The 42,058-nt window shown below is 39.4% G+C and carries 34 protein-coding genes; 21 read left to right on the forward strand and 13 right to left on the reverse strand.

The window, feature by feature from the left end; all coding sequences use genetic code 11:
* Positions 1 to 289: 289 nt before the first annotated feature.
* Both luxS and purT read left to right on the forward strand, forming a co-directional pair.
* On the forward strand, positions 290 to 793 hold the full coding sequence (gene luxS, locus HMPREF9096_RS08435; RefSeq protein WP_009499584.1) for an S-ribosylhomocysteine lyase: 504 nt from the start codon (positions 290 to 292) through the stop codon (positions 791 to 793).
* 8 nt (positions 794 to 801) lie between these two features.
* Complete coding sequence (purT, locus tag HMPREF9096_RS08430; protein WP_009499612.1) at positions 802 to 1,983, forward strand: formate-dependent phosphoribosylglycinamide formyltransferase; 1,182 nt, start codon at positions 802 to 804, stop codon at positions 1,981 to 1,983.
* A gap of 125 nt (positions 1,984 to 2,108) precedes the next feature.
* Here purT and HMPREF9096_RS08425 read toward each other — a convergent pair whose 3' ends face one another.
* Positions 2,109 to 3,761: a phospho-sugar mutase gene (locus HMPREF9096_RS08425; RefSeq protein ID WP_032803203.1), complete on the reverse strand. Its 1,653-nt coding sequence runs from the start codon at positions 3,759 to 3,761 to the stop codon at positions 2,109 to 2,111.
* 235 nt (positions 3,762 to 3,996) lie between these two features.
* On the opposite strand from HMPREF9096_RS08425, the gene dnaE reads away from it, so the two are divergent.
* Positions 3,997 to 7,476 (forward strand): DNA polymerase III subunit alpha, encoded by a 3,480-nt coding sequence (dnaE, locus tag HMPREF9096_RS08420; protein WP_032803204.1) that lies wholly within the window; start codon positions 3,997 to 3,999, stop codon positions 7,474 to 7,476.
* Positions 7,477 to 7,514: 38 nt separating this feature from the next.
* Here dnaE and ilvA read toward each other — a convergent pair whose 3' ends face one another.
* From ilvA to ilvG, 4 genes are all read right to left on the reverse strand, one after another.
* Positions 7,515 to 9,056 carry a threonine ammonia-lyase, biosynthetic gene (ilvA, locus tag HMPREF9096_RS08415; RefSeq protein WP_009499615.1) on the reverse strand — a complete coding sequence of 514 codons (1,542 nt, stop codon included), beginning with the start codon at positions 9,054 to 9,056 and terminating at the stop codon, positions 7,515 to 7,517.
* 80 nt (positions 9,057 to 9,136) lie between these two features.
* On the reverse strand, positions 9,137 to 10,975 hold the full coding sequence (gene ilvD, locus HMPREF9096_RS08410; protein ID WP_009499616.1) for a dihydroxy-acid dehydratase: 1,839 nt from the start codon (positions 10,973 to 10,975) through the stop codon (positions 9,137 to 9,139).
* 268 nt (positions 10,976 to 11,243) lie between these two features.
* The gene (gene ilvM, locus HMPREF9096_RS08405) at positions 11,244 to 11,462 is read right to left on the reverse strand and encodes an acetolactate synthase 2 small subunit (protein ID WP_009499617.1); all 219 of its coding nucleotides are present in this window, start codon (positions 11,460 to 11,462) and stop codon (positions 11,244 to 11,246) included.
* The gene (ilvG, locus tag HMPREF9096_RS08400; protein WP_009499618.1) at positions 11,462 to 13,120 is read right to left on the reverse strand and encodes an acetolactate synthase 2 catalytic subunit; all 1,659 of its coding nucleotides are present in this window, start codon (positions 13,118 to 13,120) and stop codon (positions 11,462 to 11,464) included. The genes ilvM and ilvG overlap by 1 nt, the downstream gene beginning before the upstream one ends.
* Positions 13,121 to 13,366: 246 nt before the next feature.
* Here ilvG and HMPREF9096_RS08395 point away from each other — a divergent pair, with 246 nt between their 5' ends.
* Positions 13,367 to 14,893, forward strand: coding sequence for a sodium-dependent transporter (locus HMPREF9096_RS08395; protein ID WP_009499620.1), 1,527 nt, complete (start codon positions 13,367 to 13,369; stop codon positions 14,891 to 14,893).
* Between the two features lies 1 nt (position 14,894).
* On the forward strand, positions 14,895 to 14,990 hold the full coding sequence (locus tag HMPREF9096_RS09070; protein WP_005629210.1) for a methionine/alanine import family NSS transporter small subunit: 96 nt from the start codon (positions 14,895 to 14,897) through the stop codon (positions 14,988 to 14,990).
* A 278-nt stretch (positions 14,991 to 15,268) separates the two neighbouring features.
* Here HMPREF9096_RS09070 and HMPREF9096_RS08390 read toward each other — a convergent pair whose 3' ends face one another.
* Positions 15,269 to 17,509, reverse strand: coding sequence for a nitric-oxide reductase large subunit (locus HMPREF9096_RS08390; protein WP_009499621.1), 2,241 nt, complete (start codon positions 17,507 to 17,509; stop codon positions 15,269 to 15,271).
* 389 nt (positions 17,510 to 17,898) lie between these two features.
* Between HMPREF9096_RS08390 and HMPREF9096_RS08385 the strand changes: the two genes are divergently transcribed.
* The 9 genes from HMPREF9096_RS08385 (at position 17,899) to HMPREF9096_RS08345 (ending at position 27,409) form a co-directional block, all read left to right on the forward strand.
* A complete protein-coding gene (locus HMPREF9096_RS08385) occupies positions 17,899 to 19,026 on the forward strand; it encodes a cytochrome-c peroxidase (RefSeq protein ID WP_009499622.1) in 1,128 nt (375 codons plus the stop codon).
* Positions 19,027 to 19,109: 83 nt separating this feature from the next.
* A complete protein-coding gene (gene rmuC, locus HMPREF9096_RS08380; RefSeq protein WP_009499623.1) occupies positions 19,110 to 20,684 on the forward strand; it encodes a DNA recombination protein RmuC in 1,575 nt (524 codons plus the stop codon).
* 181 nt (positions 20,685 to 20,865) lie between these two features.
* Complete coding sequence (rbsD, locus tag HMPREF9096_RS08375; protein WP_009499624.1) at positions 20,866 to 21,285, forward strand: D-ribose pyranase; 420 nt, start codon at positions 20,866 to 20,868, stop codon at positions 21,283 to 21,285.
* A gap of 13 nt (positions 21,286 to 21,298) precedes the next feature.
* Positions 21,299 to 22,780: a ribose ABC transporter ATP-binding protein RbsA gene (gene rbsA / locus HMPREF9096_RS08370; RefSeq protein ID WP_009499625.1), complete on the forward strand. Its 1,482-nt coding sequence runs from the start codon at positions 21,299 to 21,301 to the stop codon at positions 22,778 to 22,780.
* A gap of 15 nt (positions 22,781 to 22,795) precedes the next feature.
* On the forward strand, positions 22,796 to 23,764 hold the full coding sequence (rbsC, locus tag HMPREF9096_RS08365) for a ribose ABC transporter permease (RefSeq protein WP_032803205.1): 969 nt from the start codon (positions 22,796 to 22,798) through the stop codon (positions 23,762 to 23,764).
* Positions 23,765 to 23,783: 19 nt separating this feature from the next.
* Positions 23,784 to 24,662 carry a ribose ABC transporter substrate-binding protein RbsB gene (gene rbsB / locus HMPREF9096_RS08360; RefSeq protein ID WP_032803206.1) on the forward strand — a complete coding sequence of 293 codons (879 nt, stop codon included), beginning with the start codon at positions 23,784 to 23,786 and terminating at the stop codon, positions 24,660 to 24,662.
* 134 nt (positions 24,663 to 24,796) lie between these two features.
* Positions 24,797 to 25,717: a ribokinase gene (rbsK, locus tag HMPREF9096_RS08355; protein WP_009499628.1), complete on the forward strand. Its 921-nt coding sequence runs from the start codon at positions 24,797 to 24,799 to the stop codon at positions 25,715 to 25,717.
* Positions 25,718 to 25,743: 26 nt separating this feature from the next.
* A complete protein-coding gene (locus HMPREF9096_RS08350; protein WP_009499629.1) occupies positions 25,744 to 26,757 on the forward strand; it encodes a substrate-binding domain-containing protein in 1,014 nt (337 codons plus the stop codon).
* A gap of 100 nt (positions 26,758 to 26,857) precedes the next feature.
* Complete coding sequence (locus HMPREF9096_RS08345) at positions 26,858 to 27,409, forward strand: TIGR00645 family protein (RefSeq protein ID WP_005635695.1); 552 nt, start codon at positions 26,858 to 26,860, stop codon at positions 27,407 to 27,409.
* A gap of 100 nt (positions 27,410 to 27,509) precedes the next feature.
* On the opposite strand, the gene HMPREF9096_RS08340 is transcribed toward HMPREF9096_RS08345, so the two are convergent.
* Entirely contained in the window at positions 27,510 to 28,712 is a 1,203-nt protein-coding gene (locus HMPREF9096_RS08340; RefSeq protein ID WP_009499630.1) for an aromatic amino acid transporter, read from the reverse strand.
* 185 nt (positions 28,713 to 28,897) lie between these two features.
* Here HMPREF9096_RS08340 and HMPREF9096_RS08335 point away from each other — a divergent pair, with 185 nt between their 5' ends.
* On the forward strand, positions 28,898 to 29,761 hold the full coding sequence (locus tag HMPREF9096_RS08335) for a YicC/YloC family endoribonuclease (protein ID WP_032803207.1): 864 nt from the start codon (positions 28,898 to 28,900) through the stop codon (positions 29,759 to 29,761).
* A 9-nt stretch (positions 29,762 to 29,770) separates the two neighbouring features.
* Positions 29,771 to 30,613 carry a folate-binding protein YgfZ gene (locus HMPREF9096_RS08330; protein ID WP_009499632.1) on the forward strand — a complete coding sequence of 281 codons (843 nt, stop codon included), beginning with the start codon at positions 29,771 to 29,773 and terminating at the stop codon, positions 30,611 to 30,613.
* 42 nt (positions 30,614 to 30,655) lie between these two features.
* On the opposite strand, the gene serA is transcribed toward HMPREF9096_RS08330, so the two are convergent.
* The 4 genes from serA to lon all read right to left on the reverse strand — a co-directional run bounded on the left by serA (position 30,656) and on the right by lon (position 36,396).
* Positions 30,656 to 31,888: a phosphoglycerate dehydrogenase gene (serA, locus tag HMPREF9096_RS08325; RefSeq protein WP_009499633.1), complete on the reverse strand. Its 1,233-nt coding sequence runs from the start codon at positions 31,886 to 31,888 to the stop codon at positions 30,656 to 30,658.
* A gap of 29 nt (positions 31,889 to 31,917) precedes the next feature.
* Entirely contained in the window at positions 31,918 to 32,577 is a 660-nt protein-coding gene (gene rpiA, locus HMPREF9096_RS08320) for a ribose-5-phosphate isomerase RpiA (protein WP_009499634.1), read from the reverse strand.
* 118 nt (positions 32,578 to 32,695) lie between these two features.
* Entirely contained in the window at positions 32,696 to 33,847 is a 1,152-nt protein-coding gene (gene hemW / locus HMPREF9096_RS08315; protein ID WP_009499635.1) for a radical SAM family heme chaperone HemW, read from the reverse strand.
* Positions 33,848 to 33,981: 134 nt separating this feature from the next.
* Positions 33,982 to 36,396 carry an endopeptidase La gene (lon, locus tag HMPREF9096_RS08310; RefSeq protein WP_009499636.1) on the reverse strand — a complete coding sequence of 805 codons (2,415 nt, stop codon included), beginning with the start codon at positions 36,394 to 36,396 and terminating at the stop codon, positions 33,982 to 33,984.
* A gap of 189 nt (positions 36,397 to 36,585) precedes the next feature.
* On the opposite strand from lon, the gene HMPREF9096_RS08305 reads away from it, so the two are divergent.
* A complete protein-coding gene (locus HMPREF9096_RS08305; protein ID WP_009499637.1) occupies positions 36,586 to 37,461 on the forward strand; it encodes a VirK/YbjX family protein in 876 nt (291 codons plus the stop codon).
* 48 nt (positions 37,462 to 37,509) lie between these two features.
* On the opposite strand, the gene mazG is transcribed toward HMPREF9096_RS08305, so the two are convergent.
* Positions 37,510 to 38,301, reverse strand: a complete 792-nt coding sequence (mazG, locus tag HMPREF9096_RS08300) for a nucleoside triphosphate pyrophosphohydrolase (protein ID WP_009499638.1) — start codon at positions 38,299 to 38,301, stop codon at positions 37,510 to 37,512.
* A gap of 131 nt (positions 38,302 to 38,432) precedes the next feature.
* Between mazG and pyrR the strand changes: the two genes are divergently transcribed.
* From pyrR to tmk, 4 genes are all read left to right on the forward strand, one after another.
* On the forward strand, positions 38,433 to 38,972 hold the full coding sequence (gene pyrR, locus HMPREF9096_RS08295) for a bifunctional pyr operon transcriptional regulator/uracil phosphoribosyltransferase PyrR (RefSeq protein ID WP_005626142.1): 540 nt from the start codon (positions 38,433 to 38,435) through the stop codon (positions 38,970 to 38,972).
* A 75-nt stretch (positions 38,973 to 39,047) separates the two neighbouring features.
* Positions 39,048 to 39,983 (forward strand): peptidylprolyl isomerase, encoded by a 936-nt coding sequence (locus HMPREF9096_RS08290; RefSeq protein WP_032803209.1) that lies wholly within the window; start codon positions 39,048 to 39,050, stop codon positions 39,981 to 39,983.
* A 69-nt stretch (positions 39,984 to 40,052) separates the two neighbouring features.
* Positions 40,053 to 41,099, forward strand: coding sequence for an endolytic transglycosylase MltG (mltG, locus tag HMPREF9096_RS08285; protein WP_009499640.1), 1,047 nt, complete (start codon positions 40,053 to 40,055; stop codon positions 41,097 to 41,099).
* 16 nt (positions 41,100 to 41,115) lie between these two features.
* Positions 41,116 to 41,748, forward strand: a complete 633-nt coding sequence (gene tmk / locus HMPREF9096_RS08280; RefSeq protein WP_032803210.1) for a dTMP kinase — start codon at positions 41,116 to 41,118, stop codon at positions 41,746 to 41,748.
* A gap of 66 nt (positions 41,749 to 41,814) precedes the next feature.
* On the opposite strand, the gene HMPREF9096_RS08275 is transcribed toward tmk, so the two are convergent.
* Positions 41,815 to 42,058 (reverse strand): autotransporter outer membrane beta-barrel domain-containing protein (locus HMPREF9096_RS08275; protein ID WP_009499642.1); only part of this gene is annotated, 244 nt, incomplete at its 5' end.

Below are 42,058 nucleotides of genomic sequence, written 5' to 3' on the forward strand. Positions count from 1 at the left end.
CCTAAGGAACCAATTTTATTAAAACAACTGCAAGTTGCTTGTTCCATGAGACTAGCACTTTATAAGAAAGTTCAAATTTTTTTGAAAACTTTCAAAATAAAAATTTTTGTATAAAAGAAACCCCACAATAAATGTGGGGCAATAACCTAAGGAACCAATTTTATTAAAACAACTGCAAGCTGCTTGTTACATAAGACAATGAGCTTTGCCATAAAGTTCATTAGAATTTGCAAAAAATGAACATTTATTCAAATTTATTTTTAATTTACTGATTTATAAGGAAAACTTTATGCCATTACTTGATAGTTTTAAAGTGGATCATACCAAAATGAATGCACCAGCAGTACGTGTTGCAAAAACGATGCGCACGCCAAAAGGTGATGACATTACCATTTTTGATTTACGTTTCTGTATTCCAAATAAAGAAATTCTTCCTCCAAAAGGTATTCATACGCTTGAACATTTGTTTGCGGGTTTCATGCGTGATCATTTAAATAGCGATAGCGTTGAAATTATTGATATTTCTCCGATGGGATGTCGCACGGGATTCTATATGTCCTTGATTGGTACGCCAAATGAACAGCAAGTAGCACAAGCTTGGCTAGCTTCAATGCAGGATATTTTAGGTGTGCAAGATCAAACAACTATCCCTGAATTAAATATTTATCAATGCGGTACTTATACCGAACATTCTTTGGAAGAAGCACACGAAATTGCAAAAAATGTTATCGCACGCGGTGTGGGCGTGAATAAAAATGAAGATTTGGCACTTGATGATTCGTTATTAAAATAGGAGAAATCATGACAACACTTGGCACAGCATTAACCCCTAATGCAACCAAAGTAATGATGTTGGGTTCTGGTGAACTGGGTAAAGAAGTAGTGATTGAATTGCAACGTTTAGGCGTTGAAGTTATTGCAGTCGATCGCTATGAAAATGCCCCAGCACAACAAGTGGCACATCGTGCATACACCATTTCCATGTTAGATGGTAATGCATTGAAAACGCTTGTGGAGAAAGAAAATCCTGACTACATTGTTCCCGAAGTTGAAGCTATTTCGACTGCCACTTTGGTTGAATTAGAGCAAGCCGGCTTTAATGTTGTGCCGACTGCAAAAGCAACTCAACTTACGATGAATCGTGAAGGGATTCGTCGTCTAGCTTCAGAAGAGTTAGGGCTACCAACTTCACCTTACCAATTTGTGGATAATTTTTCAGACTTTCAAAGTGCGGTTGAAAAAATTGGTATTCCTTGTGTGGTGAAACCGATTATGTCTTCTTCTGGACATGGGCAAAGCATTTTAAAGTCTAAAGATGACATTAAAAAAGCTTGGGATTATGCGCAAGAAGGTGGGCGTGCGGGTGCAGGTCGAGTGATTGTTGAAGGTTTTGTCAAATTTGATTATGAAATCACGTTACTGACAGTTCGCCATATCAATGGTACAAGTTTCCTTGCGCCAATAGGTCATCGTCAAGAAGATGGTGATTATCGGGAATCTTGGCAGCCTCAAGCTATGTCGGATATTGCATTATCAAAAGCGCAATCGATTGCTGAAAAGATTACCAGTGCATTGGGTGGATTCGGTATTTTTGGTGTGGAGATGTTTGTGTGTGGTGATGAGGTGATTTTCAATGAAGTATCACCTCGTCCTCATGATACTGGAATGGTAACGCTGATTTCTCAAGAGCTTTCCGAATTCGCTTTACATGCTCGTGCAATCTTAGGTTTACCAATCCCCGATATTACGTTGATTAGCCCATCGGCGTCTAAAGCTATTGTTGTGGAAGGCAAATCACAAAATGTGCAATTTGGTGGAATCGAAAAAGCACTGGCGCAACCTCATACTAATATCCGATTATTTGGTAAAGGTGAAGTGAATGGTCATCGACGCTTAGGCGTTTTACTTGCGCGTGATGTATCCGTTGAAAAAGCCTTGGAAAAAGTAAAACAAGCTTATGAACAGCTAGAAATTAGTTTATAAAAATCGAAAGTGCGGTAAAAATTTATCGCATTTTATTAAATGACTAACAGTCGATTTTTTAGAGATATTAGGCTCATAAAAAACGCACTTTCTACAAAGTGCGTTTTATTTTTAGAAGCGATTAATTAGCAAGCTTGTTTGCCATAAGCATCTTGGCGAAGAATGTGACGAACACCTTCATCAAATTCTGCTAATACACGATCTGCATCTTTTGGATCTTTACCGCGCGCATCCAAGTAGAATTTAATTTTTGGCTCAGTACCTGAAGGACGAGCAATTAAGCGTCCGCCATTTTCCAAGTTAAATACAAGGATATCGCTTTGACGATCTGTTTTAGTATGGTCGATAAATTGTGCCACTTTCACGCCAGCGATTTCTGCTGGTGGATTGTTACGAAGTGCGGTCATTAATTTTCCGATTTCTGAAAGATCACTTACTCGAATAGAGATTTGTCCACTCACATAAGCACCAAATTCTTTGGTAAATTCATCAGCATAATCCGCTAAAGTTTTGCCTTGTTTTTTCAAGTTACGCACAAGATCTAAGAACACGATTGCTGCAGAAATACCGTCTTTATCGCGAACTTTGTCTGGGTCTACTAAATAGCCCAATGCTTCTTCAAAACCAAACAATAAGCCTGATACTTTACCGATATATTTGAAACCGGTTAAGGTTTCTTCTGATTGGAAACCATATTTTTTCGCAATTTCAGCGAGCGCAGGAGAAGAAACAAGCGAGCAAGCCAATGTGCCTTGTTTACCTTGATATTGTTTTGCTAAGTACCAACCTAAGAAACAGCCTACTACGTTGCCGTGTAGTGATTTCCAGTTACCTTGCGCATCAGGCACTGCAACAGCTAAACGGTCTGCATCTGGGTCATTAGCAATGATGAATTCAGCATTCTTTTCTTTTGCCACTTTAATTGCTAAATCTAATGCGCCTTTTTCTTCTGGATTTGGGAAATTCACCGTTGGGAATGTGCCATCTGGCCAAACTTGATCTGCCACTACGTGAGGTTGTGGTAAGCCTGCTTTTGCCAGAGTTTTACTTAAAACTTCATAGCCAACACCGTGCATAGCGGTATAAACATAGTTAATGTCGCAAGCTGGCTCTTTAGCTAATGATGCAGTTTTTGCAATGTACGCATCTACAACTTCATCATTTAACACCACATAATTATCGCTACGTGGTAAATCTTGGATATTGCCTGCTGCAACTTTATCAATTAATGCTGCGATGTCTTTATCTGCCGGTGAAACGATTTGACCGCCGCCATTTTCTTTACCTAAATACACTTTATAGCCGTTATCTTCCGGTGGGTTATGGCTTGCTGTCACCATTACACCTGCAGTGGTATCAAAATATTGGATAGCATAAGCTAAAACTGGAGTCGGTAATTTGCGTGGTAATAAATAAGCTTTTACGCCTGCACCCGCCATAATTTCAGCCGTATCACGGGCAAAAACATCGGAGTTTTTACGGCCATCGTAACCAATTACGATTGATGGTTCTTTATCATAACCTTTTAAATATTCCGCTAAACCACCAGCAGCTTGAGAAACTAACACTCGGTTCATCCCCATTGAGCCAGCTTGTAAACGGCCACGTAAACCTGCCGTACCAAATTGTAAACGACCATCAAAACGCGCATGTAATTCTGCTTCTGCCGCTTTATCTCCGCCTTTTGCCGCATCTAAAAGTGCGGTTAATTCTGCACGAGTTTCTGCGTCAGGATCTTGGTTTAACCAATTTTGCGCTACATGAAAAAGAGTTGTCATAGGATCATCCTTATTCTCTTGAAATAAATAAATCGCCGTTAGACTAGCCGAAATCACCCAAAATGGGAACGGATAATTATCAAAATTTTGATCTACTTAACATTTTTTATTCACGCAATCGGTTATCTGAGCGGATTAGAAAAGCCATTTGTTGCATAGGCATTTATTTGAAAAATTCGCTATAATACCGCCTCAATATTTACGGCAAAATTTAACCGCACTTTAAGGATTTTCAATGTCATCCCAGCCTCGTTTCGTCCATCTTCGCACGCACACAGATTTTTCGATGATTGACAGTATCGTCAAAGTGAAACCTCTCGTGAAAGCTTGTGCTGCCAATGAAATGGTCGCAATGGGATTAACGGATTTTACTAATTTTTGTGGTGTGGTGCGTTTTTATGGCGAAATGCTTTCTTCGGGTATGAAGCCCATTATTGGTGCCGATGTTAAAGTGAAAAATGCACTATGCGGTAATGAAATGTTTGATTTGACGCTTTTGGCAAAGAACAACGAAGGCTATAAAAACATCACATTATTGCTCTCAAAAGCCTATCAGCGCGGTTACGATGACAATCCTTATATCGATCAAAATTGGTTAATTGAACACCGAGAAGGGGTGATTATTTTATCAGGAGGGACACAAGGCGATGTAGGTAAAAAATTGTTGAAAGAAAACGCTGCAGAAATTGAAAGTGCGGTCGCTTTTTACCAAGAATTTTTTGCTGATCATTTTTATCTTGCACTTACGCGCACTGGCAGACCTGATGAAGAACGTTATATCCAAGCCGCATTAAAATTAGCTAAAAGTCATGGATTGCCTTTAGTGGCGACGAACGATGTGATGTTCTTGAAATCCGATGATTTTGAAGCCCATGAAATTCGTGTTGCGATTCGTGATGGCTATACATTAGATGATCCTAAACGTCCAAAACGTTATACCCCACAGCAATATTTCCGCAGCGAAGACGAAATGTGTAAGTTATTCGCTGATATTCCTTCCGCTCTCGAAAATACTTTATTAATCGCGCAACGTTGTAGTGTGACTTTGCGCCTTGGTCAATATTTCTTGCCTCAATTCCCAACGGGAGATTTAAGTACAGAAGATTTCTTGGTGCAAAAAGCTAAAGAAGGTTTGGAAGAACGTTTAGCTTTTTTATTTCCTGATGAAAAAGTGCGGTTAGAAAAAAGACCAAAATATGATGAACGCTTGCAAGTTGAGCTGGATGTAATTAACCAAATGGGATTCCCGGGTTATTTCTTGATCGTAATGGAGTTTATTCAATGGTCGAAAGATAACGATATTCCTGTTGGGCCGGGTCGTGGTTCTGGTGCGGGTTCATTAGTGGCTTACGCATTAAAAATCACTGATTTAGACCCGCTAGAATTCGATTTGCTTTTTGAACGTTTCTTAAATCCAGAACGTGTGTCTATGCCCGATTTCGACGTGGATTTCTGTATGGATGGTCGAGACCGAGTAATTGAGCACGTTGCTGAAACCTACGGTCGTGGCGCGGTATCACAAATTATCACCTTTGGAACCATGGCGGCAAAAGCGGTGATTCGTGATGTAGGGCGCGTATTGGGGCATCCGTATGGTTTCGTTGATCGTATTTCTAAATTGATTCCGCCAGATCCTGGTATGACGCTTGCGAAAGCATTTGAAGCTGAGCCACAATTACAGATCGCCTACGACAGCGATGAAGAAGTGCAAGCGTTGATTGATATGGCGCGCAAGCTGGAAGGCGTGACACGTAATGCGGGTAAACATGCTGGAGGCGTGGTCATTTCGCCAACCTTAATTACTGATTTTGCACCGCTCTATTGTGATAATGAAGGCTTACATCCGGTTACTCACTTTGATAAAAATGATGTGGAATATGCGGGGCTTGTGAAATTTGACTTCCTAGGCTTGCGTACTCTTACTATCATTAAATGGGCATTGGATATGATTAATGCTCGTATGGTGCGTGAAGGCAAGCCTAGAGTAGATATTGCTGCCATTCCACTTGATGATCCTGAATCTTTTGAATTACTTAAACGTTCTGAAACCACCGCTGTGTTCCAGTTGGAATCGCGAGGAATGAAGGATTTGATTAAGCGCCTGCAGCCAGACTGTTTTGAAGATATCATCGCGTTGGTGGCATTGTTCCGTCCTGGTCCGTTGCAATCAGGCATGGTGGATAACTTTATCGACCGTAAACACGGGCGAGAAGAAGTATCTTACCCAGATGCAGAATATCAACATGAAAGCTTGAAACCTATTCTTGAGCCGACTTACGGTATTATTTTGTATCAAGAACAAGTGATGCAAATTGCGCAGGTGTTGGCTGGTTATACGCTGGGTGGAGCTGACTTATTGCGTCGGGCGATGGGTAAAAAGAAACCAGAAGAAATGGCAAAACAGCGTTCTGTATTTAAAGAAGGTGCTGAGAAAAACGGTGTTGATGGTGAGTTATCCATGAAGATTTTCGACTTGGTGGAAAAATTTGCTGGCTATGGTTTTAATAAATCTCACTCCGCTGCTTATGCCTTGGTATCTTATCAAACCCTTTGGCTCAAAACTCATTTCCCTGCAGAATTTATGGCTGCAGTGATGACATCTGAAATGGATAATACGGATAAAATCGTAGGTTTGTACGATGAATGTTTGCGTATGGGCTTAAAAGTAACGCCACCAGATATTAATATCGGCAAACACCATTTTAGCGTCAATGAACAAGGCGAAATTGTATATGGTATTGGCGCGATTAAGGGTGTGGGGGAAGGCCCGATTGAAGCACTTGTGACGGCTAGAAATGAAGGGGGGATTTTCAAAGATTTATTCGATTTATGCGCTCGTGTAGATTTGAAAAAAATTAACCGTCGTACCTTTGAAAGCCTAATTATGTCAGGTGCCTTTGATAAATTAGGGCCACATCGCGCCGCACTTTCTAAGAATTTAGAAGATGCGCTTAGAGCTTCCGATCAGCATGCGAAAGATGAAGCAATGGGGCAAACGGATATGTTCGGTGTACTGACTGAAACCCATGAAGAAGTGGAAAATGCCTATGCCAATACACCACCTTATACCGAAAAACAAATCCTTGATGGTGAACGAGAAACCTTGGGGCTTTATTTAAGTAGCCATCCTGTTAGCCGTTATTTGAAAGAACTTTCTCATTACACTTCAACTCGCTTAAAAGATCTTGCACCAAATCGCCGTGGACAAATTAGCACTGTGGCAGGGCTAGTGGTGGCATCGAGAATTGCGATGACGAAAAAAGGCAATCGGCTAGGTATTGCAACATTGGACGACCGTTCAGGTCGCTTAGATTTAACATTATTTGGTGAAAGTCTAGAACAATTTGGTGAGAAATTACAAAAAGATACTGTGATTGTGGCTTCAGGGCAAGTGAGCTTTGATGATTTCTCTGGTGGCTTAAAAATGACGGTGCGCGAGTTAATGACCTTAGATGAGGCTCGTTCTCGTTATGTTAAATCCTTAGCTATCAGCCTTTCTGAGCATCAAATTACACCAAGTTTCATTAAACAACTTAAAGCATTACTTGAGCCGGTGAGTGGTGGAACGTTGCCGATTAACGTGTATTACCAAAGTCCGAGAGGTCGTGCGTTGTTACGTTTGGGCGTGCAATGGTCGATTATTCCAACAGATGAAATTCTGACGGAATTAGTGAATTTACTTGGCGAAAGTCTGGTGGAATTAGAGTTTGAATAATACAAAGGCGTGAAAAATATCACGCCTTTTTTATAAGATTAACGTAAGAAATAACGATAAGATTTGCTCTCTGTTACATCTTCAAAAACATAATTGAGTTGAGCAAGTGCCTGTTCAAATTCTGCTTGTTCGGATTCTTCAATTTGGAAACCTGCAAGGATATTTCCATAGTCCGCGCCGTGGGCACGATAGTGGAATAATGAAATATTCCAACGATTTTGTAATGTTTCCAAGAATTTCAATAACGCACCTTTTTGCTCTGGGAATTCGAACGTATATAAGCGTTCATTATCATTGGCTACCCGACCACCCATTAAATAGCGAACATGCGTTTTCGCAATATCATCATCAGACATATCCTCAACATCAAAACCATTTTTAGTGAGGTCTGCAATAATATCTGCTTTTTCTTGCTCATTTGTCGTTCTTACCCCGACAAACACGCAAGCACGTTTATCATCTGCATAACGGTAACTGAATTCGGTTACTGCTCTGTTACCTAATACATAAGCAAATTTTAAGAAACTACCAGGTTGTTCAGGCATGGTCACAGCTAATAAAGCTTCTCGGTTTTCACCAATTTCACAACGTTCAGATACATAACGTAACGTGTGGAAATTCAAGTTTGCGCCAGACAAAATTGCCGCCATATTTTTGTCTTCAATATGGTTTTGTTTTGCATATTTTTTCAAACCGGCTAAACCTAACGCACCCGATGGTTCTGCAACAGCACGAACGTTCTCAAACAAATCTTTCATTGCTGCACACACTTCGTCACTATCGACCAATACCATATCATCAAGATATTGCTGACATAGACGGAATGTTTCGTCACCAATGCGTTTTACGGCAACGCCATCTGCAAATAATCCAACATGATTTAAATCTGTTGGTTCGCCTTTATCGAGAGCAGCTTTTAAGCATGCAGAATCCTTTGATTCTACACCAATGATTTTAATTTCCGGCATAAATTGCTTAAGCAAAATTGCTACACCTGCAGCTAAGCCACCCCCGCCGACTTGTACAAACACATAATCCAAATCTGCCACTTGTTGTAGCATTTCCATCGCTAACGTGCCTTGTCCTGCGATCACTAATGGATGATCGAATGGTGGAATAAATGTCATGTTTTTTTCTTTTGAAAGCTCAATCGCTTTTGCTTTGGCTTCATCGAAATTAGCACCATGCAACAACACCTCACCACCAAAACCACGCACTGCATCCACTTTAATGCTTGGCGTGTTTTGTGGCATGACGATCAATGCTTTTAAGCCTAATTGTTTCGCTGATAATGCCACGCCTTGCGCATGGTTACCTGCAGATGCCGCTATTACGCCCGCTGCTTTTTGTTCTGCTGAAAGGCTAGAAATCATGGCGTAAGCGCCGCGTAGTTTAAAACTGTTTACTGGCTGACGGTCTTCACGTTTAATCCAGATATTATTGTGCAGTCGTTCAGAAAGTTTTCCCATTTTTTGTAAAGGGGTCACTTGCGCTGCTTCATATACGCGTGAACCAAGTTTAACAATGGCATTGATATAATCTGATTGAGAAGGTTGAGGATTGGTGAGTAGGTTTTTCATAGTGTTTGTTTTGATGATGAAGTGCGGTTAGTTTTTCCTTTGTTTTATCCCCCTCTTATGAAGGAGGGGGAACCGTTAAATTATTTTAATAATGTTTTATCGCGTACCGCACCTTTGTCCGCTGAGGTTGCAAAGTGACCGAATACTTTCAATGCGAAAGAGACTTCACGTTCACGGTTAGCAGGCTGCCAACCTTTTTGATCTTGTTCTGCTCTGCGTGCTGCGAGTTCTTCATTACTGATTTCTAAGTTAATTGCACGGTTTGGAATGTCAATGTTGATAATATCGCCATCGCGTACTAAGCCGATTGCACCGCCAGAAGCAGCTTCAGGTGAAGCATGTCCAATAGACAAACCTGATGTACCGCCAGAGAAGCGACCATCTGTTAATAAAGCACATTTTTTACCTAAGCCCATCGATTTTAAGTAACTAGTTGGGTATAACATTTCTTGCATACCAGGTCCGCCTTTAGGGCCTTCGTAACGGATAACAACAACATGACCTTCTTTGACTTTGCCACCCAAAATACCCGCAACCGCATCTTCTTGGCTTTCAAATACGATTGCAGTGCCGGTGAATTTCCAAATAGATTCATCTACGCCCGCGGTTTTAACGATACATCCATCTTCAGCGAGATTACCGAATAATACGGCCAAGCCACCTTCTTGTGAGATCGCATTTTCTTTATTGCGAATACAACCGTTTACACGATCATTATCGACGGTATCCCAGCGGCAATCTTGTGAGAATGCTTGAGTTGTGCGGATACCTGCAGGGCCTGCACGGAAGAATTTATGTAATTCTTCATCTTGATTGCGAATAATATCGTATTGGTCTAGTTGTTCTCCCATGCTCATTCCAAGCACGGTGTGTGTATTTTTATGAATTAATCCAGCGCGATCTAATTCACCTAACAATCCCATAATACCGCCTGCACGGTGTACATCTTCCATATGGTATTTATTGGTGTTTGGCGCAATTTTGCTTAAACAAGGTACTTTGCGCGATAAACGGTCAATATCTTCCATTTTAAAATCTACGCCTGCTTCTTGTGCTGCCGCTAACAAGTGTAAAACTGTATTGCTTGAACCACCCATTGCGATATCGAGGCTCATTGCATTTTCAAAGGCATCAAAAGTACCGATTGAACGAGGTAATACGCTTGTATCATCTTGTTTGTAATAGCGTTTGCAAAGCTCAACGATTTGGCGACCTGCTTTTAAGAATAATTCTTTTCGGTCAGCATGGGTCGCCAACATAGAACCATTGCCTGGTAAAGATAAACCTAAGGCTTCAGTTAAGCAGTTCATTGAGTTAGCGGTAAACATGCCAGAACAAGAACCACAAGTTGGGCAAGCGCTACGTTCAATGGCATCAATACGTTCATCTGACACATTTGGATCGGCTGCCTCAATCATCGCATCAACTAAATCTAAGCGGATTAATTGATCAGAAAGTTTTGTTTTGCCCGCTTCCATTGGGCCGCCTGAAACAAAAATTGTCGGAATGTTTAAGCGCATTGCCGCCATCAACATTCCTGGGGTGATTTTGTCACAGTTGGAAATACACACCATCGCATCAGCACAGTGTGCATTGACCATATATTCCACGCTGTCTGCAATTAAATCACGGCTTGGCAAAGAATAAAGCATTCCACCGTGTCCCATCGCGATACCATCATCCACCGCAATGGTGTTAAATTCTTTTGCTACGCCGCCCGCTTTTTCAATTTCTGCGGCAACAAGCTGTCCCATATCTTTTAAATGCACATGTCCTGGCACAAATTGGGTGAAAGAGTTCACCACCGCAATAATCGGCTTACCAAAGTCATTTTCTTTCATCCCTGTTGCACGCCATAAGGCACGTGCACCTGCCATATTACGACCTTGTGTGCTGGTCGCTGAACGTAGTTTTGGCATAAATAATCTCTCCGAGTAAAATTTTAGGGTTCGTTTGTGTGATTAATTTCTTCGTTAATTGAGACTGCCAAATCTCCCCTTCCCCTCTTTGCTAAAGAGGGAGAATTTCTTTAGTAAGTGGATAACCATTGTTTCATTCACATTCTAGTGTTGTTAAAGTTCAACACTAATACTTAAATTTATCTCAATTCAATCCCCCTCTTTAGCAAAGAGGGGAAGGGGAGATTTGACAGAAGAAAAGTCGAAGAAATTATTTGATAAAATATTCTTAATTAACCATTAAAACATCTGGCAATTTCGCCAACTGATTCACTAACAGATCTAAAGTGCGGTCAGATTTTACGGTAATTTTTAGCCGCACTTGGCTTTCAATTAGTGCCATTTCCATTGTTGTAACGGTAAACCCGCGATGGCGTGCTACGCGTAAAATGCGTTCCAATACTTCTGGACGATGGCGAGCGACGAGTTCCAGTTTATATTCATTCATTAGTTCATCTCCTCTACCATATCCGCGTTACATGCACCCGGTGGCACAAGTGGCCATACACATTCATCAGGTGGAATACATACTTGTAATAAATAGGCTGTTTTGCTGTTTAATAATCGGTTGAGTGCTGCATCCACATCATCGGCTGACTCAATACGTTCTGCTGGAATACCGAACGCATTAGCAAGCATCACAAAATCTGGGTTGTCGTCTAAAATCGTTTCACTGCGACGTTTATTCCAGAATAAATCCTGCCATTGGCGAACCATACCTAAGCGTTGGTTATCCAGTAGCAAAATTTTTACCGGTAAATTGCCACGTTTGATTGAACCCAATTCTTGGATATTCATCATTAACGAACCATCACCCGTAACTAAAATGACTTCATCTTGTGGGCGTGCTTTTTTGGCTCCCACAGCAGCGGGTAAGCCAAAGCCCATTGTGCCGAAACCTGCCGAAGTAATGTAGTTCTCTGGCGCAAAATGTTTCATGTGTTGCGCTGACCACATTTGATGCTGCCCCACATCGGTACAAATTACCGCATTATTTGGTTTGCGATTAGATAGGGTGTTGAGTAATGCCCAAGGATCAATCGGGCGATTGCCTTGATTTTCAACATAAGTGAAATCTAATTTTGCTTTGAAATTTCTGATTTGTTCACGCCAAGGTTCAATATCAAGCTCTTGTTTGAGTGCATTAAGTGATTGGATTAAATCCCCTTGTAGTGCAACATCTGCACGGCGTAATTTATGGATTTCTGCCGCATCAATATCACAATGAATCACTTTAGCATGAGGCGCAAAAGTATCGAGTTTACCTGTTACACGATCGTCAAAACGAGCACCGCATACAAGTAATAAATCACTTTCTTGCACGGCAAAATTAGCAGCTTTTGTGCCATGCATACCAATCATTCCCATATACACATCATCGTTTGGATCAATTGCACCTAAACCTTTTAGAGTTGAGACAGATGGCATTTGAGTCTGGGTTAAAAATTCGCATAAGGCAGGAGCAGCCTTCGCCATACCAACACCGCCGCCCACATAAAGTACTGGTTTTTTAGCATTTTTTAATAATTCTTTTGCTTCAGTGAGTTTATCTACTGAAAGTGCGGTTGGTTTTTCTGGTGTTTTAACGTAGGCTTTTACATTCTCAGGAACTTCACCAATTTGAATATCGCGAGGCACATCAATAAGAACAGGGCCTGGACGTCCGCTTTGGGCAATTTCAAAGGCTTCCGCAAAAACATCGGCTAATTCATCCACACTTTGTACGATAAAGCTGTGTTTAGTGCAAGCAAGGGAAAGGCCAAGAACATCCGCTTCTTGGAACGCATCCGTGCCGATTAATGGAGAGGAAACTTGACCGGTAATGGCTACAACTGGAATGGAGTCCATCATGGCATCGCCTAATCCTGTGACTAAATTGGTTGCGCCAGGGCCTGATGTTGCAATACAGACGCCCACTTTTCCTGTGGAGCGAGCATAACCAATCGCTGCGATGGCAGCCCCTTGTTCATTACGACAAAGTAAGTGATCTAAGCCTGCGTCATAAAGGGCATCGTAGGTTGGCATGATTGCGCCGCCTGGATAGCCGAAAAGAGTCGTGACGTGGTGTGCTTTCAGGCACTCCATGATGAGTTGTGCACCTGTCATTGTGTTTGTTTCCTGTTGTTTTTATTTTGGGATAAGTTCAGCATTGTAGCGAAATTTCGAGTCATTGGTAGGGTCTGGAGCGAAAAAAAACGAAAAAAGTGCGGTGAAAATTGGCTTTTTTTGAATGTTTATGTTCTTTTTATTAAAAATTTCGTGAATTTTTACCGTTCTTTTGGCTTATTTATTGACTGATGATTAGATTTCATTATATTGAAACTCTTTTCATTTTTTTACATAGGATAATTTATGGCGCACTCAGCCCAAAAAGCGCAAAAGCGTGAGACTTTTTCTGGTCGTCGTGCATTTATTATGGCCGCGATTGGTTCGGCCGTCGGTCTTGGTAATATTTGGCGTTTCCCTTATACCACTTATGAAAATGGTGGTGGAGCATTTATCATCCCTTACCTTATCGCGTTGTTAACCGCAGGGATTCCTCTTTTATTTTTAGATTATGCAATTGGTCACCGCAATCGTGGTGGCGCACCACTTTCTTATCGCCGTGTTAGCCCGCACTTTGAAGTGTTTGGTTGGTGGCAAATGATGGTGAATGTCATAATCGGATTATATTACGCCGTGGTATTAGGCTGGGCGGCAAGCTACACATATTTTTCTTTCACTGGTGCATGGGGCGATAAACCAATCGATTTCTTCATCGGTGAATTCTTAAAAATGGGCGACATTAAAAACGGTGTGAGTTTTGAATTTGTTGGTATGGTAACTGGCCCATTAATTGCGATGTGGATTGTTGCGTTAGGCGTGCTGTCTATGGGCGTTCAAAAAGGGATTGCTAAAGCATCTTCTGTATTAATGCCAGTGCTCGTTGTAATGTTTATGGCGCTTGTGATTTATTCCTTATTCTTACCAGGCGCAGCAAAAGGTTTGGATGCATTATTCACGCCAGATTGGTCGAAACTTTCCAATCCAAGTGTATGGATTGCGGCTTATGGGCAAATATTCTTCTCTCTTTCTATCGGCTTTGGGATTATGGTGACTTACGCCTCTTATCTTAAAAAAGAATCCGATTTGACTGGCAGCGGCTTGGTTGTAGGTTTTGCTAACAGTAGCTTTGAAGTGTTAGCGGGTATTGGCGTATTTGCAGCATTAGGCTTTATTGCAACAGCACAAGGTCAAGAAGTCAGTGAGGTGGCAAAAGGCGGAATTGGTTTAGCATTTTTTGCGTTCCCAACCATCATCAACAAAGCACCATTTGGTGAAGTGCTAGGTGTATTGTTCTTTGGATCATTAACTTTTGCAGCATTAACTTCATTCATCTCAGTAATTGAGGTAATTATTTCTGCAATTCAAGATAAGATTCGTATTCGCCGTGTGAAAGTAACGTTCATCGTGGGTGTACCAATGATGTTAGTTTCTGTCATCTTATTCGGTACGACAACTGGCTTACCAATGTTAGATGTATTCGATAAATTCGTGAACTATTTTGGTATTGTTGCCGTAGCATTTGCTTCTTTAATTGCGATTGTGGCAAATGAAAAACTCGGTTTATTGGGTAATCACTTAAACGAAACTTCATCTTTCAAAGTTGGTTTCTTCTGGCGTTTATGCATTGTATTAACGAGTGGTGTTTTAGCATTCATGCTTTTCAGCGAAGGGGCAAAAGTCTTTTCTGAAGGTTACGAAGGTTATCCAAACTGGTTCGTTAACACCTTTGGTTGGGGGATGTCTATTAGTTTACTTGTCGTGGCATTCTTCCTTTCTCGCTTAAAATGGAAAAGCGAAACCAAGTTAACCATTGACGAAACTAAAGGAGAATAAAATGAGTACTGGTGCAATTATTATGATGATCGTGTCTCTCGCTTTGGTATGGGGTGGATTGGTTTACGCTCTGATTCGATTACCAAAAGAAGAATAATCATAAATTTGACCGCACTTTGATCTGTCCCCAAAATTTGGACTAAATAACCAATTGATTAAGGTGTAGATTATTAACAAGCATTATTCGATATTATTTAAGGGCTGAAGCAGATTAACATAATTGCTAATCTACTTCAGCCTTTAATATTTTTAATGTTTATCTAATATTAATGCTAATTTTATATAAAAAGCGTTGTAAGCTTATATATAAGATATGGTATATAAGAATAAAAAAGCGACCTACTTTCACATAAGTCGCTTTGGGGGATAACCTAACTAAGTATGTTTAGGTCTGAAGAAAATCATCGTAAAGATTTGCCAGAAGAAGGCTAGTGCACCGAAGATGAATACTACATCACCACCTAAACGAATCCAACGTAAGGTATCGAATAATGGTTGTTGCATAAATTCTTCACTACGTGCATACCATAAGCCTTCAGAGATACTTGCATATCCTTGGATAACACCGATAGGTAATAAGCTTGATACGATCATTAGCACTAAACCACCGTTTAATAACCAGAAGCCCCATTTCATTAACTTATCGTTAAATGGTGTATCCGGACGTAAATAACGCGCGATTAAGAAGACGAAACCTAATGCTAAGAAGCCATACACACCGAATAATGCCGCGTGAGCGTGAACAGCAGTCGTGTTCAAGCCTTGAACATAGTAGAGTGAAATTGGTGGGTTGATTAAGAAACCAAATACACCTGCACCTAACATATTCCAGAATGCAACGGCGACGAAGCAGTAAAGAGGCCATTTTAAACGGTTCATCCAAGGTGTTTTTTGTTGCATTGCCCAGTGTTCCCAAGCTTCATGACCTAATAACACTAATGGAACCACTTCAAGTGCAGAGAATGACGCACCTACTGCGATAATTGGTGTAGTTGCACCTGCGAAGTATAGGTGGTGGAACGTACCAGGAATACCGCCGATTAAGAACAATGCCGCTTCAGTAATGGTTGCCACAGTCGCAGTACGACGAGAAACTAAACCTAAACTTACGAAGATGAATGAGAGTGCTGCTACAGAGAATACTTCGAAGAAGCCTTCTACCCATAGGTGAACTACCCACCAGCGCCAGTATTCCATCACAGAAATGTGAGTGTGCTCACCGTAGAATAATGCTGGGCCATAGAATAAGCCGATTGCAATGACGGAAGCGAAGAATAACGCTAATAAGTTTTTGTCTCCAGGTTGTTTGAATGCGTTCACTGTACCACGAAGCATTAAGACTAACCAGAATAAGATACCCGCGAATTTAACTGCTTGCCAGAAACGGCCTAAGTCAATGAATTCGTAACCTTGGTGACCGAACATAAAGCTCCATTCTTCAGGAAGAATATGAGCAATCGCTAAGTAGCTACCAGTGAATGAACCTATTACTAATACTACTAATGCCCAGTATAGAATATCTACGCCTAATTTCTGGAATTTTGGATCTTTACCACCATTAATGATTGGTGCAAGGAATAAACCACCAGCAAGGAAGGCCATCGCAATCCAGAATAAGGCTGATTGAATATGCCAAGTACGTATTAATGAATAAGGAAAATATTGCGAAATATCAATGCCATAGAATTCTTGACCTTCAACGGTATAGTGAGCAACAATCGCACCTAAGTTTACTTGCAGTAAGAATAATGCAAGCACGGTAAAGAGATATTTGCCTAATGCGCGTTGAGAGGGGGTAAGTTGTAACTTTGTAAGTGGATCGAACTCAGGTGTTGGTGGTTCTTTTTCATCTTCACGTTTTTTGAATGACCAAATCCATACCACAAAACCAATACCTGCAATGAGGAATACCACACTCGCAATTGACCAAATCACGTTTTCTGGTGTTGGCACATTATTGATTAATGGTTCATGTGGCCAGTTATTGGTATAGCTTGCATTTGTATTTGGACGTTCAGCTGAAGCAGTCCATGCTGTCCAGAAGAAGAATTTTGTTAAGTCTTTACGCGCTTGTAAGTCAGGAAGGGTATTATCCTTCATAGCAAAGTGTTCACGAGTGACTTTAGTGGCAGGATCATCGCCGTATAAAGAAATGTAGTATTGTGCAGTTTTTTCCATTGCCGCTAAACGGGTATTTGAAAGCACAACGGTGTCATTTTCAACTTTGCTGCTACGGTATTCTTTAGTTAAACGTGCTTTTAATAAAGCTTGTTGTTCTTCATTAAGATCTGCAAAGTTTTTACCAAATTCTTTATTTGCAGTGATATCTAACCAGTTGGTTAATTCACGATGTAGCCAATCTGCAGTCCAGTCAGGAGCTTGGTATGCACCATGACCCCAAACAGAACCCACTTGCATACCACCAGTGGTTTGCCAAGCGGTTTGACCATGTAAAATTTCATCGTGAGTAATCACTTTTTCACCTGATTCTGAAACATATTGTTGCGGAATTGGTGGTGCTTCACGATAAACTTCAAACCCATAGTAACCGAGAATGGAGAATGCTCCAATTAATACGGCGACTAATAGGTACCAGAACTTTTTATACTGTCCCATTTTATCACTCCTAGGTTATTGAAAAATTAACTTCCTATTTAAAATCATAGGTAAATATTTTACATAAAGCAAAATACCCGACTAATTATATCGGGTATTGTGGTGCTAAAATAATACCTATAACAAAGTAATTGACTAAAATAGTAGGTTATTTTTAATTGAGGTCATCAAAAAAGCGCAGTTAAAAAATGTTTTAACAGTTTTTCAATTCCCAAAAGTATTGCCTCTCTACTAGAAGTAGTAGTTAATTTAAGTATGTAAGAAAAGGTTTAAAAATTTGAGTTTGGTGTAAGATATCAATGTTTAAGTTAATTGATGTACAGTCTAAATTTATAATATTGGATTTACTTTGACTAAGTGCAGTTATTGTTTATACCCATGGAGTTAGAATGAAAAAATATTTCTTGTCATTATTTGTCTTACCTATTTTTTGTTTTGCTCAAGAAGAACCTATAAATCCCGCATTGCTTGGATTGGGTCAGGCTTTCTTTTTTGATAAATCACTTTCTTACAATAAAACACAGAGTTGTTCTACTTGCCATATGCCTGCAGCCGCTTTTGCGGATTTGCGCGAAAATGATATAGGTAAAATGGTTTCGCAAGGCGATGATCCGACAAAGTTTGGTAATCGCAATACACCAACGGCCATTTATGCAAAATATTCCCCTGATTTTCATTTCGATGACAAAATTAAGGATTATGTTGGCGGTCAATTCTGGGATGGTCGAGCAAAACATTTAGCTGAGCAGGCGGGTGGACCTCCACTCAATCCTGTTGAAATGGGCATGAAAGACAAAGCCAGTGTAGTAAAACGTATTGCCGAAAATCAGGCAGTGAAAGATTACATTACCAAGCATTGGGGCGCAGAAATTTGGCAAGATGATGAGAAAATTTACGCCATTATGGAACAGGCACTTGCTGCATTTCAGCAATTAGATTTGTTTGCTCAATTCAGTTCTAAATATGACCGCACTTTGGCAGGGCAAGATAAATTTACTGACCAAGAAGCATTAGGCAAGGCGTTATTTTTTGATAAAGAAAAAACAACTTGTAGTAATTGTCATCAGCTGAATGAAAAAGATCATCGTGAAGAAACTTTTACAAATTATCGTTATTTCAATCTCGGCGTACCGAAAAATGAGACACTGATTGCTCACAATAAATTAGGTGAAGATTGGGTGGATAATGGATTGTTAGATAATCCAATGGTGAAAGGTGATATCGCTCAAAAAGGTAAATTTAAAGTGCCGACATTGCGTAATGTCGCCGTGACCGCACCTTATATGCATAATGGCGTATTTAAAGAGCTGCGCACTGTATTATTATTTTTGGATAGCCATAACAACCCTGAGCGTACGATAAATCCCGAAACGGGAAAACCTTGGTCGGCTGCTGAATATACTCCAACGATAAGTCATAGCGATCTTAAAGGTAAACCGCTTACTGATGCAGAAATCGATGCGTTGGAAGCGTTTTTGAAAACGTTGACTGATGCAGCCTATGATAAGGGCGGTTAGTAAGATAATTTCACCGCACTTAAAGCTAAAATTTAAGTCACATTTCTATGTTACAATTTATAGCATCATTTTAAGGGGGATATATGTCAGAGAATTTGTGGTTTTTTAGCTTGTTAGTAATCGTTGTTCTATTGATTTTATTGCTTATTCTACGCCAGCAAAAATATACACATCTTCATCAAGAATTATCGAAAACGACTCAAGATTACAATCAGCTTGCCAGTAAATTTGATGAACTTAGCAGCATTAAAAATCAGCTAGAGCAGCAAACCATCAAAGCTCAAACAGAAAGCCAAGGCTTGTTAGTTCGACTCAATGAGCGTGATGAAAAAATTCATTATCTCACTCAAGAACTGGATGAAGAGCAATCTCGCCATTCCGCCATCGCGGAGCAAATTACTGCATTAAAAGAGCGATTCGGGATTGCTTCTGCGCAAGCTGAAAGTTTGAATGCCCAGTTGCAACATAGCCAAAGCCAGTTATCTCGTAAAGAACAGGAACAACAACATTTAACCGAAAAATTGACCGCACTTTCTCAAGAGTTAACAGGATTAAAAACAACGTTAGCAGAAAAAGAAAAACATTTTTCAGCGCAACAACAGAACTTTGAACAATCTAAGCAGCAGTTAGGCGTGGAATTTCAAAATCTAGCCAATCGGATTTTAGATGAAAAAAGTCGATCATTTAGTCAATCAAATCAAACTGCCTTGGAAACGTTGCTAAAGCCTTTCCGTGAGCAAATTGAAGGTTTCCAAAAACGGGTCAATGAAATTCACTCTGAATCCGTGAAAGGCAATGCAGGCTTGGAAGCGGAAATTAAAAAAGTATTAGAAATCGGTCTGAATATGTCGCAAGAGGCGAGTAATTTAACTGCTGCGTTGAAAGGCGAAAAGAAAACGTTAGGCAACTGGGGCGAAGTGCAATTAGAACGAGCGTTGCAACTGGCAGGGCTTGAAGAAAATGTGCATTACCGTGCCCAAGCACATTTTAAAGATGAACAAGGTGGGCGCAATTACCCTGATTTTGTGTTGAATTTACCTGATGAAAAACACTTAATTATCGACAGCAAAATGTCGTTGGTGGCTTATGAAAGTGCGGTAAATTCTGACGATGATTTTGAACGTGAGCGTTTACTAAAAGAACATATATCCGCATTGAAAAGTCATATTAATGATCTGCATAAAAAAGATTACAGCAATCTTATTGGCATGCGTAGCCCGAATTTTGTTCTTATGTTTATTGCGGTAGAACCTGCGTATATTGAGGCTTTAAAATCTGATCCCGCTTTATTTAATTACGGTTATGAACGTAACGTAATTATGGTTTCTCACACCACCTTAATGCCGATTTTACGAACCGTAGCAAACCTTTGGCGCATCGAACGCGGTAATGCCGAGGCAAAAGAAATCGCTGAAAAAGCAGGTGAAATTTATAACCAAATTTGCTTAGTCGCAGAACGTTTAAGTAAGCTCGGCAATACGCTTTCCACCGTCAGCAATCAATACAACAGTACAGTAACCGCACTTGTTGGCCAACAAGGTTTAGTTGGTAAAGTAGAACGATTTAAAACCCTTTCCGCAAAAGCGAATAAAACGATGCCAGATGTGGAGTTATTGAATAACCAGCTGGATTTGGCTAAGTTGGATACGTTGAACTAAGATAATTTCAAATAATTTATTCTCCGATTGAATGTGAATTTGGTCGGAGAATTTTTTATTTTATCTAAAAAAAATTTTGTGATTAATATCTCAAATTTGAAATTTCTCAGTTGTTTTTCTGTTTTTGTTCTTTATATTTATCTTATCGAAACGTTTCGATAAGGGTGGAAAGAGGAAATATATGAAAAAAACAATGTTATTAAATGCTCAACTTTCTCGTTGTATCGCTTCTCTTGGTCACACAGAAAGTTTGACGATTTGTGATGCGGGGCTTCCTATTCCATTAAGTGTGGAACGTATAGATCTGGCATTAACTGCGGGAGTGCCAAGTTTTTTACAAACTTTAGATACTGTGATCACTGAGATGTATGTCGAGCGAGTAGTGATTGCTGAAGAAATTAAAGAAAAAAATCCTGAAATTTTTACCGCACTTTTATCTAAACTTAGTCAAATTGAGACTAATCAAGGTAATAAGGTTCAGATAGAGTTTGTATCACATGAAACTTTTAAAAAATATACACACCAAAGCAAAGCGATTGTTCGAAGTGGTGAGTGTTCTCCTTATGCCAATATAATTTTATATTCTGGTGTGCCATTTTGATTTAGGTGAAATTATGGAAACCTTACTTAAAATTTCTGGCATTGATAAATCTTTCCCTGGCGTGAAGGCTTTAAGTAATGCCTGTTTATCAGTTTATTCTGGTCGAGTTATGGCATTGATGGGGGAAAATGGTGCAGGTAAATCGACTTTGATGAAGGTGCTTACTGGTATTTATTCTAAAGATGCTGGCACCATTGAGTATCTCAGTAAGGAAGTGACCTTTAAAGGCCCAAAAGAATCACAAGAGGCGGGTATTAGTATTATTCACCAAGAGCTGAATTTGGTCGGCAATCTCACTATTGCTGAAAACATTTTCCTTGGTCGTGAATTTAAAACCTCGTGGGGGGCAATTAATTGGCAAAAAATGTATACCGAGGCAGATAAACTGTTAGCTCGTTTAGGTGTAACCCATAGTAGTAAAAAATTATGCTCAGAACTTTCTATTGGTGAACAGCAGATGGTTGAGATTGCAAAAGCACTAAGTTTTGAATCTCAAGTAATCATTATGGATGAACCAACGGATGCATTAACCGATACTGAAACAGAGTCTTTATTTAATGTTATTCGTGAACTTAAAGCTGAAAATCGTGGCATTGTTTATATTTCCCATCGTTTAAAAGAAATTTTTCAGATTTGCGATGATGTAACGGTTCTGAGAGATGGGCAATTCATTGGTGAGCGTGTAGTAGCTGATATTGTTGAAGACGATTTAATTGAAATGATGGTAGGTCGTCGCTTGGATGAACAATATCCACATTTGGCACGAAAAAAAGGTGAATGTGTGTTGAGTGTGGAGCATCTGAGTGGTAGTGGCATTGATGATGTTTCATTTACGCTTCATGCTGGCGAGATTGTGGGCGTTTCTGGTTTAATGGGCGCAGGAAGAACTGAGCTTGGAAAGTTACTTTACGGCGCATTATCAAAAACAAGCGGTAAAGTGCGGTTAAAAAATCAGGATATTGAGAATCACACTCCTCAAGATGGTTTAGATAATGGCATTGTGTATATATCCGAAGATCGTAAAGGTGATGGTTTAATTTTAGGAATGTCGGTAAAAGAAAATATGTCGCTAACATCTCTCGATCATTTTTCTAACAGAGGCAATATTCGTCATCAAGCAGAAAAAATGGCAGTCGATGATTTTATTTTGATGTTTAATATTAAGACCCCTAGTCGTGATCAACAGGTAGGTTTACTGTCTGGTGGAAATCAACAAAAAGTGGCAATTGCTCGTGGGTTAATGACTCGCCCAAATGTGTTGATTTTAGATGAACCTACTCGTGGTGTAGATGTTGGTGCTAAGAAAGAAATTTACCAACTTATCAATGAGTTTAAGAAGGATGGTTTGAGTATTTTGATGATTTCATCGGATATGCCAGAGGTGCTTGGTATGAGTGATCGAGTGTTGGTCATGCGTGAAGGTAAAGTTAGTGCAGAATTTTCTCGTGAAGAGGCAACACAAGAAAAGTTATTAGCAGCAGCTATTGGTAAATAAGAGTAGGTAAGTATGATGAAAAATGAAACATCTAATTTTCAAATAGGAAGATTTTTGATTGAACAGCGTTCTTTTATTGCGTTGATTATTCTTATCGCAATTGTATCAGTGATTAATCCTGATTTTTTTAGCGTAGATAATATTCTGAATATTTTACGTCAAACTTCAGTTAATGCGATTATTGCAGTTGGGATGACCTTTGTTATCTTAATTGCGGGAATAGATCTTTCTGTTGGATCTGTATTGGCATTGACTGGTGCTATTGCAGCCTCAATGGTAAGTATTGAATTGCCTATTTTTTTAGTCGTTCCTGTTGTTTTATTGATTGGAACACTTCTTGGTGGTGTAAGTGGTGTAATTGTTGCAAAAGGAAAAGTTCAGGCTTTTATTGCTACCTTGGTTACCATGACCTTACTGCGTGGTATAACAATGGTTTATACAGATGGTCGTCCTATTACGACAGGTTTCTCTGATAATGCGGATATATTTGCTGGTATTGGCACTGGATATTTCTTAGGTATTCCAGTACCAATTTGGATTATGAGCGCCGTGTTTGCAGTGGCTTGGTATATTTTGAAACACACACCAATCGGTCGCTATATTTATGCTTTAGGTGGAAATGAGGCAGCGACCCAACTTTCTGGTATTAACGTCAATAAAATCAAAGTATTTGTTTTTGCTGTCAGTGGTTTTCTTTCTGCATTAGCAGGTTTAATTGTTACTTCGCGTTTATCCTCAGCACAACCGACTGCTGGTGTGTCTTATGAATTGGATGCTATTGCTGCTGTTGTTGTTGGGGGAACGAGTTTGATGGGTGGTAAGGGTCGTGTAATGGGAACCCTCATTGGCGCATTAATTATTGGTTTTTTAAATAATGCATTAAATTTATTAGATATTTCATCTTACTATCAGATGATAGCAAAAGCGTTGGTTATTTTGGTTGCCGTTTTAGCCGATAACTATCTTGGTACAAAAAAACTGTAATTCACTTCAAGGAGAAATTATGAAAAAACTAACCGCTCTTACTTCTGCTGTATTATTAGGTTTGGCTGTTACTGGTTCAGCATCTGCGCAAGACACGATCGCTTTAGCCGTGTCTACATTAGATAACCCATTTTTTGTCACATTGAAAGATGGCGCACAGAAAAAAGCTGATGAATTAGGCTATAAATTAGTCGTACTTGATTCACAAAATGACCCAGCTAAAGAACTTGCTAATGTTGAAGATTTAACAGTGCGTGGTGCAAAAGTACTATTGATCAATCCAACTGATTCTGAAGCTGTTGGCAATGCAGTGGCGATTGCAAACCGTAATCATATTCCAGTTATTACACTAGACCGTGGTGCAGCTAAAGGAAAAGTAGTAAGCCATATCGCATCTGACAATATAGCAGGCGGAAAAATGGCTGGGGATTTCATTGCACAAAAATTAGGTGATGGAGCTAAGGTTATCCAACTTGAAGGTATTGCTGGTACATCTGCAGCGCGTGAACGAGGTGAAGGTTTTAAACAAGCCATCACTGCACATAAGTTTAATGTATTAGCTAGCCAGCCTGCGGACTTTGATCGTACAAAAGGTTTGAATGTAACGGAAAATTTGCTTGCCTCAAAAGGAGATGTGCAGGCTATTTTTGCTCAAAATGATGAGATGGCATTAGGTGCATTACGGGCAATTAAAGCATCTAACAAAAAAGTCCTTGTTGTGGGATTTGATGGTACAGATGATGGTGTTAAAGCGGTGAAAGGTGGAAAAATGGCTGCAACTATTGCACAACAACCTGATCTTATTGGTTCATTGGGGGTTGTTACAGCTGATAAAATCTTAAAAGGCGAAAAAGTGGAATCAAAAATCCCAGTAGATTTAAAAGTAATTAGTGAATAGTTATTGCATAACTTTTATCTCCCCCTTGCTTATATGCGACAGACTGCATTAATGGCAGGGGGGGTTCCAGTTTCTTCAGATCCATATCTCTTTCAATTTATAAAGACAAATTTTAATTGTTCAAGGAGTTTAACATGAACAAAAAACTCACCGTTCTTGGCAGTATTAATGCTGATCATGTGATTTCTGTTCCTTATTTTTCTAAGCCTGGCGAAACATTAACTGGTGATAATTACCAGCTTGTTTATGGTGGAAAAGGTGCAAATCAGGCAGTAGCTGCTGCTCGGTTAGGGGCAAATGTAGAGTTTATTGGCTGTGTTGGTTCTGATGTTATAGGTGAAACAATGAAAAATGCATTTTCACAAGAGGGGATTGATACTACAAATATTCATTCTATTTCTCAAGAAATGACGGGAATGGCATTTATTCAAGTAGCTCAATCAGGTGAAAATAGCATCGTATTAGCTCGTGGAGCAAATGCACATTTAGATGAAAAATTGGTGCGGCATAGTGAAGCAAAAATTGCTCAATCTAATTATTTGTTAATGCAGTTAGAAACGCCTATTTCAGGTGTGGAGCTCGCTGCAAAAATTGCTCAAGAAAATGGTGTGAAAGTCGTACTAAATCCTGCGCCTGCGAGAGATTTATCGGACACCTTATTAAGTATGATTGATATCATTACACCAAATGAAACAGAAGCTGAAATCCTTACTGGTGTACGAGTGAGCGATGAACAAAGTGCGGTGGAAGCTGCGCAAGTTTTCCATAAAAAAGGAATTGATTGTGTCATGATTACATTAGGTGAGAAAGGTGTACTTGTTAGCCAAAATGGTGAAACCCGTATAATTAACGGTTTCCGTGTAAAAGCAGTAGATACAACGGCTGCTGGTGATACATTTAATGGTGGATTTGTTACAGCCTTGCTAGAAGGCCAATCCTTTGAAAATGCCGTTAGATTTGGTCAAGCGGCTGCAGCGATTAGTGTAACACGTAAAGGCGCTCAACCATCTATTCCTACTCGTCAAGAAACATTAGAATTTCTGGCTCATGTTTAAAGTGCGGTCAATTTTTTAGGTGTTTTATGGCAACAATGAAAGATATTGCTCGATTGGCGCAAGTATCTACGTCTACTGTTTCTCATGTGATTAATGGATCTCGTTTTGTCAGTGACGAAATTCGAGAGAAGGTAATGCGTATAGTTGTTGAACTTAATTATACGCCTTCTTATATAGCTCGTAGCTTAAAGGTAAAAGCGACAAAAACGATAGGGTTGCTTGTTACAGCGACTAATAATCCTTTTTTCTCTGAAGTTATGGCTGGAGTGGAGCAATATTGTCAGAAAAATCAATATAATCTTATTATTGCTACAACGGGTGGTGATGCTAAGCGTTTACAGCAAAATCTACAAACCTTAATACATAAACAAGTAGATGGTGTATTACTGATGTGCGGAGATAGTCGTTTTCAAGCGGATATGGAGCTTACAGTACCTTTGCCTTTAGTTGTGATGGATTGGTGGTTTACCGAGTTAAATGCAGACAAAATTCTAGAGAACTCAGAACGTGGCGGTTATCTTGCAACGAAATCTATGGTTGATGCGGGACACCAGAAAATTGGCATTATTACTGGTAATCTCAGAAAGTCAGTAGCTAAAAATCGTTTGCAGGGATATAAGAAAGCTTTGTCTGAAGCTAATATAGTTTTAAATCCCGATTGGATTGTAGAAAGTCATTTTGATTTTGAAGGAGGGATAGTTGGGGCGCAAAAACTGCTTGCGTTATCAGATAGACCGACGGCTATTTTCTGTTGTAGCGATACTATTGCCATTGGCGCCTATCAGGCAATTCAGAATCAAGGTTTACGTATTCCGCAAGATATTTCTATCATGGGATACGATGATATTGAATTAGCTCGTTATCTTTTCCCTTCTTTATCTACAATCAGTCAACCTAAAGCTGAATTAGGTAAGCTTGCTGTTGAGACTTTATTGCAACGTATACAAGAACCCAATGAAAATTACCGCACTTTAGTGTTAGAGCCGACCTGTATTTTGAGAGAATCAATTTCCTCCCCTTCAAATGTAAAAATAAAATAAGAATAACTCGATTTCTTTATTGCTATTTTCAAAAAAACTGCTATTTTCTTGCGGTTTTTTTGTTTATTTAACCCACTATTTAATTTAGGAATAAAATCTAATGGAAGAAAACAAACCTGTTGATCCTTATGCGAAATATAACGAACAATCGAATATTATCGCGAAAATAATTTTTGCTAGTCGCTGGTTGCAAGTGCCGATTTATTTGGGTTTGATTGTCACCCTTGCGATCTACTCTTATAAGTTTATTAAAGGCTTATGGGCATTGGTGATTAATGTCAATGAGATGGATTCCAACACGATTATGTTGGGTGTGTTGAATTTGATTGATGTCGTAATGATCGCAAACTTGCTTGTGATGGTGACTATCGGTGGTTATGAAATTTTCGTATCCAAATTGCGTACGCGTAATCACCCCGATCAGCCAGAATGGATGAGCCATGTAAATGCGACTGTATTGAAGGTTAAACTTTCTATGTCTATTATCGGCATTTCGTCTATCCATATGCTGCAAACCTTTGTGAACGCAAGCAATACGCCAGAAAAAACGATGATGTGGCAATTATTGTTACATTTGGGTTTTTTAGTGTCGGCAATTGCCTTGGCTTATACGGATAAAATTTTGTATAGCACAAGCCATAAAACGCATTAAAAATTTACCGCACTTTATCTAAATATAAAAACGTCGTTCATGATTGAACGACGTTTTGTTTTATGGAGATTGGGAAGTGCGGTAGGTTTTTCCTTGTTTTTTAACCCACCACAAATGGCAAGTAACCCGCACGAATCGCAAATGGAATAGATGTAATGATTACGCCTAATACCAATACGATAATTAAAGTTAGATTTCCTCCCCATACTTTGTATGGCAAATTAGAGTGGGTACGACGAGCTTTCCAAACGAGGCTAACTGGCAATACTACGGCATAGAATGCAAACATTTGGCCTGCGTAGCCTAGCGCTAAAATAAAACCTTCAGGATAGAAAAGCGCAAAGACGAGAGGTGGAATGAACGTCATTAAGCCAAGTGAGATACGCCCTGCAGAAATATTAAAGGATCGTTTTAATAAATCTTCGATACATTCCAACAAGCCAAGCCCTACACCTAAGAAAGAAGTAACCAGCGCCAAAGTTGAGAATAATTTTACCGCACCTGCGATAATGTTACTGCCAGTGATAGCAAGCGTTGCTTTTACTAAACCATTTAAGGTGGCATCTTCTTTTAAGATTTGTAAGAACTCATTTTGTGTGAGCAAGCCGTGCGTCGACATTTGCCACAAAATATAAGCGCAAAGGGTAATTGCTGAACCTGCCAAAATAGAAATGCGTAATGCTTTTACGTTGCCGTCTAAGTATTTATTTAAACTTGGAATGGAACCGTGGAAACCAAATGCTGTGAAAAATACAGGGCTTGCAGAGATAATTAAAGCGTTATCAATTGGTGTCGCCATTAAGTTATCAAATTTGATTTCTGGCAACATTAAGCTTAACACCACAGCAAAGGCCGCAAGCATCACAAAAAATAACACGCGATTAATTTTATCTACGCTATGTGTGCCGATGACAATAAATGAACCGAAAATCACGGTGAATAATAAGACGCTAACTTTATCGCCAAAACTTTCTGGTAATAAATCTTTTAGTAGTGAGCCGCCACCGCTGATATAAGCGGCAATTAATGCATATAAGAAAATAATTAGCACTGCCGTAGCAATAATGCGTCCTGTTTTACCAAAATATTGTTCTGCAAGTGTACCGATACCAGCATCACTTTCCGCAGTTTGATAGAGCTCAACGAATAAAAGTGCGCTAAAAGTTAATAATGCCCAAAGCCCTAATAATAAGACTAAAGTAAAGCCGAATCCGATGCCGGCGGAAGTGAGTGGCATAGCCAACATTCCCGCGCCAATCATCGTACCGGCAACGAGAAGTGTGCTGCCTACAGTTTTGTTCATGTTTGCTTCCTTATTGTGTAATAAATAATTTACGATGATTGTATTTTAAAATTTACACTGTGTAAACAACAGAATACAAAATATCTTTATTATTTACCGCACTTTTCTTTTCCCTTTCTGTTTTCATCTCGTTAAAATACTTATCGAATCAACTAAGACAAAGCTAAGACAATATAGGAGAGCTTATGATTTACAGTATGACCGCCTTTGCACGCCTTGAAGTGAAAAAAGATTGGGGCGATGCAGTATGGGAAATTCGTTCCGTCAATCAACGTTATTTAGAAAATTTTTTCCGTTTGCCAGAGCAATTTCGCGGATTAGAAAACACGTTGCGTGAGAAACTTCGTCAAAATCTTACTCGCGGTAAAATTGAATGTTCTTTGCGCATTGAAATGAAAAAACAAACAAATGCAGAATTGAATTTAAATAAAGAGCTTGCGAATCAAGTGATTCAGTCTTTGCAATGGATTAAATCTCAAGCTGGAGAGGGGGAAATTAATTTGACAGACGTGTTGCGTTATCCTGGTGTGGTGGAAGCGCAAGAGCAGGATTTAGATGCGATTAGTCAAGATTTGTTGACAGCCTTTGATGATTTACTGACAGATTTTATTGCAATGCGTGGTCGTGAAGGGGAAAAACTGAACGATATTATTCAACAACGCTTAGATGCTATTGCCGTGGAAGCGGATAAAGTGCGGTCACAAATGCCGGCAGTTTTACAATGGCAACGTGAGCGTTTATTGCAACGTTTTGAAGATGCTCAAGTGAATCTTGATCCTCAACGCGTGGAACAAGAAATGATTTTGCTAGCTCAACGCGTTGATGTGGCAGAAGAGCTTGATCGTTTACAAATGCACGTGAAAGAAACTACGAATATTTTGAAAAAAGGCGGTGCAGTTGGTCGTAAATTAGATTTTATGATGCAAGAATTGAATCGTGAATCGAATACGCTTGCGTCCAAATCCATTAATGCCGATATCACGGCTTCTGCGGTTGAGCTAAAAGTGCTTATCGAACAAATGCGTGAGCAAATCCAGAATTTAGAATAGGAAAGCAGAATGTCTCAATTTATTTCTCTTACTCAATATCAACTGATTGAGGCGCATGGTGCGGATACAGAAAAATATTTGCAAGGGCAGTTAACGACGGATGTTGTGCGATTAGCAAGTGGCGCAACAACACTTACGGCTCATTGTGATCCGAAAGGTAAAATGAATGCAATTTACCGTTTGTTTAAAGTGAGTAGCGAACAATTCTTTTTGCTGATTAAGAAAGATCTATTGCCAAGTGGGTTAGATGCCTTGAAAAAATATGCGGTATTTTCCAAAGTGAGTTTTGATTTACGTGATTGGCAAATCATCGGCTTAATAGGTGAAAAATGTGGAAAAATTACACCGCACTTTTCATGGGAAATTGATGAGCAACGTTCAATTTTATTGAATGAAACCGAATTGCCCGTGAATTTTAATGGTGATGAAAAAATTTGGGAAGTAGCTGATATTCAAGCAGGCTTGCCAAATTTAAGCCCGCAAACGCAAAATGAATTTATCCCACAAGCCCTAAATTTACAGGCTATTGAGCAAGCCATTTCTTTTACTAAAGGTTGCTATATTGGACAAGAAACGGTAGCTCGTGCTAAATATCGTGGTGCAAATAAACGCACAATGTTTGTCTTTAAAGCACAAACCCAGCAGGAAGTGGAAATTGGCAGTGAAATCGAAATGCAGATTGAATCTAATTGGCGAAAAACTGGCACGATTACAAGTGCGGTCAATTTAGACGGTGTTTTATGGTTGCAAGTTGTGATGAATAACGACATTGATTCGGAACAACAATTTAGATTGCCTAATAGTGAAATATTGTTAGAGCGAGTGCAGTTGCCTTATTCGATCACTGAATAATAAAGCAAAAAAGATCAGGCATTAACCTGATCTTTTTTCTATTTAGTAAAGTACCCGCGCACGAATTGTGCCATCGATTTCCTTCAATTTCGTCAGTAATGGCGATGCATCATTCGTTTCTACATCAACGACAACATAACCAATTTTCGGGTCAGTTTGTAAATATTGCGCGGCAATATTGAGGTTGGCCTCGACGAAAGTTTGGTTCAGTTTGTTCAATATACCAGGACGATTTTCGTGAATATGCAATAAGCGTTTTGTTCCCTCATGCTCTGGTAAAGATACTTCAGGGAAGTTGACGGAAGAAAGCGTTGAACCATTGTCTGAATATTTGACAAATTTGCCCGCTACTTCAAAACCGATATTTTCCTGTGCCTCTGCTGTTGAGCCACCGATATGTGGAGTTAAAATCACATTATCAAATTCGCGTAACGGTGAGACAAATTCTTCGTTAATTGACGCAGGTTCAATTGGGAATACATCAATTGCAGCACCGTGAATTTTACCGTCTTTTAAGGCTTGAGCGAGCGCATCAATATCTACCACTGTACCACGAGCAGCATTGATCAAAATTGCACCTTGTTTTAATTGTGCGATACGCTCAGCGTTCATCAAGTTTTTGGTAGATGGCAGTTCTGGCACATGTAATGAAATCACATCGCAAGAACTGAGTAACTCTTCAAGGCTACGAACCTGTTTGGCATTGCCAAGCGGAAGTTTATTTTCGATATCGTAGAAATGTACATCCATGCCTAATGATTCCGCAATAATACTTAATTGTGAACCAATGTGGCCGTAACCAATAATGCCTAGTTTTTTACCCCGCACTTCATGAGATCCAGTCGCTGATTTATTCCAGATGCCACGATGTACTTCGGCATTAGCCTGTGGCACATTGCGCATAAGTAATAAAATCTCGCCTAATACAAGTTCTGCGACGGAACGAGTGTTTGAGAATGGGGCATTAAATACAGGAATTCCACGCGCTTTTGCCGCATTTAGATCCACTTGGTTGGTGCCAATACAGAAACATCCCACTGCGATTAATTTGGGTGCGGCCTCAATCATTTCTGCCGTTAAATGGGTGCGAGAACGCAAGCCGATAAAGTGTGCATCTTTAATGGCTTCTTTTAATTCATCACCATCTAGCGCTTTTTTATAGTAATCAATATTGGTATAGCCTGCCGCATGGAGTGTATCAAGTGCGCTTTGATGCACACCTTCAAACAATACAAATTTGATTTTTGATTTGTCTAGAGAGACTTTGTTTGTCATGTTTGCTTCCTTATGATTTTTATTATGAGTTAGTCAATAATTTTGGCGCCTTCAGGCGTACCGACGATTACAACGTCTGCGCCACGTAACGCGAATATCCCGTTAGTGACGACACCCGCAACGTTGTTTAATTCTTTTTCCATTTCGACTGGATTTAAAATAGTGAAGTTGTGCACATCTAAAATCACATTGCCGTTGTCAGTCACCACGCCTTCACGATATTCAGGTGCGCCACCAAGTGCGGTTAATTTTCTGCCTACTTGTGAACGAGCCATTGGAATAACTTCAACTGGTAATGGGAAAGTCGAACCTAATACATCCACTTGTTTACTCGAATCCACAATACAAATAAATTTTTTCGCTAATGCAGCGACGATTTTTTCACGAGTGAGTGCTGCGCCACCGCCTTTAATCATCATTTTTTGTGGATTGATTTCATCTGCTCCATCCACATAAATATCTAAGCTAGAGACATCATTTGCATTAAATACTTCGATACCTTGTTTACGTAATAATTCTTCTGATGCTTTTGAAGCCGCAACTGCACCTTGAATTTTATCTTTGATTGTACCCAAAGCCTCAATAAAGCAGTTCACCGTGGAGCCGCTTCCTACGCCAACAATTGTGTCAGCTTTTACATATTCTAATGCGGCTTGTGCGGCGAGTTTTTTCATTTCTAATTGATTCATTTCCTTTCCTTATCTTAATAAGTGAATGATTGCTTTACTTTATTACGAGAGTATTTAATAAACAAGTGTAATTTTCCGAGCAGATGTTTTTCGCAAGCAGTGCCATTTCATGTTTTGGCTACTCTTCTATTAAAAATAATTCTAAGAGTTCATTAAGAAATAATTTGCCATGCTCAGTGATTTGCCAATAATCAGCGTTTTCCACAATATAGTTTTGTTGAATGGCAAAATCAATTTGATTTTTCACCACACTTTGCGATAAACCCGTGTAATCTTCAAATTCTTGTTTGGGTACCGCTTCTAACAAACGAAAGCGATTCATAAAAAACTCAAAAGGGCGGTCAATGTCTGGCACATTTTTTTCTTCGTAAAAATATTCGCCACGTAAATAACCTTTCGGGTGTTTGGTTTTAGAAAAGCGGGTAATCTCGCCATTCGGAAACGTCAATTTCCCGTGTGCGCCACAGCCAATGGCTAAATAATCCCCAAACCGCCAATAATTCAAATTATGTTTACATTGAAAACCCGCTTTTGCATAGGCCGACGTTTCATATTGCTGGTAGCCTGCCGCCGTTAAAAGTTGGTGGCCTTGCTCAAAAATATCCCAAAGCTCATCGTCATCCGGCAATTTAGGTGGGCGGTAAGCAAACATCGTATTTGGCTCAATAGTCAGTTGATACCAAGAAAGGTGAGGAGGAGATAGATCAATAGCTTGGCGAAGATCATCTAAGGCCTCTTCTAACGTTTGGTTTGGCAAACCGTGCATTAAATCCAAATTGAAACTTTTTAGCCCAGAAGCTTTCGCTAAATTGACCGCACTTTTTGCCTCTGCTGCATTATGGATCCGTCCAAGACACTGTAATTTGTCATCATTGAAACTTTGAATTCCCATAGAAATTCGCGTGATACCTGCGGATACATAACCTTTAAAACGTTCAGCTTCTACCGTGCCAGGATTCGCTTCTAATGTGATTTCAATGTCATCCTCAAAAGTAATTTGCTTCTTTATTTCCTTTAATAAATACGCAATGCTTTCTGCTGAGAACAAACTTGGCGTACCGCCACCAATAAAAATTGAATAGAGTTTTCGTTGTTGAATAGAATCTTTAAAGCGCTGTAAATCGGCCTGCAGATCTTTCAGAAGATGATGAATGTAGTCTTGTTCTGGTATATCGCCTTTTTGTGCGTGAGAATTAAAATCACAATAAGGGCATTTTTGAACGCACCATGGAATGTGTACATAAAGGGAAAGTGGAGGAAGTTTGAGCATGGTGTTATTAACAAGTTTTAAATGTGAGAACAGTTAGAAAAAGTACAAATTAACGTTGTGTAAATATGAAATCTTAGCTGACGCTGTGAATGTTGATAAAAAGGGCCTGTTTTCACAAGCCCTAAAACATTCAATTAATTGACCGCTCTTGTTGTCTTACTGGTTGCTTTACGGCGTGGTGATTTTGCCGCTTTAGCTTCAACTTTGACAAATTCAATACCTTCAGGCGGATTTTCCAACGCAAGACTAAGTACTTCATCAATGGTTTCTACTGCATGAATCGCAAGGTTTTGTTTTACGTTTTCTGGAATTTCTTCGAGATCTTTAACGTTCTCTTTTGGAATTAATACGGTTTTAATTCCGCCACGATGTGCCGCAAGAAGTTTTTCTTTTAATCCACCGATTGGTAATACTTTTCCGCGTAAACTGATTTCACCTGTCATGGCTACATCAGCACGCACAGGATTACCTGTTAAACAAGAAACTAATGCAGTACACATTGCGATACCGGCACTCGGGCCATCTTTTGGTGTTGCACCATCTGGCACGTGAATGTGAATGTCGCGTTTTTCATGGAACTCAGAATTAATACCAAGTTTATCCGCACGAGCGCGCACAACCGTCATGGCCGCTTGGATGGATTCTTTCATCACATCACCTAATGAACCAGTGTATGTGAGTTTTCCTTTACCGACAACAGAGGCGGTTTCAATCGTGAGTAAATCACCGCCCACTTCTGTCCAAGCTAGACCTGTCACTTCACCAATGCGGTTTTGTGTGTCGGCTTTGCCAAATTCAAAGCGTTTGACACCAAGATAATCGTGCAGATTATCTGAATTTACCGTGATAGATTTGAGTTTTGGATTTACCAATAAATTTTTCACTGCTTTACGGCAGATTTTTGAAATTTCACGTTCTAACCCACGCACGCCCGCTTCACGCGTGTAATAGCGGATAATATCTAAAATTGCGCTTTCTTCGACGGTAAGCTCGCCTTTCTTCAAACCATTACGTTCAATTTGTTTCGCTAACAAATGACGCATCGCGATATTAAGTTTTTCATCTTCTGTATAACCAGAAAGACGAATAACTTCCATACGATCCAATAATGGGCCTGGAATATTCATGGAGTTTGATGTCGCCACAAACATCACATCAGAAAGATCATAATCCACTTCTAAATAGTGATCATTAAACGTGGTGTTTTGCTCAGGGTCGAGTACCTCAAGCAATGCTGACGCTGGGTCACCTCGCATATCGGATGCCATTTTGTCGATTTCATCAAGCAAGAATAATGGATTTTTTACACCCACTTTTGCCATCTTTTGAATTAATTTACCTGGCAATGCACCAATATAGGTTTTACGGTGACCACGGATTTCTGCCTCATCGCGAACACCGCCTAATGCCATGCGTACATATTTACGACCAGTGGCATTGGCAATAGATTGACCAAGAGAGGTTTTACCTACTCCTGGAGGGCCAACTAAGCAAAGAATGGGTCCTTTCACTTTGTTTAAACGAGCTTGTACTGCAAGATATTCAAGAATACGTTCTTTCACTCGCTCTAAGCCATAGTGATCGGCATCTAATATTTGTTGTGCTTTCGAAATGTCTTTTTTCACTTTAGAACGTTGATGCCAAGGCACTTGGATCATCCATTCAATATAGCTACGAACAACGGTCGCTTCAGAAGACATGGCTGACATCATTTTGAGTTTTTGTAACTCATTTTCTACTTTGTCGCGTACCTCTGCTGGCATGCCTGCTGCTTCTACTTTTTGACGAAGTTGTTCAACTTCATCAATCGTATCTTCATTTTCGCCACTATCCATTTCTTTACGAATGGCTTTAATTTGCTCACTTAGATAATAGTTACGTTGGCTTTTCTCCATTTGTTTTTTTACACGACCGCGAATGCGTTTTTCAACTTGAAGAATGTCCGCTTCTGATTCCATCATACCAAGCAGATATTCTAAGCGGTCTTGCACGTTGGCAAGTTCCAAGATGCTTTGTTTATGGCGAACACTTACCGGTAAATGCGCAGCCATTGTGTCTGATAAACGATCTGCATCACCAAGGCGATGAAGTGCATTTAATACATCAGCAGGGATTTTTTTATTTAAGGTGAGATAATTTTCGAATTCAGAAAGTACCGCTTTTTTCGCAACATCTAACTCTTTTTCATCACCATAAGTGGTTTCGATAGGGGTAATTTTTGCGGAAAAGCACTTCTCGCCATCTTCAAGGCTGTTAATTTTCGCGCGATTTTGACCTTCAACTAGCACTTTCACTGTGCCATCAGGTAATTTTAGTAACTGAATAATGTTAGCAATGGTACCCACATCAAATAAATCTTCAGGGGTCGGTTCTTCCAAATCTGCTTCTCTTTGAGATACTAAAAGAAGCTGTTTATCATCGTTCATCGCTTCTTCAAGGGCATTAATTGATTTTGCACGCCCTACAAAAAGTGGCATTACCATATAAGGGAAAACGACGACATCGCGTAATGGTAATACGGGCATCGTACGTTGGGTATTCTTCGCCATAATTTATCTCTCTTAATTCTTTCCGATAATTTGGGTAAATATTGGGGTGGGGAAAAAGGAATTCAAGGAAAAGATTATAACAAAATCTGAGTTATAAAGTGGGTTTTAAACAAAAAAGAATTTTGGCAAATGACGTGATAATCGCTAAAATGGCTGACAATTTTATTAAATTTCACAAAATATTGAGTTATGTCCACGAAAAATAATTTTATTTTCCCCACTTACGTTCAAATGTATCCTTACTCCAAGGATCGCCCTTTTCTCAAACAAGTGCGGGAAAAATTACGCTATTATGGCTATAAATGGTTGTATCAAAAGCAATGTAGCCAATTAGTGGATTTTCTTAATGCAGAAACTCAATGGCAGCCTTTATTTACACAAGATTATTATCGTGTAAATACCGTGTTGACAACTTTTTGCGATAAACGTTTTTCTGCTTCAGAACGTTTAGCGTCGATTACGGAGAATTTACGTTTGGCAGAAGAAAAAATGGGACGTTCGCTTTGCCAACAATTATTAGATCAACAAAATATCGTGTTAACACAATTAACAGAAGATTTGCGTTTATCTTTGAGTATCAATCATATCGATCCCTTTGAAGGGTATTTTTCTATTAATATTCGTAATCAACATAATGAGCGAGTATATGATGCATCTTTCACTTTTTTGAGTCCGAATAAATTGCTTATCGCCTCGATTCAAGGCCCTTCAAGTGACAATGCTCAAGAACTTGTGAAACAGGCTACGAAATCATTGCACGGTATGCGTCCAATGTTTCTGCTGGTCAATGCGTTCAAAATACTTGCTGAAAAATGGCAATGTGAGCTAGTGGGTATTCCACACAAAGCGCAAGGAAAATATCGTCTTTCTGCGCGCAGTAAAATTTTGTTTAATTACGATGAGTTCTGGCAAGAGAACCTTGGAGAATACCACAATAATTATTGGCAATTACCTTTGGATATTGAACGCAAACAGTTAGAAGATATCGCAAGTAAAAAACGTTCTATGTATCGTAAACGTTATGAAATGTTAGACCAAATGGCATTGAATATTCAGCAACTTTAAGGAAGAAAGTGCGGTAAAAATGAGAGAAATTTTTACCGCACTTCTCAATTAGTTTTCTTGTTTTTTCACTTCATCCCACAACAAATCTAATTCAATAAGCGGCACATCATTAACTTGCTTACCTTGTTGTTGAACCGCTTGTTCTACTGCTCGAAAACGACGTTCAAATTTTAAATTCGCTTTTCGCAATGCATCTTCAGGATCACATTTTAAGTGGCGAGCAAGATTGACCGTTGCGAACAATAAATCGCCCATTTCCTCTTCTACTTTATTTTGCTCAATCGAAGTGCGGTTGATTTCAGCTTGAACTTCTTCTAATTCTTCCTGCACTTTGTCAAATACGGGGGAAATTTCTTCCCAATCAAACCCTACTTTTGAACAACGTTTTTGTAATTTTGCCGCTCGCGTAAGAGAAGGCAAAGCACGAGGTACATTATCTAAAATAGAGGTTTCTTCACTTTTACCTTGTTTTTCTTTGGCTTTCATTTCGTTCCAACGAGAAAGGGCTTCTGTTTCATCCCCAGCTTTTGCATCACCAAACACGTGAGGATGACGACGCACAATTTTTTCAGCAACATCTTGCAATACATCGTCAAAAGTAAAGTATTTATCTTCCGTAGCAAGCTGGCTGAAGAAAACAACTTGTAACAATAAATCCCCTAGTTCTTCGCGTAAATTTGGTATATCTTTTTTCTCAATCGCTTCGATTACTTCGTAAGTTTCTTCCGTTAAGCAAGGAATCATGGATTCATAATTTTGTTTTAAATCCCAAGGACATCCACCATTTGGATTACGAAGTTGGGCAATGAGTTGGATAAAATCTTGAATAGAGTAGCGCATAATTTTATTTCCTTTGATGGAATGTTTTGGATAGTATAACGAACAAGAAAAATGGTGCAAATACCGTCGCTTTTTAGGCGTATTTTCTTTATACTTTGCGCATTGAAATACTATTGATAAAGCTGGGAAAAATGGAAAAAATTATTATCGACCACGATCGTTTTCTTCGCACGATTTCGCGTATTTCTCACGAAATTATTGAAAAACATCAAACGTTAGATGATCTTGTGATTGTTGGGATTAAACGCCGTGGCGCGGAAATTGCAGAATTATTACAACGTCGAGTTGAAGAATTAAGTGGTATAAATTTACCTTCAATGGAACTGGATATCACCTTTTATCGCGATGATTTAACTTTGGTTGATCAGGAAGATAAAATGCCAGTTTATAGTGGTTCATCACAATATTTGAATATTCAAGATAAAACCGTCATTTTGGTTGATGATGTCTTGTTTACTGGTCGAACCATTCGAGCGGCAATGGATGCACTCACTGATTTTGGTCGTGCTGCAAAAATTGAATTAGTTATTTTTGTTGACCGTGGGCATCGTGAATTACCAATTCGTGCTGATTACGTAGGTAAAAATGTGCCAACAAGCCGTGATGAGCTTGTACAAGTTCGCACTGAAAAACAAGATGGGTGTTACGAAGTTGCTATCTTAGGAAAATAAATCTTATCTCTTGTGAACCTTCAATAGAATTGTTACTCTAACCAACGTTATTGACTCTTTTTTGATGAGATGAAAATGAAAAAATTTATTCTAAAATCTTTTTTATTGGCTACTTTAGGTTGTGTTGCTTTTATTTCTATGGCCCAAGCTGGGGAACGTGTTGTCGCAACAGTAGATGGTATTCCTATTTTAGAAAGCCAAGTTCGTGCAAATATGGGTAAAAAAGGCGATCGCCAAAGTGCACTTGATAAAATTATTGATGATCTTTTAGTACAAAAAGCGATTCAAGAATCTGGTGTGAAAATTGATCCTCGAGAAATCGATCGTGTAGTGGAAGATACTGCGGCAAGAAATGGTTTAACTTATGGTCAATTTTTGGATGCGTTAGATTATCAAGGCATTTCATTAAATACATTTCGCCAACAAATTGCCAATCAAATGATGATGGGGGCAGTGCGTAATAAAGCGATCAATGAAAGCGTTGCGGTGACGCGTGAAGAAGTTGTTGCGCTTGGTCAAAAAATGTTAGATGAGGCAAAATCGCAAGGCACAGCACAAAAAGTAACGGGTAAAGAATACGAAGTTCGTCATATTTTGTTAAAACTTAACCCGATGTTAAATGATGCACAGGCCAAAGCTGAATTAACAAGAATTCGCTCTGATATTATTGCGGGCAAAATGACTTTTGCAGACGCGGCTTTAAAATATTCGAAAGATTATTTATCGGGGGCGAATGGCGGTAGTTTAGGTTATGCGTTCCCAGAAAGTTACGCACCACAATTTGCACAGACTGTTGCACAAAGTAAACAAGGTGTAATTTCTGCGCCATTTAAAACTGAGTTCGGTTGGCATATTTTGGAAGTAACAGGCACTCGCGATGGTGACCGCACGGCAGATGCTTATACGCAAAAAGCCTATGAACATTTGGTGAACAGTCAGTTACAAGACGCAAATAAAGATTGGGTAAAAGCATTACGTAAAACTGCGGATATTCAATATTTTAATAAATGATTTAATGTTTAAAAGAAAGGGGCTTAATTGCCCCTTTTGTTGTTTTTTATTTTCTCTTTCTTATACCTTATGAAGAAATTTTTAATTGCGATTTTACTTTTAATTTTGATTTTAGCGGGCGCGGCGAGTTTTGGTTATTACAAAATTACTGAATTTGTAAAAACACCAGTAAATGTGCAGGCAGATCAACTTTTAACAATTGAACGTGGCACAACAGGTTCAAAATTAGCCGCACTTTTTGAGCAAGAAAAGTTAATTGATGATGGGAAATTATTACCTTATTTGCTGAAGTTGAAACCTGAGCTAAATAAAATAAAAGCAGGCACTTATTCCCTTGAGAATATTAAAACTATGCAAAATTTACTCGATTTGCTCAATTCAGGTAAAGAAGTTCAGTTCAATGTAAAATGGATTGAAGGAAAAACCTTCAAGGATTGGCGAAAAGATCTTGAAAATGCACCGCACTTAAAACAAACCTTGCAAGGTAAAAGTGATAAAGAAATTATGGCGTTATTGGATATTCCAGCCGTTGCAAAAGCCGTTTACGAATGGAATAACATGGAGGGGTGGTTATATCCAGATACCTATAACTACACGCCAAACTCGACTGATCTTGAATTATTAAAACGTTCAGCTACTCGTTTACAAAAAGCCTTAGATAAAGCGTGGAATGAGCGCGATGAAAATCTCCCATTAGCGGATCCGTATCAGATGCTGATTTTGGCTTCTATTGTGGAGAAAGAAACGGGGATTGCAGAGGAGCGTCCACAAGTGGCTTCGGTATTTATTAACCGTTTAAAAGCTAATATGAAACTACAAACTGACCCAACGGTGATTTATGGAATGGGTGAGAGCTATACCGGTAATATTCGTAAGAAAGATTTGGAAACGATAACTCCTTACAATACCTATATGATTGAGGGGCTACCACCAACACCGATTGCGATGGTGAGTGAAAGTGCTTTGCAGGCTGTGGCGCATCCAGCGAAAACGGACTTTTATTATTTTGTTGCCGATGGCAGCGGCGGCCATAAATTTACTCGTAATCTGAATGATCATAATAAAGCAGTGCAAGAATATTTACGTTGGTATCGCAACCAAAAAAATACCAAATAAAAGTGCGGAAGAAAATATGAAAGGAAAATTTATTGTCATTGAAGGTTTGGAAGGCGCGGGGAAAAGCTCTGCTCATCAGTCGGTTGTACGAGTCTTGCATGAACTTGGTATTCAAGATATCGTGTTTACACGAGAGCCTGGTGGAACCCCGTTGGCAGAGAAATTACGTCATCTAATTAAACATGAAACCGAAGAACCCGTGACAGATAAAGCAGAGTTATTAATGCTTTATGCGGCTCGTGTTCAGTTGGTGGAAAATGTGATTAAACCTGCTTTAATGCAAGGAAAATGGGTGGTAGGTGATCGCCACGATATGTCATCTCAGGCGTATCAAGGTGGCGGACGTCAATTAGACCCGTATTTTATGCTCACCTTAAAAGAAACCGTATTAGGTGATTTTGAGCCAGATCTCACAATTTATTTGGATATAGATCCGATTGTCGGTTTAGCGCGAGCTCGTGGACGAGGCGAGTTAGATCGTATTGAGCAAATGGATTTAGATTTTTTTCACCGTACTCGAGCACGCTATTTAGAATTAGTAAAAGATAATCCAAAAGCAGTCGTAATTAATGCAGAGCAGACTATTGAACTTGTGCAAGCTGATATCGAAAGTGCGGTAAAAAATTGGTGGAAATCAAACGAAAAATGACCGCGCTTTCAGAATAAAAAAATCGGCAGAGAATTTCCTGCCGATTTTATTTTGTTACTACTAAACTTAAAACGTCCACTGTAAATTCAGCGCACCTTGTTTAGCTTGATGATGCTTGCTTGTTTGGCGATTAAATGTGGCTTGTAAAGTTAAGTGAGATTTGATTTTCACTGCTATACCTAATTGGCTTTCAATTGCCGCTTTATTATTTATCACTCGACGTTCACCGTCTATTTCCACGCCGAAAGGTTTTTGTTGGTAGATTGAATTGACAGCAACAAATGGTTGGAAAATGACTCCATTAGTGAAA

Origin of the sequence: Haemophilus sp. oral taxon 851 str. F0397, assembly GCF_000242295.1 — a bacterium.
GTDB lineage: Bacteria > Pseudomonadota > Gammaproteobacteria > Enterobacterales > Pasteurellaceae > Haemophilus.

What these genes read in the sequence shown, in the direction of transcription:
- luxS (WP_009499584.1), top strand. Translation starts at nt 290, where the DNA reads ATGCCATTACTTGATAGTTTTAAAGTGGATCATACCAAAATGAATGCA.
- purT (WP_009499612.1), top strand. Translation starts at nt 802, where the DNA reads ATGACAACACTTGGCACAGCATTAACCCCTAATGCAACCAAAGTAATG.
- HMPREF9096_RS08425 (WP_032803203.1), bottom strand. Translation starts at nt 3,761, where the DNA reads ATGACAACTCTTTTTCATGTAGCGCAAAATTGGTTAAACCAAGATCCT.
- dnaE (WP_032803204.1), top strand. Translation starts at nt 3,997, where the DNA reads ATGTCATCCCAGCCTCGTTTCGTCCATCTTCGCACGCACACAGATTTT.
- ilvA (WP_009499615.1), bottom strand. Translation starts at nt 9,056, where the DNA reads ATGAAAAACCTACTCACCAATCCTCAACCTTCTCAATCAGATTATATC.
- ilvD (WP_009499616.1), bottom strand. Translation starts at nt 10,975, where the DNA reads ATGCCAAAACTACGTTCAGCGACCAGCACACAAGGTCGTAATATGGCA.
- ilvM (WP_009499617.1), bottom strand. Translation starts at nt 11,462, where the DNA reads ATGAATGAATATAAACTGGAACTCGTCGCTCGCCATCGTCCAGAAGTA.
- ilvG (WP_009499618.1), bottom strand. Translation starts at nt 13,120, where the DNA reads ATGACAGGTGCACAACTCATCATGGAGTGCCTGAAAGCACACCACGTC.
- HMPREF9096_RS08395 (WP_009499620.1), top strand. Translation starts at nt 13,367, where the DNA reads ATGGCGCACTCAGCCCAAAAAGCGCAAAAGCGTGAGACTTTTTCTGGT.
- HMPREF9096_RS09070 (WP_005629210.1), top strand. Translation starts at nt 14,895, where the DNA reads ATGAGTACTGGTGCAATTATTATGATGATCGTGTCTCTCGCTTTGGTA.
- HMPREF9096_RS08390 (WP_009499621.1), bottom strand. Translation starts at nt 17,509, where the DNA reads ATGGGACAGTATAAAAAGTTCTGGTACCTATTAGTCGCCGTATTAATT.
- HMPREF9096_RS08385 (WP_009499622.1), top strand. Translation starts at nt 17,899, where the DNA reads ATGAAAAAATATTTCTTGTCATTATTTGTCTTACCTATTTTTTGTTTT.
- rmuC (WP_009499623.1), top strand. Translation starts at nt 19,110, where the DNA reads ATGTCAGAGAATTTGTGGTTTTTTAGCTTGTTAGTAATCGTTGTTCTA.
- rbsD (WP_009499624.1), top strand. Translation starts at nt 20,866, where the DNA reads ATGAAAAAAACAATGTTATTAAATGCTCAACTTTCTCGTTGTATCGCT.
- rbsA (WP_009499625.1), top strand. Translation starts at nt 21,299, where the DNA reads ATGGAAACCTTACTTAAAATTTCTGGCATTGATAAATCTTTCCCTGGC.
- rbsC (WP_032803205.1), top strand. Translation starts at nt 22,796, where the DNA reads ATGAAAAATGAAACATCTAATTTTCAAATAGGAAGATTTTTGATTGAA.
- rbsB (WP_032803206.1), top strand. Translation starts at nt 23,784, where the DNA reads ATGAAAAAACTAACCGCTCTTACTTCTGCTGTATTATTAGGTTTGGCT.
- rbsK (WP_009499628.1), top strand. Translation starts at nt 24,797, where the DNA reads ATGAACAAAAAACTCACCGTTCTTGGCAGTATTAATGCTGATCATGTG.
- HMPREF9096_RS08350 (WP_009499629.1), top strand. Translation starts at nt 25,744, where the DNA reads ATGGCAACAATGAAAGATATTGCTCGATTGGCGCAAGTATCTACGTCT.
- HMPREF9096_RS08345 (WP_005635695.1), top strand. Translation starts at nt 26,858, where the DNA reads ATGGAAGAAAACAAACCTGTTGATCCTTATGCGAAATATAACGAACAA.
- HMPREF9096_RS08340 (WP_009499630.1), bottom strand. Translation starts at nt 28,712, where the DNA reads ATGAACAAAACTGTAGGCAGCACACTTCTCGTTGCCGGTACGATGATT.
- HMPREF9096_RS08335 (WP_032803207.1), top strand. Translation starts at nt 28,898, where the DNA reads ATGATTTACAGTATGACCGCCTTTGCACGCCTTGAAGTGAAAAAAGAT.
- HMPREF9096_RS08330 (WP_009499632.1), top strand. Translation starts at nt 29,771, where the DNA reads ATGTCTCAATTTATTTCTCTTACTCAATATCAACTGATTGAGGCGCAT.
- serA (WP_009499633.1), bottom strand. Translation starts at nt 31,888, where the DNA reads ATGACAAACAAAGTCTCTCTAGACAAATCAAAAATCAAATTTGTATTG.
- rpiA (WP_009499634.1), bottom strand. Translation starts at nt 32,577, where the DNA reads ATGAATCAATTAGAAATGAAAAAACTCGCCGCACAAGCCGCATTAGAA.
- hemW (WP_009499635.1), bottom strand. Translation starts at nt 33,847, where the DNA reads ATGCTCAAACTTCCTCCACTTTCCCTTTATGTACACATTCCATGGTGC.
- lon (WP_009499636.1), bottom strand. Translation starts at nt 36,396, where the DNA reads ATGGCGAAGAATACCCAACGTACGATGCCCGTATTACCATTACGCGAT.
- HMPREF9096_RS08305 (WP_009499637.1), top strand. Translation starts at nt 36,586, where the DNA reads ATGTCCACGAAAAATAATTTTATTTTCCCCACTTACGTTCAAATGTAT.
- mazG (WP_009499638.1), bottom strand. Translation starts at nt 38,301, where the DNA reads ATGCGCTACTCTATTCAAGATTTTATCCAACTCATTGCCCAACTTCGT.
- pyrR (WP_005626142.1), top strand. Translation starts at nt 38,433, where the DNA reads ATGGAAAAAATTATTATCGACCACGATCGTTTTCTTCGCACGATTTCG.
- HMPREF9096_RS08290 (WP_032803209.1), top strand. Translation starts at nt 39,048, where the DNA reads ATGAAAAAATTTATTCTAAAATCTTTTTTATTGGCTACTTTAGGTTGT.
- mltG (WP_009499640.1), top strand. Translation starts at nt 40,053, where the DNA reads ATGAAGAAATTTTTAATTGCGATTTTACTTTTAATTTTGATTTTAGCG.
- tmk (WP_032803210.1), top strand. Translation starts at nt 41,116, where the DNA reads ATGAAAGGAAAATTTATTGTCATTGAAGGTTTGGAAGGCGCGGGGAAA.